Source organism: Desulfogranum aggregans, assembly GCF_055398265.1.
Genome location: NZ_AP042447.1, coordinates 3,646,290 through 3,703,960 on the forward strand (window position 1 = coordinate 3,646,290; position 57,671 = coordinate 3,703,960).

General features: G+C 53.8%; 52 protein-coding genes (2 of these 52 cut by a window edge). 26 read left to right on the forward strand and 26 right to left on the reverse strand.

The genetic code is table 11. The features are described from left to right. From ACZ52Z_RS16075 to ACZ52Z_RS16100, 6 genes are all read right to left on the reverse strand, one after another. On the reverse strand, window positions 1–1,414 hold the 5' portion of the coding sequence (locus ACZ52Z_RS16075) for an SLC13 family permease (protein WP_464267787.1). It extends 83 nt beyond the left edge of the window; only the first 1,414 of its 1,497 coding nucleotides appear in the window; its start codon is at window positions 1,412–1,414; the stop codon falls past the left edge of the window. After that, window positions 1,407–1,961: a CBS domain-containing protein gene (locus ACZ52Z_RS16080; protein ID WP_464267788.1), complete on the reverse strand. Its 555-nt coding sequence runs from the start codon at window positions 1,959–1,961 to the stop codon at window positions 1,407–1,409. The genes ACZ52Z_RS16075 and ACZ52Z_RS16080 overlap by 8 nt, the downstream gene beginning before the upstream one ends. Window positions 1,962–2,121: 160 nt before the next feature. After that, on the reverse strand, window positions 2,122–2,562 hold the full coding sequence (locus ACZ52Z_RS16085) for a response regulator (protein ID WP_464267789.1): 441 nt from the start codon (window positions 2,560–2,562) through the stop codon (window positions 2,122–2,124). A 34-nt stretch (window positions 2,563–2,596) separates the two neighbouring features. Next, window positions 2,597–3,814 carry a cytidylate kinase-like family protein gene (locus tag ACZ52Z_RS16090; RefSeq protein WP_464267790.1) on the reverse strand — a complete coding sequence of 406 codons (1,218 nt, stop codon included), beginning with the start codon at window positions 3,812–3,814 and terminating at the stop codon, window positions 2,597–2,599. A gap of 390 nt (window positions 3,815–4,204) precedes the next feature. Further along, window positions 4,205–6,589: a mechanosensitive ion channel family protein gene (locus ACZ52Z_RS16095; protein WP_464267791.1), complete on the reverse strand. Its 2,385-nt coding sequence runs from the start codon at window positions 6,587–6,589 to the stop codon at window positions 4,205–4,207. Between the two features lie 64 nt (window positions 6,590–6,653). Continuing rightward, window positions 6,654–7,919 (reverse strand): MFS transporter, encoded by a 1,266-nt coding sequence (locus ACZ52Z_RS16100; protein ID WP_464267792.1) that lies wholly within the window; start codon window positions 7,917–7,919, stop codon window positions 6,654–6,656. Between the two features lie 153 nt (window positions 7,920–8,072). Between ACZ52Z_RS16100 and ACZ52Z_RS16105 the strand changes: the two genes are divergently transcribed. From ACZ52Z_RS16105 to ACZ52Z_RS16125, 5 genes are all read left to right on the forward strand, one after another. Beyond that, window positions 8,073–8,582 (forward strand): hypothetical protein, encoded by a 510-nt coding sequence (locus ACZ52Z_RS16105; protein ID WP_464267793.1) that lies wholly within the window; start codon window positions 8,073–8,075, stop codon window positions 8,580–8,582. A gap of 159 nt (window positions 8,583–8,741) precedes the next feature. Next, window positions 8,742–9,263, forward strand: a complete 522-nt coding sequence (locus ACZ52Z_RS16110) for a YgjV family protein (RefSeq protein WP_464267794.1) — start codon at window positions 8,742–8,744, stop codon at window positions 9,261–9,263. A 15-nt stretch (window positions 9,264–9,278) separates the two neighbouring features. Next, complete coding sequence (locus ACZ52Z_RS16115) at window positions 9,279–10,283, forward strand: GSCFA domain-containing protein (protein WP_464267795.1); 1,005 nt, start codon at window positions 9,279–9,281, stop codon at window positions 10,281–10,283. Window positions 10,284–10,306: 23 nt separating this feature from the next. After that, window positions 10,307–10,582 (forward strand): Lrp/AsnC family transcriptional regulator, encoded by a 276-nt coding sequence (locus tag ACZ52Z_RS16120; protein ID WP_464267796.1) that lies wholly within the window; start codon window positions 10,307–10,309, stop codon window positions 10,580–10,582. A gap of 22 nt (window positions 10,583–10,604) precedes the next feature. Continuing rightward, a complete protein-coding gene (locus ACZ52Z_RS16125) occupies window positions 10,605–11,030 on the forward strand; it encodes a PaaI family thioesterase (RefSeq protein WP_464267797.1) in 426 nt (141 codons plus the stop codon). A gap of 62 nt (window positions 11,031–11,092) precedes the next feature. Here the strand turns inward: ACZ52Z_RS16125 and ACZ52Z_RS16130 are convergent, their stop codons facing one another. Then, complete coding sequence (locus ACZ52Z_RS16130) at window positions 11,093–11,272, reverse strand: hypothetical protein (RefSeq protein WP_464267798.1); 180 nt, start codon at window positions 11,270–11,272, stop codon at window positions 11,093–11,095. A gap of 333 nt (window positions 11,273–11,605) precedes the next feature. Here ACZ52Z_RS16130 and ACZ52Z_RS16135 point away from each other — a divergent pair, with 333 nt between their 5' ends. Continuing rightward, the gene (locus ACZ52Z_RS16135) at window positions 11,606–12,046 is read left to right on the forward strand and encodes a hypothetical protein (RefSeq protein WP_464267799.1); all 441 of its coding nucleotides are present in this window, start codon (window positions 11,606–11,608) and stop codon (window positions 12,044–12,046) included. Window positions 12,047–12,311: 265 nt separating this feature from the next. After that, a complete protein-coding gene (purU, locus tag ACZ52Z_RS16140) occupies window positions 12,312–13,193 on the forward strand; it encodes a formyltetrahydrofolate deformylase (protein WP_464267800.1) in 882 nt (293 codons plus the stop codon). Between the two features lie 18 nt (window positions 13,194–13,211). Here purU and ACZ52Z_RS16145 read toward each other — a convergent pair whose 3' ends face one another. Beyond that, the gene (locus tag ACZ52Z_RS16145) at window positions 13,212–13,496 is read right to left on the reverse strand and encodes a DUF7352 domain-containing protein (RefSeq protein WP_464267801.1); all 285 of its coding nucleotides are present in this window, start codon (window positions 13,494–13,496) and stop codon (window positions 13,212–13,214) included. Window positions 13,497–13,788: 292 nt separating this feature from the next. Between ACZ52Z_RS16145 and ACZ52Z_RS16150 the strand changes: the two genes are divergently transcribed. After that, the gene (locus ACZ52Z_RS16150) at window positions 13,789–15,675 is read left to right on the forward strand and encodes a transketolase C-terminal domain-containing protein (protein WP_464267802.1); all 1,887 of its coding nucleotides are present in this window, start codon (window positions 13,789–13,791) and stop codon (window positions 15,673–15,675) included. 128 nt (window positions 15,676–15,803) lie between these two features. On the opposite strand, the gene ACZ52Z_RS16155 is transcribed toward ACZ52Z_RS16150, so the two are convergent. From ACZ52Z_RS16155 to pyk, 5 genes are all read right to left on the reverse strand, one after another. Then, a complete protein-coding gene (locus ACZ52Z_RS16155) occupies window positions 15,804–17,798 on the reverse strand; it encodes a phosphoenolpyruvate carboxykinase domain-containing protein (RefSeq protein WP_464267803.1) in 1,995 nt (664 codons plus the stop codon). Between the two features lie 204 nt (window positions 17,799–18,002). Beyond that, window positions 18,003–19,139, reverse strand: a complete 1,137-nt coding sequence (locus tag ACZ52Z_RS16160) for a glycerate kinase (protein ID WP_464267804.1) — start codon at window positions 19,137–19,139, stop codon at window positions 18,003–18,005. A 45-nt stretch (window positions 19,140–19,184) separates the two neighbouring features. Then, complete coding sequence (pgl, locus tag ACZ52Z_RS16165; RefSeq protein WP_464270810.1) at window positions 19,185–19,889, reverse strand: 6-phosphogluconolactonase; 705 nt, start codon at window positions 19,887–19,889, stop codon at window positions 19,185–19,187. Continuing rightward, on the reverse strand, window positions 19,883–22,435 hold the full coding sequence (locus ACZ52Z_RS16170; RefSeq protein ID WP_464267805.1) for a glycogen/starch/alpha-glucan phosphorylase: 2,553 nt from the start codon (window positions 22,433–22,435) through the stop codon (window positions 19,883–19,885). The genes pgl and ACZ52Z_RS16170 overlap by 7 nt, the downstream gene beginning before the upstream one ends. A gap of 157 nt (window positions 22,436–22,592) precedes the next feature. Then, window positions 22,593–24,035: a pyruvate kinase gene (pyk, locus tag ACZ52Z_RS16175; protein WP_464267806.1), complete on the reverse strand. Its 1,443-nt coding sequence runs from the start codon at window positions 24,033–24,035 to the stop codon at window positions 22,593–22,595. 345 nt (window positions 24,036–24,380) lie between these two features. On the opposite strand from pyk, the gene ACZ52Z_RS16180 reads away from it, so the two are divergent. The 6 genes from ACZ52Z_RS16180 (at window position 24,381) to ACZ52Z_RS16205 (ending at window position 30,722) form a co-directional block, all read left to right on the forward strand. Continuing rightward, complete coding sequence (locus ACZ52Z_RS16180) at window positions 24,381–25,169, forward strand: substrate-binding periplasmic protein (RefSeq protein WP_464267807.1); 789 nt, start codon at window positions 24,381–24,383, stop codon at window positions 25,167–25,169. Between the two features lie 25 nt (window positions 25,170–25,194). After that, window positions 25,195–27,240 carry a hybrid sensor histidine kinase/response regulator gene (locus ACZ52Z_RS16185; RefSeq protein WP_464267808.1) on the forward strand — a complete coding sequence of 682 codons (2,046 nt, stop codon included), beginning with the start codon at window positions 25,195–25,197 and terminating at the stop codon, window positions 27,238–27,240. A gap of 121 nt (window positions 27,241–27,361) precedes the next feature. Further along, a complete protein-coding gene (locus ACZ52Z_RS16190; RefSeq protein WP_464267809.1) occupies window positions 27,362–28,264 on the forward strand; it encodes a TIGR02285 family protein in 903 nt (300 codons plus the stop codon). Beyond that, window positions 28,265–29,638, forward strand: coding sequence for a DNA repair protein RadA (radA, locus tag ACZ52Z_RS16195; protein ID WP_464267810.1), 1,374 nt, complete (start codon window positions 28,265–28,267; stop codon window positions 29,636–29,638). A 59-nt stretch (window positions 29,639–29,697) separates the two neighbouring features. After that, window positions 29,698–30,294, forward strand: coding sequence for a hypothetical protein (locus ACZ52Z_RS16200; protein WP_464267811.1), 597 nt, complete (start codon window positions 29,698–29,700; stop codon window positions 30,292–30,294). Window positions 30,295–30,560: 266 nt separating this feature from the next. Further along, the gene (locus ACZ52Z_RS16205; protein WP_464267812.1) at window positions 30,561–30,722 is read left to right on the forward strand and encodes a LiaI-LiaF-like domain-containing protein; all 162 of its coding nucleotides are present in this window, start codon (window positions 30,561–30,563) and stop codon (window positions 30,720–30,722) included. 116 nt (window positions 30,723–30,838) lie between these two features. On the opposite strand, the gene ACZ52Z_RS16210 is transcribed toward ACZ52Z_RS16205, so the two are convergent. Next, window positions 30,839–31,000, reverse strand: a complete 162-nt coding sequence (locus tag ACZ52Z_RS16210; RefSeq protein WP_464267813.1) for a hypothetical protein — start codon at window positions 30,998–31,000, stop codon at window positions 30,839–30,841. Between the two features lie 183 nt (window positions 31,001–31,183). On the opposite strand from ACZ52Z_RS16210, the gene ACZ52Z_RS16215 reads away from it, so the two are divergent. Then, window positions 31,184–32,803, forward strand: coding sequence for a TPM domain-containing protein (locus ACZ52Z_RS16215; RefSeq protein WP_464267814.1), 1,620 nt, complete (start codon window positions 31,184–31,186; stop codon window positions 32,801–32,803). 14 nt (window positions 32,804–32,817) lie between these two features. Here the strand turns inward: ACZ52Z_RS16215 and ACZ52Z_RS16220 are convergent, their stop codons facing one another. From ACZ52Z_RS16220 to wtpA, 9 genes are all read right to left on the reverse strand, one after another. Then, complete coding sequence (locus ACZ52Z_RS16220) at window positions 32,818–35,013, reverse strand: SulP family inorganic anion transporter (RefSeq protein WP_464267815.1); 2,196 nt, start codon at window positions 35,011–35,013, stop codon at window positions 32,818–32,820. Window positions 35,014–35,089: 76 nt separating this feature from the next. Beyond that, on the reverse strand, window positions 35,090–35,413 hold the full coding sequence (locus ACZ52Z_RS16225; RefSeq protein ID WP_464267816.1) for an AraC family ligand binding domain-containing protein: 324 nt from the start codon (window positions 35,411–35,413) through the stop codon (window positions 35,090–35,092). Between the two features lie 78 nt (window positions 35,414–35,491). Continuing rightward, a complete protein-coding gene (locus tag ACZ52Z_RS16230) occupies window positions 35,492–35,830 on the reverse strand; it encodes a carboxymuconolactone decarboxylase family protein (protein ID WP_464267817.1) in 339 nt (112 codons plus the stop codon). Window positions 35,831–35,857: 27 nt separating this feature from the next. Continuing rightward, entirely contained in the window at window positions 35,858–36,391 is a 534-nt protein-coding gene (locus ACZ52Z_RS16235) for a nitroreductase family protein (protein WP_464267818.1), read from the reverse strand. Window positions 36,392–36,648: 257 nt separating this feature from the next. After that, the gene (locus ACZ52Z_RS16240) at window positions 36,649–36,855 is read right to left on the reverse strand and encodes a hypothetical protein (protein WP_464267819.1); all 207 of its coding nucleotides are present in this window, start codon (window positions 36,853–36,855) and stop codon (window positions 36,649–36,651) included. Window positions 36,856–36,916: 61 nt separating this feature from the next. Beyond that, window positions 36,917–37,123 carry a hypothetical protein gene (locus ACZ52Z_RS16245; RefSeq protein ID WP_464267820.1) on the reverse strand — a complete coding sequence of 69 codons (207 nt, stop codon included), beginning with the start codon at window positions 37,121–37,123 and terminating at the stop codon, window positions 36,917–36,919. 320 nt (window positions 37,124–37,443) lie between these two features. Beyond that, the gene (locus ACZ52Z_RS16250) at window positions 37,444–38,496 is read right to left on the reverse strand and encodes an ABC transporter ATP-binding protein (RefSeq protein WP_464267821.1); all 1,053 of its coding nucleotides are present in this window, start codon (window positions 38,494–38,496) and stop codon (window positions 37,444–37,446) included. After that, complete coding sequence (locus tag ACZ52Z_RS16255; RefSeq protein WP_464270811.1) at window positions 38,493–39,230, reverse strand: ABC transporter permease; 738 nt, start codon at window positions 39,228–39,230, stop codon at window positions 38,493–38,495. The genes ACZ52Z_RS16250 and ACZ52Z_RS16255 overlap by 4 nt, the downstream gene beginning before the upstream one ends. Window positions 39,231–39,374: 144 nt before the next feature. Beyond that, the gene (gene wtpA / locus ACZ52Z_RS16260; protein WP_464267822.1) at window positions 39,375–40,355 is read right to left on the reverse strand and encodes a tungstate ABC transporter substrate-binding protein WtpA; all 981 of its coding nucleotides are present in this window, start codon (window positions 40,353–40,355) and stop codon (window positions 39,375–39,377) included. A gap of 293 nt (window positions 40,356–40,648) precedes the next feature. On the opposite strand from wtpA, the gene ACZ52Z_RS16265 reads away from it, so the two are divergent. From ACZ52Z_RS16265 to ACZ52Z_RS16280, 4 genes are read left to right on the forward strand one after another with little or no spacing between them, the layout of a single operon-like run. Continuing rightward, window positions 40,649–41,092 carry a FecR family protein gene (locus ACZ52Z_RS16265; RefSeq protein WP_464267823.1) on the forward strand — a complete coding sequence of 148 codons (444 nt, stop codon included), beginning with the start codon at window positions 40,649–40,651 and terminating at the stop codon, window positions 41,090–41,092. A gap of 19 nt (window positions 41,093–41,111) precedes the next feature. Next, on the forward strand, window positions 41,112–41,726 hold the full coding sequence (locus tag ACZ52Z_RS16270) for an OmpA family protein (RefSeq protein WP_464267824.1): 615 nt from the start codon (window positions 41,112–41,114) through the stop codon (window positions 41,724–41,726). A 21-nt stretch (window positions 41,727–41,747) separates the two neighbouring features. Further along, window positions 41,748–44,723 carry a CHASE2 domain-containing protein gene (locus tag ACZ52Z_RS16275; RefSeq protein WP_464267825.1) on the forward strand — a complete coding sequence of 992 codons (2,976 nt, stop codon included), beginning with the start codon at window positions 41,748–41,750 and terminating at the stop codon, window positions 44,721–44,723. After that, window positions 44,707–46,065 (forward strand): deoxyribodipyrimidine photo-lyase, encoded by a 1,359-nt coding sequence (locus ACZ52Z_RS16280; RefSeq protein WP_464267826.1) that lies wholly within the window; start codon window positions 44,707–44,709, stop codon window positions 46,063–46,065. The genes ACZ52Z_RS16275 and ACZ52Z_RS16280 overlap by 17 nt, the downstream gene beginning before the upstream one ends. A 41-nt stretch (window positions 46,066–46,106) precedes the next feature. Here the strand turns inward: ACZ52Z_RS16280 and ACZ52Z_RS16285 are convergent, their stop codons facing one another. The 3 genes from ACZ52Z_RS16285 to ACZ52Z_RS16295 form a co-directional block, all read right to left on the reverse strand. Further along, a complete protein-coding gene (locus ACZ52Z_RS16285; protein ID WP_464267827.1) occupies window positions 46,107–46,295 on the reverse strand; it encodes a ferredoxin in 189 nt (62 codons plus the stop codon). A 139-nt stretch (window positions 46,296–46,434) separates the two neighbouring features. Then, on the reverse strand, window positions 46,435–49,629 hold the full coding sequence (locus ACZ52Z_RS16290; RefSeq protein ID WP_464267828.1) for an efflux RND transporter permease subunit: 3,195 nt from the start codon (window positions 49,627–49,629) through the stop codon (window positions 46,435–46,437). Window positions 49,630–49,675: 46 nt separating this feature from the next. After that, complete coding sequence (locus ACZ52Z_RS16295; RefSeq protein ID WP_464267829.1) at window positions 49,676–50,692, reverse strand: efflux RND transporter periplasmic adaptor subunit; 1,017 nt, start codon at window positions 50,690–50,692, stop codon at window positions 49,676–49,678. Between the two features lie 489 nt (window positions 50,693–51,181). On the opposite strand from ACZ52Z_RS16295, the gene ACZ52Z_RS16300 reads away from it, so the two are divergent. The 7 genes from ACZ52Z_RS16300 to ACZ52Z_RS16330 form a co-directional block, all read left to right on the forward strand. Continuing rightward, a complete protein-coding gene (locus ACZ52Z_RS16300; protein WP_464267830.1) occupies window positions 51,182–52,324 on the forward strand; it encodes an ABC transporter substrate-binding protein in 1,143 nt (380 codons plus the stop codon). 106 nt (window positions 52,325–52,430) lie between these two features. Next, on the forward strand, window positions 52,431–53,306 hold the full coding sequence (locus tag ACZ52Z_RS16305) for a branched-chain amino acid ABC transporter permease (protein WP_464267831.1): 876 nt from the start codon (window positions 52,431–52,433) through the stop codon (window positions 53,304–53,306). Between the two features lies 1 nt (window position 53,307). Further along, entirely contained in the window at window positions 53,308–54,264 is a 957-nt protein-coding gene (locus ACZ52Z_RS16310) for a branched-chain amino acid ABC transporter permease (protein ID WP_464267832.1), read from the forward strand. Beyond that, a complete protein-coding gene (locus ACZ52Z_RS16315) occupies window positions 54,261–55,049 on the forward strand; it encodes an ABC transporter ATP-binding protein (protein WP_464267833.1) in 789 nt (262 codons plus the stop codon). The genes ACZ52Z_RS16310 and ACZ52Z_RS16315 overlap by 4 nt, the downstream gene beginning before the upstream one ends. 3 nt (window positions 55,050–55,052) lie before the next feature. After that, window positions 55,053–55,799, forward strand: coding sequence for an ABC transporter ATP-binding protein (locus tag ACZ52Z_RS16320; RefSeq protein ID WP_464267834.1), 747 nt, complete (start codon window positions 55,053–55,055; stop codon window positions 55,797–55,799). Between the two features lie 14 nt (window positions 55,800–55,813). Beyond that, window positions 55,814–57,064: a phenylacetate--CoA ligase family protein gene (locus tag ACZ52Z_RS16325; protein WP_464267835.1), complete on the forward strand. Its 1,251-nt coding sequence runs from the start codon at window positions 55,814–55,816 to the stop codon at window positions 57,062–57,064. 192 nt (window positions 57,065–57,256) lie between these two features. Next, window positions 57,257–57,671, forward strand: partial view of an Lrp/AsnC family transcriptional regulator gene (locus ACZ52Z_RS16330; protein ID WP_464267836.1) — the 5' portion only. It continues 98 nt past the right edge of the window; 415 of the gene's 513 nt are visible here — the first part of the coding sequence; it begins with the start codon at window positions 57,257–57,259; its stop codon lies beyond the right edge, outside the window.

A 57,671-nucleotide genomic window follows, 5' to 3' on the forward strand; every position in this document is an offset into this window, starting at 1 on the left:
CAATCGATGCCGGAATACCGTAGAGGAAAAATTCCCCGGTGGTAAACTGCTTGGAACTGTAGGCAATGGCATTGGGTGCCGCTCCCACGAGCAGCAGGAAAGGCATGCCGGCCACCACCAGGGAGGAGAAAAGAATCACCTCGCCTGCCACGCCCAGATAGGGGGCGATGACCAGGGCTACCGGCAGGGAAATGGCAATTGCGGCCACGTTCATGATAAAGTTGGTCATCATCATGACAAAAAAGGCCATGCCAAGGATAAAGACGATCGGGGGTGCATTCTGAAACATGACCAGCCAGTTGACAGCCAGCCACTTGGCCGCGCCGGTCTCCCACAGGCAGAAACCGATGGACATTGCTCCGGCAAAAAGCAGGATGATGTTCCAGGGGATCTCTTCCAGGTCATCAATATTGAGGATGTTGAACAGGAAGAAGGCGATGGTGGAACAGAGCAGTATCCCTGTCTTGTCCAGTCCCGAAAGTGCGGGAATAAAATTCTTCATCGCGATGACAACGATGGTGATGGCGACGATGCTGGCGGTAATTATTTCCTTTCTGCTCCAGCTGCCGAGTTCTGCATACATCATCTTGGATTTTTTCTTGAGGCCGGGAATACTCGATTGCTCGGGCTTGAAAGCAATCATGCAAAACCCCCAGAGAAGAAAGGTCATCAACCAGCCGATGGGGAACATGTAGATGGTGAGTTCAAAGAAGCTGACATCAATATTCATGATATCTTTGTAAAAGCCCAGCGCCACCGCTCCCCTGGCTGCACCCAGCAGGGTAACGATACTGCCCGCGCCCGCGACAAAGGCCATCCCGATGAACAACCCTTTGCCGAACCTGGTTTTCCGCTCTTCGTCAGCATAGAGGGCGTGAATGGCCATCAGCATGGGAAACATGGTTGCCGCAACCGCGGTGTGCGCCATCAGGTGGGTCAGGGCCGAAGTCATGATAAAGCAGCCAAGGTAGATCATGCTCGTCCGTTCGCCGACAATGGACAACATTTTGTAGGCGATCCGTTTGGTCAGACCGGTCTTGGTGAACACCATACCGATAACAATGGAACCAAAGATAAAGAGCACTGATGGGTCCATAAAGTCCTTGAAAGCGACTTTGGGGTCGCGGATCATGAACAGCGCCTGGACCGCTCCAATAGTCAAGCTGGTGACGCCGATGGGAACGACTTCAAAAACCCACCAGGTCGCGGCAAGCAAAAAAAGGCCAATAGCTCCCTTTGCCTGCTGGCTCAGCTCGAAATGTTCACCCATGGGGTCCACGGCAGCCGGCCAGGGCGGACAGTAGTACACGAACAGGAACAGGCCGATGCCGAGCAGCATGAAAAAAAGCCTTTTCCAGTCTAGGGTGCTTCCAGCTACTGGAAGAGTGACAGGTGTAGTCTCTGAATTACTCATTATCCCTCTCCTTTTGTCCCGGGATTGGGCAATACGTGTTGCACATGGTGGTAAATATTTCTTCCAGGCGAAGGACGCCTACAACGGACCCTTTTTCCGTCACCGGGACGTCGAACTCTCCGCGTCCATGCATCATCACCATGGCGGTGAGCATGTGCGTTGTTGCCGAAATGGTAAAATCAATGGCCTTTACAAAGGGTTTGATGGGGCGCATCCGGCTTTTGCCGCATTCTGCAAAAATGGTTTCCTCATGGAGGAGGGCAAGGTTCGGGTACTCGCCTTTTTTCCCATCAAAGCGACTGGTCTGGAGTCCATCGAATAGTCTCGGGGCAAAAGCCCGCATGATATCCATTAATGTGAGCCTGCCGATCAGCTGATTGTGGGTGTTGAGAACAAACAGCATGGCGTAGTGCAGGCGTTCCTTCTGGCCCGCACGAAACTCCATAAAGGACTGGATTGCCTCGTCTACCGTCTGGTGTTCGTAAATGTGAGGGTACTGATCAAGCGGAATCAGCAGGTCTTTTACTGTGGGGGGTGCATGCTCCATGCTTTCCTCCTATAATTCAGTTGCATCATCGGTGGCGAAGCGCTCAGGCAAGGCCTGTGTTGAGCGGACGCACATTTCCTGTTCGGATTGATTCTGTTTGTCCGCTTACGTAATTACAGCCTGTTACAGGGAACGAGCCACCATCGGATAAGGTGGTTTTCTACCAGCTTTTGCTTTTGAGAATATTTTTGACCTCGTCTGCAGACTTTTTCTCAATAGCCTGCATGCGTTTGTTCTTGGCCGATCGGATAGCCTCCATCAGGATATTGAGATCCACAGGTTTTTCCAGGTAATCGCTTGCACCATGTTTCATGGCATCTATTCCGCTATGTACCGTGGCATGACCGGTCAGCATGATGACTTCAATATCCGGTCGTTTTTCCTTGACCTTGATCAGTGTTTCGATGCCGTCTATACCAGGCATGGCCAGGTCGACCACTGCCACGTCAATGTTCCGGTCCTTGACCATTTCCACCGCCTCGTTGCCGCGTGTGACTGAGACCACTTTCAGCCCTCGGGTTTCAAGCCGTTGGGACATCAGGGTGATAAACTCCTCCTCGTCGTCAACAAGCAATACCTTTGTAGCGAACTGGGTATCCATTACCTTTTCCTCGGATTATGATTGATTCCTGGCCTTAGTCCTGGTGAACTTTGGCCTCGGCAGTCTTTTTGTACGCTTTATCAATTATTGTCATCAGCTGGCTGATATCAACAGGCTTTTGCAGGTAGGCGAATGCCCCCATTTCCATGCATTGCTTCTCATCTTCATCGCTGCCATGACCGGTGAGAATGATCACTTCCACTTCGGGTTTTGCCGCTTTGGTTTTTTTGAGAACCTCCACTCCCTGCATGCCAGGCATTTTTAAGTCAAGCACCATTACGTCAGGCGTATCCCGGGACAGCAGGTCCATGGCCTGTTCGCCGTCAAAGACGGGATAGGAACCGTAACTGCGGGTATTGAGTCGCTCGGATAGGGTTTGTACAAATTCCTTTTCATCGTCGACGAGCAGGACCTTGGGCGGCAGGGAAAATTCCTGATCCCTGTACACCGATACATGGTAATCCTTACCCGCGAGGACCTTGACCTCTTTTACTCCGGGCACGTTGCCGGCAAGGGTGGTGAGGGTATCTGCCAGTCGGTTGAAACTATGCACACTCTTGTTGACCATCAGCGTGACATTGTCTTCACTGCACTTCACGTCAATGACGTAGCCATTGTCTAACAGGGCTTTTTCAACTTTTGCAGCCAGGGCCATATCTGAAACTGCCTGCTTTGACTCATCGGTAACCAGAACGGGCGGTCGTCGGTAGTTTTCCAGAATCAGTTGCACGACCTCCTGCGGTTCCTTTGCTCCCAGGGGGAAAAAGATGTCGTAGTTGCTCGGGTCCTCAGGTGTTTTCTTGAGTAAAAAATGTACCCAGTCATGGACAAGGGCATCCTTTTTCTTGAGTATTTTTTCAGCGCTTGACTCTGAGAGGCCCTCTTCCACGGCCCGGCGGATCCGGTTGGCCTTATCGTCGATAACCCCTACCTTCAGGACATGGGCTACCGTCGACGGGACGAGGTGAGTGACAAAGCCGGAAATAATAATGCCGTCTTCAGAAAGGTATTCGGCCATGGTTGCTTTGAGGCGAGCGACAACATGTTCCCGCTCATGGGTAAATTTATTGAACACCGAGGTTGGACCAAAGATGGCGCGCTCAATCTTTTCTGCGGCCAAGCCATACCTGCCGGCCACTGCATCGATTACGTCTTTATCCTCGATGACCTTGTATCCGGTTGCAACTTTCAGTTGCTCTCGAATCTCCTCTTCATGGGTAAAAGCACTGTTGAACAAGGCTATGACAGACATATTCAGCTCCGTATTATGGTTAGAGAGGATGCTCGTTCATGCATACTCCATCATTTTTTCTTATTACCATTAAAAGAGCATTTGATGTGCCTTTTTAAAAAAAAAGTTGTTTTTTTATTGGATTCAACCAGATACGCCAGATTGGAGAGGAGAATGCGGGGGAACGTTATGAAACATAAAGAAACAATTGTTCCGTAGTGTTCTCTTATGTTTCAACCTGTGAGGCAGTGGTGGAACAGCTTGGAGGGGGCGGGGCTGTGGCGTTGTTCTCCAGAGGTCTGACGACGTGAGCCCCGTTTTTTTCTTCACAGCGGAAACAATATGCGAGAGGGCCTTCCTTTTTCGTGTATGTTGAAACGCTGTGTCATTCACACTCCAACAGCAGGCGGGTCAGAGATCGTCGACATGCCCTTTGGAGGATTGCTGGCCTGTGTCTTGCTTTTCGTCGCTCGCGCGCATGGCTGCGGCGCCAGCGGCTGTGGAAAGCTGCTGCTGCGCCTCCGGGGGAAGGTGCTGTTCTCGTTCTTGAGTGAACTCGGGTAGGTCGACAATCACTTTGCGGTGGGCATAGTGAATGCCCTGGGCATTGAGTGCTTCGGTGATCAGCCGGTAGGCTTCTCGGCGTATGACAAAATGGGTTCCCGGCTGGGCGGTGAATTTGACTCGAATGGTCATGACCGAGTTGGTGATTTCTCTGACACCCTGTGATTTCACCGGTCGGATGAAGTCCTTTCCGTACTCCTTATGCTCCAGCATCTTTTGGCCGACTTTCTTGATGATTTTCCGAATTTTGTCAATGGGCGCATCGTAAGGAAAGTCCAGGTTGAATTTTACAATAATACCGCCGCGCATGTAGTTGGTGATTGCACCAAGATCCGAGTGAGGGACAATTTGCAGCATTCCCCGGTGGTGACGGATCATAACATTGCGGAGGGTAATGGTCTCTACCGTGCCGGAGACTTCTCCCGCTTCAATATATTCCCCCACCCGGAAGGCATCGTCCAGCAGGTAAAAGAAGCCGGAAAACATGTCGGCTACTAGCTTCTGGGCGCCAAAACCGATGGCCAGCCCAACCACTCCGGCACCGGCGAGCAGCGGTGCAATATCAATCCCCGACGAGGAGAGCACGGTCATGGTAACCAGGACCACCAGGATGGTGCCGATAAATTTACGCACCATGGGCAGCAGGGTATAGGCTCTTCCGCGGGATGCCGCTCCGCCCCACTCATCGTCGCTTTTTTCTTCCTCTTCAGCTTCTTCGGGCAGCGATTCTTCTATTTTTTTCTCAATCCAGGTGCTGATAAACTGCCACAGGATAAGGGCCAGTGCCATGATAGCGAGGGTGTCCCAGAGAATAAGCGCAAGGTCGGAAAAAAACGGTATGCGTATATCCCAGAGACTGGCGATCCAGACCAGCATCAGAACCACCAGGATCGAACGGGCGATTGCCTTGACCCGTTGATGCAGCAGCTGCGCTTTTTCCTGCTGAAGAAGATGGTCCTGGTTGGGCGCTGTTTCTTGAGCGCTAGCCGGCTGCTCAAAATGAAGCACTTTCAGCGTATAGGTGACCAGCCATTGGATGAAGCGGTCGGCGGCAATCCAGAGCGGCACAATGAAGAAGCTGGGAATAAAGGCACCTCTTCTGGTATAGCTTGGGTCTGCCAGGTCATTGAGCAGCAGGAACCACAGCAGGGCCAGGTAGGTGATGGCCAGGACATGCCACACGGCTGCAAACTGTTTTCTGGCCCAAGAAGGAATGCCGTCAAGGCTGTCACTGCGCTTAAGGATGTGGGTACGGACCCTGTTTCTGTACACGATGACGGCAAGAGCAGTCATCAGCAGCAGCAGGGTGACGCTGAACAGCTGCAGCAGGCGAACGGTGGCAATATCTGCCTCCAGGCGGCGAAGAGCTACAGCCAGCAGCAGGGTAACGGTGATGTAGCCGAAGGCACCGGTGATCAGCCGGTGGGCAGTGACGGCAGTTGCCGTATCAGCGGGAAAGAGGCGAAAGGTTTCGTTGTCCGGTGCGAAAAAGAGCGAGGAGACAATGGCTGTGGCCCTGATGGTCGTTAGAGCGATCAGGGCAGCAAGAAAAAAGAACTGGACATAGGGAGAATCAGTCCAGATGAAAAACATGAAAGAAAAATAGGCAGAGCCGAAAAAAAGGAGTAATCCCAGCACCCGGGGGAGGATACGGATAATGGCGCCCAGCAGCTTGTCCATGCCATGAAGCGACGGCGATCCTTTGTCCGGTTCCGGTACGGCGATGAAATATTTGGTGATAAATAAAGAGCGCACCACTGTTTCGAAAACTGCGCCAAGGGCAAGGAAGAACATGACCCAGAGAGCGCTTTGCCACGCTCCCCGGATAGTCCCGTAAGGACAGAGCCTGGTAAAGACATGTTTGATGTCAGGGAGGAAAGACGGTACTCCAGACCACAATTGTTTAAATTGACTTTCTCCACGGTCGTGGCGCTGGGCAAGGGCCTGCAGCAGGTGCTGGAAAAAACTGCCTGGCCCGCGAATGGTCTGTGTCTCGGCTGCTTCGGTGCGGGTGCTTTGTTCAAGCGCTGCCGCCAGTGGGCGGCGCACCTGTTCGTCACTCGGTACGCTGACGCGCTTTGCAATGGTGGTAGGGGCAGCTGATGCAACACTCTGCAGCGATGCTTTGCCCTGTTCGGCGGCCATGCAGTGGTTGACTGCAAACAAAAAAATGCCTGCAAGCAGGCAGTGTAAGTTTATGCGTCGTAGCACTGTGAAGGGATGAATGTGCATGGTGCGCTCCTTTGGGAAGAGAAGAAAAGGCACGTCAATAACCTGGCGACTACGTACAGCCGCTTCACTGTTCCCGAACCTGCAGTAACAGCACGCCACCGATTACAAACAGGGCAAGGATACAGAGCACACCCCATCTGGAATTGCCTGTCAAGTGGGTGACGAGCCCCATGAGGAAGGGACCGCTTATCGCCGCAAATTTTCCGAATATGTTGTAAAAGCCGAAAAATTCGGCACTCTGCTCGGCTGGAATCAATTTGCCGAAATAACTGCGGCTGAGCGCCTGTATGCCGCCCATGGACGAAGCAACAAGAAAAGCGATTCCCCAAAAAAAGGCAATCCGCCAGCCCAGGGTGGGCAGGTCGGGAAGGGCAAAGGCGAGCAGGGTCACAACAGTGTAGACAGCAATGCCTGCCATGAGCATGGTTTTTGCCGAGAAGCGTTCAGCCAGCTTGCCATAGAGAAGCGCGCAGGGAAAGGCGATAATCTGAATGAAGAGCAACACCGCAATGAGCAGGGTGGGGCCAAAGCCCAGGTCGCTGCCATAGGCTGTGGACATGCTGATAATGGTGCCGACCCCGTCAATGTAGAAAAAGTAGGCGCCGAGAAAAAGAAAGACCTGGCGGTGTTGGCGAATGTGGCGAAAGGTGTTGACCAGCCGGGTAAAGCTTGCCGTAACAATATTTTCGGCAGGGGGGAGGTAGTGCACCTGACGGAGGTGGCGTAAAGCCGGGAGGGAGAGGATAAACCACCAGGCCGCCACCACGAGAAAGCCGACCTTGGTTGGTGTCGGTGGCAGGCCAGCACCAGCGCCGCCACCGGCGAGGATCAGGGCGATGACCAACAGGAAAGGAAGCACGCTGCCAATATATCCGTAGGCATACCCCCGGGTGGAAATGGTATCCATTTTTTCAGGGGTGGTGACATCGGTGAGAAAGGCATCGTAGAAGAGGTTCGCTCCGGCCCATCCCACTCGAGCGCCTATAAACAGGACCAGGCAGAGCAGCCACTGGCCCTGCTGCACCAGGGGAAGGCCGAGCGTAAACAGCAGACCCAGAAAAAGAAACAGGGCGAAGAATACTTTTTTTTTGCCCCGATAGTCGGCCAGTGCTCCTAAAACGGGGGCGAGCAGGGCCAGGATCAGGGAGGCGGTCGAGTTGGCGAATCCCCAGTGGGCGGTGGAAACGGCTGCCGACTGCCCTGCTGCCGCATATTCTTTGTAAAACAGCGGCATGATAGCGGTTACCATGACCAGTACAAAGGCGGAGTTGGCAGCATCATAGAGAATCCAACTCCGTTCCTGACGGTTGATAGGCGGTTTCACAGGCATAGGCGTTGTAATGGAAGAAGTGTTCTTCGGGCGAACCAGGTGGTAAGGTAACGCTAAACATGCACCGGATGGAGAAACGGGAGTGCAGCACCGAAGTGACTCTATAGTGCCAAAATTTCGCGAATTATAAAAGAGGCTTTGTTTGTGTGTGGAATGCTTGATCATTATCTTCGCCAGTTTGCCGGCCTGGAAGAGGCCGCAGACACAACGGTGGAACCAGCGGGCAGTGCGCTTCAGCCCCTTCGTCAACCGCTGCTTCTGCTGGTAATTCTTGATCTGTTTGCGGAGGGCAAGGGGGCAAGTAATTTTTTTTCGCCTAACCAGGAACTGCTGCATCGGTTTGCCCGCTATGGGGCGGTGTGCGGAAGCGCTGAGGTCGAGGATGATTTTGCTGCGGCATTTCAGGAGCTGGAATGGACCGATTTTTGGGACCTGCGCCCCCGCTCGAACGTCGCTGCTTCAATGACAGGTGGTGATCGGGCGCTGAGCCGGTTACAGTCAAAATATTTCGGCGTTCGGCTGGCAGCAGGCCTCTGTCCGCTGCTGATAATGCAAACCTCTCGTGAACGCCTGCGCCAGGTATTGCTGGAAGCCTGTTTTCCTCCTGCGCTGCTGGACAAACTTCGATCGCAGCACCTGTCCGAACAGCCATCCCTGCGGTGAAGGGGAGAGGTGAAAAAGGAACCGGTCAGGTGATTTTCCTTGCCTGCAGGAGAAATGGTACGCTATTTACCATGCATTTGAGGCACCGAGCGTTCAGCTATACAGGTGATGGCCGATGAGCGCGCTGCTAAACTATATGTTGTGTACGGACTGAGGGGAATGTCCTTATTTCTTTTATCGCAGATACTGGTCGGTTGTGCTATCGCCACTGATATCCTTTCGTTTCAGTGTAAGCAGAGGCGACGGATAGTTGCATGCCTGTTTGTCTCTGCCGTCCTGGTTTCGACGCACTTTTTGCTGCTCGGGCATTGGACTGCCGCCGGGTTAGCCATGGTAGCCGGGGGCCGATTTGCGGCCGGATTTTTCACGACCTCGCCGGGGGTGATGACCCTCTTTATCGGTTGTGCGCTACTGGTCACCCTGAGCACGTATGGTGGATATCTCAGCCTGCTGAGCGGGACTGCCGCTGTCTGCAATACCGTGGGATCATTCTGCCGTTGCGATCGCCGCATGCGGGAGATCATGCTGGCCGGCACCTCGCTGTGGCTGCTGCACAACATACTGGTCCTCTCACCGATGGCTGTTGCCCTTGAATCACTCTTTCTTTGCAGTAACCTTGTCGGTTATTACCGCTACTATCTCGTACCTGTCGAACGTAGCGGTCTTTCATCTTTACAATAACGTGGAACCACATCAATGGCTCGCTCTGAAGTACATCCATTTCATACCTTTGATTCTTGGCAGGTCTGGCCGGGGTCGTACCGCAATCCGCCGGTGGACGGCCACTATCCTTTCCCTGAGGAAAAGGGGCTGCGCATTGATGCCCGTACCGCCATTGCGTCCATGGGATCCTGTTTTGCACGGGAGATAAAAAAAGTCCTGGTCCGTCAGGGATATAATTACATTGAAGAGGAAAAACGCAACCCTGCTGCCGTTCATGCCAGCGCGGCCTGGGAGAGAACGTATAACACCTTTTCCATGCGGCAGATTTTTGCCTATACCTTTGATCGTTTCACCCCTCAACTGAGGTGGTGGAACGTTCCTTCGGAGGAGCGGGTTCAGGACCCATACCGACGCATCATTCTCTACGATTCGCTTGAGGAGGCGGAAGCAGACTTTGTGCTGCACGTTGCGGCCTCCCGACGGGCACTGTGTCGGGCAGAGGTACTGATCCTGACCTTGGGGCTCACGGAAATATGGGAAGATCAGGAAGACGGCAGTGTGATCTGCCTGCCGTCAGGCCCATACCCCAATAGCGGCGGTGATATGTCGCGCTATCGTTTTCGGGTCTCGCGTTTTGGCGAGAACCTGGCCAATCTGGAGTATATTCATTCACTCATGGCCGTGCATAATCCCCAATGCCGCATCCTGATTACGGTGTCACCGGTTCACCTGTGGGCAACCTTTCGCCAGGACCTCGATGTGATCAGCGCGAGTTGCAATTCCAAGTCAACCTTGCGGGCTGTAGCCGATGAATTTGTTGCGTCCCATGCGAATGTTTTCTATTTTCCAGCCTTTGAGATGGCTACCATATACCGGATGTTGCAGAAAGAGACCTATTTCTCCGATGGAAAGGAGAACTTCCATGTTAACCGGGAAACGGTAGAGTTCATCATGGACCATTTTTTTCAATTCTATGATCCGGGCGCCAAGGATGCTGCCATGGCGGCCGGCTCTCGAGCGAGCGCAGGCAGCGGCTGAGAACTACTCAACAAGGAGCAGTGATGGTTACTTCCATTATTCTTATCAATGCAGAGCGGGAAAAAATTAATACGCTAGCCGAACAGTTGGCAGAAATGGACGGGGTTTCCGAGGTGTACTCGGTCAGCGGCACCTATGACCTGGTGGCCATGGTACGGGTGGCTACCAATGAAGACCTCGCTGAGTTGGTGACGAGCAGGATGTACCAACTCGAAGGCATTGAGAAAACAGAGACCATGCTGGCATTCAAGGCATTTTCCCGGCATGACCTGGAGCGGATGTTTTCGCTAGGCATGTGAACGGCCAATAAAGGAGGGGCCGATGGAGGTGCGTAACAGCAGGTATGCAGAGGAGGTGGCTGCGGTCTTCAGGGATGCGGTCTTCATTCGTGACCTGGGTATTGTCCTTGCAGGAGTAGGCCCGGGGTGGTGCAAGGCCGAGGTAGAGGTGGTTGCTGGGCACCGTCAACATCTCGGCAGGGTACATGGGGGGGTGCTTTCCTCGCTGGCAGGGCACGCTGCCCTGGGGGCTGCACTTTCAGTGGCAGCGGCAGGGGACGTTCTTGTTGCCCCGGAATTCAATTTTCGCCTTTTCCGGGCAGTTGCATCAGGAAGGCTGTTGGCTCGAGCCACGGTCATCAAGTCGGGGGCGCTGCTTATTTTTGTCGATGCAGACGTCTACCTTGAACACGCCGAGCAAGAACTGTTGGTGGCCAGGGGATCCTATACCTTCACCCGGGCCGGCTAGGTGTGGAGATCGATGAGCCCTATTGTCTTTCGGCAATTACCCGTTCAGGAGAGGGAAACTTTCTATACGTCGTTATTGTTCATGCCTGCCACAGGAGCGAGCATTTTTTCCTGGCACTCCCTGCAGAGGACTTCTTCCCGTTCCAGGGCATGTTGGCAGTGAAGGCATCGTTGTTTTTTTGGGGATCGCTGCCGGGCATCAGGGTGACTCTTCCGTTGAAAATGCAGCTGCAATAGTTTCATAAGCTCTCGTGGTGAAAGGGGGGCGAGGCGATGTGACGCTATATGCTGCATCATGAGTGAAAAACGTGTTTGCTATTAGCGACAAGGGGAATGGCGCATAAGGGGATTTTCAATCTGTAGGCGGAGAATTCAAAGGATAATTTTTTTTCGTATTTCTGTTTTTTTGATCAGCGCGCCTTGTGGGCCGAAGCGTGACTCCTGCCGCAACATCAACAGAGTGAGCGGGACATGGTTGCTTTTTTTCAGCGCTCGCATTAGGTTGGAAATACAGAATAAACTCATCGCCGCAGCGTGGTTGCATAGAGTGCGGCCTTAGCAAAAAGGAGAACAGAGATGCCAGGATGCAATATATTCAGTCAGGAACACCAGATGCTGCTGATTCATTTTTTTGGCGATGTAACCGCCAGTGACTTGGAACTGCAGGCGGTATCGGTTCTTTCCCACCCCGATTTCACTGCAAGCACAAAAGAGCTGATCAGCTTTGCAGAGGTGGATAGTTTTGCCCCTGATGTGGATATGGAACGACTTGCGGACATCGTGAGAATTAACAAGGAACACATCGACAAGTATCCTGACCTGAAAATTGCTGTTATCGCTCCGGACTCGCTTTCCTTTAACCTGGCAAGGGTATACCAGGAGAGCATACAGGCCCAGGACCAAACGGCGGAGATGAAAATTTTCACCACCAAGCAGGAGGCGATCCAATGGCTTGGCGGCAACAGCAGTCAATGGGACCTGTTGCTGGAGCGTGTATCCAAAATGTGCAGCCTGTAGTGACTTCTTCCTGTTTTCTCCCCTGACCGGTACAGACGAACGCTATCGGCAGGGGCGGCCCTTCCCCTACTTGCATACATCTGCTTTTTCCTATAGAATGTCCGTTTTTGTGCGCTTGCCACAATTTTTCCGCAGAGCACATTCGTCTGCAGGACATTGCATTGAAAGACCTCAATGCATGGGACACAATGCACAGGAGAAATTTTGGCGGTTTAATTCCGGTCGTCGCTCGGCTTCTTTTCTTCAAACACCCACTTGAAAGACCATGGCTCTCCCAAAAAACAAGCAGAGACCCTCCTCCGCCATTTTGTTGATTCACTGTGAGGACAAAAAAGGGATAATCTCCTCAGTGAGTGAGTTTATCTTTAAGAATAACGGAAATATACTCTATCTCGATCAACATGTAGATGCATCGCAGGGCGTTTTCTTTATGCGGATCGAATGGGAATTGGAACATTTTACTATCCCCAACGAAAAAATCGGCGAATATTTTGACGTGCTTATCGGCCAGAAATATGCCATGCAGTGGGATCTCTATTTTTCTGACTACGTACCCAAAATGGCGCTCTTTGTCTCCAAGCTGCCCCATTGTCTGTATGATCTGCTTGCCCGGTGGAAATCCGGGGAGTTAGCCGTGAAAATTCCGCTCATCATCAGTAATCATGAAGATATGCGGCCGGTAGCCGAACAGTTTGACATTCCCTATCATCATTTTGCCATTACCCCGCAGAATAAGCGGGAGAAAGAGCAGGAGCAACTGGAGCTGCTGGCAGAGCACGAGGTCGACTTTATCGTCCTTGCCCGCTATATGCAGATCCTCTCCGGTGATTTTGTCAATCATTATGAACGCAAAATCATCAATATTCATCACTCCTTTCTTCCGGCGTTTCCAGGGGCCAAGCCTTACCATTCGGCCCATGAGCGAGGAGTAAAGATCGTTGGGGCAACCAGCCATTATGTAACGGCTGATCTTGATGGGGGCCCGATTATCGCACAGGATGTGATCAAGGTCAGCCATGCTGATTCTGTACAGGACCTGGTGCGCAAGGGCAGGGACCTGGAAAAGGTCATCCTTGCCCGGGCTATCTGGCACCATCTGAAACGGCAGACGCTGGTCTATGAGAACCGGACCGTGGTCTTTACCTGAACATTGCTTTGGTTGCGGTTACTCCTCATCGGGGCTGCCGGGGGTTTCAAAGGCGTGGAACTCCAGGCTGCCCTCGTAGAGCTGAAAGGTGCCGCAATAGTTGCCGGGACGATCGGGCACCTCTGTGCCGGTTGAATAGAGGGTGATGGTTCGTTGCTCGTCTGCCTGAGCAGGGTCCACCAGGGCCCAGAGGACCGGAGCCTCGTCTCCTTTGGCCTGCACGGTGAGGATCTCGCTGCCGGCGGGCAGTTGGATGCCTTGGGTCTTGGTTGGCTGCAGATGGTATCTTCGTACGGTTTTCATAGCGTATAAGTAGTGCAAAGGTTGTGAAGGATGTATGAGGGTAGTCAGCGACTCTATACCAGATAACCGCTCAGGTCTACAGGAGATATCGCTCTGTTGATTCCTCTCCTGCAGGGTGCATTTTCCCGGCAGATAATGCGGGGAAGTCAATGCTAACTCACTTTGTACAGGAGAAAATCCTTGTTGCGGATTTTGCCAGTTTTGGTATCTGTGCAGATAATTTTCGGTCAGGCGGCAAACGATCCGTACCGGTCTCTCCCTTTCTTATTTCATTTTTCTCTAGGAAATTATTATGACTTTTCCCATTGATTTATCCGGATATACCCCTCTTGAATTGAGCCTTACCCAGGAAGGGATGAGCGCTGAGCAGCGCGCACAGCTGGTGAACAATATTTCCATCGTTCGCGACAGCATTGTTTTTTTTACTGCGCTCGCCAATACCAAAGGACTCGGAGGCCATACCGGCGGGGCCTATGATATCGTTCCCGAACTCCTGATTATCGACGGGTTTATGCGCGGCTCCGAAGCCTGTTATCCAGTGTATTTTGATGAGGCCGGCCATCGAGTCGCCATCCAGTATATGATGGCGGTACTTAACGGCTATGCCGAACCGGAAACCCTACTCCATTATCGCGAATTCAATCAGGGGCTGTACGGACATCCGGAACGCAACGAAAAAGACGGCGTGTTTTTCAGTTCTGGAAGGCTCGGCCACCTGTGGAGCTATGTGAACGGTGTCGCTGAGGCCCACCCGGAGCAGACGGTCTTTTTGTTTGGCAGCGACGGATCCCAACAGGAGGGAGACGATGCCGAAGCAGCACGTTATGCAGTGGCAAGAGGTCTGAAGGTGAAACTGGTCGTTGACGACAACGATGTGACCATTGCCGGCCATCCGACGGAATATATGCAGGGGTATGACGTCGCTGCGACCCTGCGGGGGCATGGTCTGCAGGTGGAAACCTGCGCCGGGGAAGATATTGATACCCTTTTTCGTCTCATTCAGCAGGCCATTGCTGCGGATGGTCCTGCGGCGGTAGTGGCCAAACGGCTAATGGCTGTCGGTGTTCCAGGAATAGAGGGACTTCCCAAAGGGCATGATGTTATTCCCGTACCAATGGCCATCGAGTATCTGCAAAGCCGCGGCCAGGATGCGGCGGTGGAGGTCCTTGGCAGGGAGGCGGAGAAAGCGGAAAAGCCCCAATACCTGGGCAGCACCAAGGAAACCGGGAAGAATCGTGATGAATTCGGTAAGGTCATCTGCGATATCCTGGCTGAGATCGACACCCCGGAGAAGAGCGTGATCGTCGTGGATTCGGACCTGGAGGGTTCCTGCGGACTGCACCATATCAGAAAAAATTTCCCCCAGGTATATGTGCATGGCGGCATTATGGAGCGTAATAATTTTTCTGTGGCCGCCGGTTTTGGTTCAACGCCCGGAAAACAGGGAATTTTTGGCACCTTTTCGGCCTTTCAGGAAATGGTGATTTCGGAAATTACCATGGCCAGGCTCAATCAGGCCAATGTCCTTGCCCATTTTTCCCATTCAGGGGTTGATGATATGGCAGACAATACCTGTCATTTCGGCATCAACAATTTTTTTGCCGATAACGGGCTGGCTGAACATGACGCGACCCGTCTCTACTTCCCGGCCGATCCTCTGCAGTTGAAAGCTATTCTCGGTACGGTCTTCCATGAAAAGGGGTTGCGCTTTATCTACTCCACCCGTTCGGCTACGCCGTTTATTCTTGATGAAGAGGGAAACCGGTTCTATGACAACTACTCGTTTACCCCGGACCGGGATGAAATCATCCGAGAGGGCGAGCAAGGGTATATCGTCTCCTATGGCGAGATGCTCTACCGGTGTCTCGACGTCGTTGAGCGTCTTCGCCAGGAAGGAATCAAGGTCGGCCTGATCAATAAACCGGTGCTGAATGTGGTGGATGAGGAAATGATTGCCACGGTTGGCAGCAGCCCCTTTGTTTTGGTCGTCGAAACGCAGAATACCAAGACCGGCCTGGGCAGTCGCTACGGCACCTGGCTGCTGGAGCGAGGTTTTTCCCCGCAGTACGGTTCCATGGGAACCTGGAAGGACGGTGCGGGCGGGCTTTCCGAACAGATTCCGTATCAGGGGATGGCCGGTGCGGATATTCGGGAAAAGGTAATGTCCCTGTTGGCGTAGTTTTTTCTGGGTTGATCGCCAAAAAAAAAGAGTTTTCCCAAGCGGGAAAACTCTTTTTTTTTGCGCAAGCAGGCTGCAGCTTTCACGGCAGAGCCGTGAAAGCTGCACCGGGTCGGATGATGCCTCTCCTACTGCGACTGATGGGCAGCCACGTACTCGATCATTTGATCCGGGGTGACAATCGGTCCGATCGCCGCCCCGAGGGCAATAAGGTCTCTCCGCCAGGTGTTGAGGACCCGGAAGAACGCATCATGCATGCCTTTTTCTTTGGAGAACTCGGTGATTGACATATCGACCCGTTCTACCAGGTTATCAACATACAGGGAAAACTGCTTGGTATAGGTGGCTTTGCTGTATTCCTTGTCGATGATTTCGGTGAACAGTTTTTTCAGGTCCTGGTACTTGGGAATTCGCCCGATAGGGGTCCAGATGGTTTCCACTTTGCCCTGATGCATCAGGGCCATGATGCGCATCCATACCTTGGTGTCGCGTTTTTCACCGATCAAGCCGTCTGATTCCCCTGGGGCCAGGCTGCCTCGACCGCTTTTATGGAGCCAATAGTTGACCTGGAATCCGGAAGGGAGATTATCCTTGTTGATGGCGGGGTTTTCCCCAAAGGCCTTGTAGTGATTGATGTAATGGGCCAGGGGGCCGGGAAAGAAAGCTTCATTGGCAAATGGTGAGCGTTTTTCACTGCCGTCGGCCCCGATTTCTGTTGCCGTGGTGGCGGAACGGATGATTGCGCCGTGAACAACCGTGCTCATCCAGTCGTGGGCCATGACGATCGTCGGCATGGTGGTGTAATCCCTGCCGCCAAAGAGAAGACCGCTGAGCTTCACTCCTTGAGGCGCCTCTGTGGCGGTATCGTAGTTTTCCAGAGCGTCCAGGGTGATGGTAAAGCGGGCATTTTTATGGGAAGCCTGGGTGCCTGACTGGGAGGTCCATTTGCCCAGATAGTTGACCCCTCGTTGCGGCAATGTTTCCCCCATACCGTTCCAATAGGGACGACCATCGGAGACCAGCAGGTTGGAGAAAATAACCTCGTTCTCCGGACCCTCCAGCACCTTCAGCGTTTCCGGATCATCCTGTTGATTCACGCCTTCAATAATGCCGAACATGCCTTTTTCCGGATTCACTGCCCGGACTTCGCCGGTCTCTTTGTCGATGAAAATTTTGGCAAGGTCGTCGCCAACCAGATGGGTGCCGGTCATGGCCGTACCAGTCTTCCCGCAGCCCGAAGGATAGGCGCCGCCGAAATAAACGATTTCATCTTCCATGGCAAATCCGGCGATGAACATGTGTTCATCGAGTCGTTCACCGAAATAATTGCGAATATTATTCATATTGGCAAATCGATGATTGATTTTTTTCGGGGCGATGGAGTTGCCTGCATACTGGTTGTTGGAGCTGTAGGAGCGAAAACGCTCCACATCCATGTAGATGCGACGGTTCTGCAGGTCAGCAGAGACTTTGGTCTCCGTGAGCCTGCCGGCACTATGGTAATTAACGAACATGTAGCCTTTTTCCTCAACGTCTCTGGAAAAAGTCGCCGGATCCATCATCCGGTACAGGAGAAATTCACTGTGGGTAACATAAAAGGAGTCCGTTACCTGCAGGGTCGGGTCAGAGACCGGACTGCCGACGGGACCGCGAGAGATGAAAGAGATGATCATCTCCTTGGTGCGCATGATGTTGGTGATGATGTTTCGTGCTTCAACCACTCCGGCCTGCAATTCCTCCTTTTTCTGCAGCGAGCTGATCTCGGTATCAGCATAGGCCAAATACTTGGTGTTTGCGGTATCACGTCCCTGGTCGTTGGGACCGTCGAAGTGGCAGGTATGGCGTTTATGGGCCAGCTGGAATTCTTCGCCGACTTCAAGTGCTTTTTCACGGATATAGGCCACATCTTCAGGAGAACCGGTATTGATAAAGATGGAGCTCGGGGTCATTCTGGTGGCCCCGTTATAGATGGGGGCAAGCACTTCTGCACTGCACTCCATCATCTTTTTCTGGTTGGCTTCATCCATCAGGCTGATGAGGTAGGTCCTCATCATTTCCAGGCGTGACGGGTCGGTGTTCAGGGCGTAGCGTTTGTATCCGGTGGTGGTTGTTGTTTTGTTCATTGTAGGCGTGATGGTTGAGAATGCGTTAATCCGAGTCAGTCGGTCTTCAGCTGATAAAAAAATAACGAAAGTATTATAGTATACTAAAAAAAAATAAATAAATCACCGGACAATTGACCTATCAGCTGAAGTATGCCCTTGTATGATGCAAAATTTCATCTCGCCTCGGCCAAAAGGAGACGCGCAGGCCGGGGTGCACCATGCTTAGCAAGGGCGTGCAAGGAAGCAGCGCAGCGCCTGTTCGGTACTGTCGGCAAGTAACAGTTCCCCCTCCTCCATGGCCTGTTCAAGGCTGATGGGGCCCGGGCAGACGGAAAAGAGCGCATGAAACCCATGCTGATGAAGCGTACCTCGATCCCGGCCAAGGGAGCCTGCGAGCCCAATACAGGGAATGCCGAGATGTTGAGCCATGGCAGCCACCCCTGCAGGTGCTTTCCCGAACAGGGTCTGGAAGTCGATCTGCCCTTCACCGGTAATGACCAGATCTGCCCCCTGGAGCTCCTGTTTCAGCGAAACAAGGTCCAGAATCAGGTCCACCCCGGGGCGTAAGGCTGCCCCCAGAAAGGCATAGAGGCCGGCCCCAAGGCCGCCGGCAGCACCGCCACCGGCAAGGGCGGAGACGTCCACGCCCAGGTCTCGCTTTATGCAGGCCGCAAGATGGCACAAACCCTGCTCAAGCTGCTCTATCTGACCAGGAGATGCTCCTTTCTGCGCAGCGTAGACCCTGGCAGCCCCGTTAGGGCCGGTCAGGGGATTGGTCACATCACAGGCAACTTCCAGGCGAACCCGATCCAGGCGCGGATCACGGTTGCCTGGATCGATATGGGCGATGGTGGACAACCCACCGCCGGTCAGCGAGACCTGCTGGCCATGCTGATCGAGAAAAGCGATCCCCAAAGCAGCTGCAGCCCCTATACCGCCATCATTGGTCGCACTCCCGCCGATACCGAGCAGGATGTGATCTGCACCAGTATCCAATCCGGCCCGAAGGAGTTCGCCTGTACCCAGTGTGGTCGTTTTGGTAGGGTCGCGTTTCGCCGGGGGGAGCAGGGCGAGACCGCTTGCCAAAGCCATCTCCAGGGCAACCAGGCCGCGTTCCTCCACCAGGCAATATGCTGCCGATACCGGCGTAAAGTCCGGTCCTGTAACCTGGATCTCCTTGCGTATGCCGGGCAGTACCTCCAATGCAACCTCAACCAGTCCATCTCCACCATCGGCAATCGGGACCTGACGAATATCTGCCCCGGCACACACCCGGCGAATGCCTGCGGCCATGGCAGCGGCGGCGGCAGTGGCGCTGAGGGAGCCTTTAAAGGCGTTGGGGGCTACGACGATTTTCATGCTGCATCTCCTGTGCGCAGGGGAAAAGAGCAAAGGGCGTGTGCGCTATGGGGCCCAGTAGACCGTGACCGGAGTCTGTCGCTGGTGCAATATGGCCCGCACAGGCATTTCGGCGCTGTCGGTACCGTTGAGTGCCTGCTGGTAGACCCGGTTTTTCTCGGCTCCGGTGAGGTGGAGGAAGATAATCCGGCTGTTAAGGAGGCTTGACAGTGTCTGGGTCATCCTGAGGTGCGGTGCGTTGGCAGGCGTAATTGCGCAGGCGGTGATGGAGGTCGAAGGGGCAATGGCGTGGTCCAGTTCAGGGCTGCCTGGAAAGAGCGAGGCGGTATGGCCGTCATTCCCCATACCGAGCAGGACAAGGTCGAAGGGTCTGGGCAGTGCGGCAAGGCGGCGTTGAACAGTGGATTCGGCCTGGTGCGGTGTTGAATCTTCTGTTTTCAGACCGACAAAGGAGGCGGTCGCCGCCTCTCCCTGCAGCAAGTGGGTGCGAACCAGCTGTTCGTTGCTCTCCGGGGCGTCTGGCGGGACCCACCGTTCATCGGCAAGGGTGACGTGTACGCGATTCCAGGCGAAGGGGGTTTGCGAGAGCGCCTGGAAAAGAGGGATAGGGGTCGATCCTCCCGAGACAACGAGGGATGCGCGTCCTCGCCGTTGAATGCCCTGTTCCAGGGCAGTCGTCACTGTACGGACGAGTTTGGCGGTCAGTGCCTCCTGCCGGTCAAAAGAACAAAGGGTGGTCGTATTCATGATTGCTCCTGCTGTTGGTGGCTCGATGGGGAAAAGATAACGCCTCCTTCAGGAATACGTTTCCATTTAAGCTCGATGGGCACAGGATCGATGGCCCAGATGGATCGACAATACTCACGAATGGCGCGGTCGGAGGAGAAGCGGCCTATGCGGGCAACGTTGCATATAGAGGAGCGCACCCACTGCTCTCGGTCGGTATAGAGGGCGCTTACCTTTTCCTGACAGGCCACATAGTCGGCATAGTCAGCAAGAACCAGGTATTGATCGCGGTGCAGTAACTCATCGATCAGCGGTCGAAACAGGTTGGGGTCGCCGTGGGAAAAGTGACCGTTGCCGATGAGGTCTACCGCCTCCTTCAGTTCATCGTTTTCAGCATACACTGCCTGGGGAGTGTAGTGATTGCGGATGACGCTCTCCGCCTCCTGCACCGAGAGGCCGAACTGAAAAAAATGTTCAGGTCCAACGGCCGTGCGTATCTCTGCGTTAGCTCCGTCCAGCGTTCCCAGAGTAAGGGCGCCATTCATGGCAAATTTCATGTTGCCGGTGCCTGAGGCCTCGGTGCCGGCGACCGATATCTGCTCTGAGAGATCAGCCACCGGGAAGAGGGTGTGCGCTGTTTTCACATTGTAGTTGTGGAGAAAAAGGACCTTGATCCTGCCTTTGATGTCGGGATCACCATTGACCACCTCGGCCACGGCTGTGATCAGTTTAATGAGTAATTTGGCCATCTGATACCCGGGAGCCGCTTTTCCGCCAAAGATAAACACCCGTGGGGGAAAGGATTGTTCTGGGTGCCGTTTGAGCCTGATGTAGAGGGTAATAATGTGCAGCAGGTTAAGATGCTGGCGTTTGTACTCATGGATACGCTTCACCTGGACATCAAACAGGGCATAGGGGTTGAGTGCCATAGCGAACTGTTTGCCGATCAGTTCGGAAAATGCCCGTTTGTTGGCGAGCTTTACAGCGTGCCAGGATTCGCTAAAAGCGGTGTCGTCAACCAGCGATTCCAGTTGGTGCAATTGATCGAGCCGGGTGATCCAGTCATCACCGATGGCCTCGTTGATCAGGCTGCAGAGACGAGGATTGACGACCAGCATCCATCGACGGGGGGTGACGCCGTTGGTGATACTGCGAATTTTCCTGGGCCATAAACGGTCAAATGGTTGAAGCGTCCGTTGCTTGAGCAGAGCCGTGTGGAGAGCGGATACTCCGTTGATGGCATGGCTGCCGATACATGCCAGGTTGGCCATGCGCACGTAGCGGGGCCCGCTCTCATCGATGATGGAGAGCCTGTTCACCATTTCCTGGTTGCCGGGAAATTTGAGCCGGACCATGTCAAGAAAACGGCGATTGATTTCAAGAATAATTTCCAGGTGGCGCGGCAGCAGCGAGTCGAACAGGGGCAAGGGCCATTTTTCCAGAGCTTCGGGCAACAGGGTATGGTTGGTATACGAGAAGGTTCTGGTGGTGACCTGCCACGCCTCCTCCCACCCCATGGAGTGACCATCAACCAGCAGCCGCATCAGTTCCGCCACCGCAATGGCGGGATGGGTATCATTGAGCTGAACGGCAAAACGTTGGTGAAAGGTGGTCAGCGGCTCGTTATTGAACAGGTGGATGCGGAGCATGTCCTGAAGCGAACAGCTGGCAAAAAAATACTGTTGCTCCAGACGAAGTTGTTTACCGGCGTACTGCGCATCATTGGGGTAGAGCACCTTGGTGATATTCTCGGCGGCAATTTTTTCAGCTACCGCCCCGATATAGTCACCGACGTTGAAGTCCTCGAAGTCGAACGACTTAGGGGCTTCAGCGCTCCACAGCCGGAGGGTGTTGACGGTATTGACCCTGTAGCCGGGAATCGGGGTGTCGTAGGGGATGCCGCAGATAACCCGGGCCGGAATCCAGCGGACCCGAAAAGCTCCGTCCGGGCTGTGAATGGTTTCCGTGCGGCCACCGAATCCCACTTCCTGGGCAAGGTCAACTTTCTTGACTTCCCATGGGTTGCCGCCCTGGAGCCAGCGATCACTGAGTTCGACCTGCCAGCCGTTTTCGATCTCCTGGTCAAACATGCCGAATTCGTAGCGGATACCGTAGCCGATGGCAGGGATCTGGAGGGTGGCCATGGAATCCATGAAACAGGCGGCAAGTCTGCCCAGCCCGCCATTGCCCAGCCCGGGTTCTTCCTCAGCCTGGAGAATGTCCCCCAGCTTAAGGCCGGTTTCCGCAACCGCCTGTCGCATGTCGTCGAGGAGGTTGAGGTTGATGAGATTGTTCAGCAGGTGTGGTCCCGGGAGATACTCGGCCGAAAGGTAGGCGACGATTCGTACCCCGCTTTCCAGGTGGAGTTCCGAAGAGTTGATGAACAGGGGCTGCATCCTGTCTCTGAGAGAGTAGGCAACTGCCAGATAGTAGTCGTTAAGTGAGACCGAGCGCGTTGTCTTGGCCAGTTGATAAAACAACTTGTAGGCAAGGGCGCGTTTGAGTTTGTTGATGCGGTCGTCGGGGTTGGTTGGTGCCGGCAACAGCTGGGTGGCAACTTGTTGGTGCATGCTGTTCATAAGGCAGAAAAAAAGTTGTCGCAGGCAGAAACCGGTGCAGGTTCTGCCCAGCTATTTTCATGCTACGATCTGCTCCAGGGAGTGTACCATAGTTCGCTTTCAGTGGGAATGGTGCAACCTGCCCGGGCAGTGATGCCTTGCTGTGGGGTTATTGCAGTTCACGCAGGTCGATAATCTCCATTTTATGATTACGGTTCGGGTTTTCCGGGGAGGGGCCCTCGGTCTGAATGATGCAACTTCCCTTGAGGTTGTATTTTATCGAGTAGTCCCTGGCGTAATCGGTCCAGTCCACCGGATGGTTGAGTTCGTAAATGGGGAATACACCGTAACTGAAGCAGAGTTCCTTGCAGGTTTTTCTGTTGGAGCTGATTGCCAGAATCCAGGTGGGCAGATGAAAACGGGCAAGGCGTCTGGCGGTGAGCCCGCTGTCGGTCGGGGAAAGAATAGCTGCCACATCATCGGTCTGCGTGACAATGCTGCGTACGCTGGTGGCGATGTAGTCCACTTCCCTGATCTGGTTGAAAATCGGTTCATTGGGGGTCTTGGTATAGTTTCGACTGGTACGGTGCGGTTCGGTGGCCACTGCAATCCGGACAAGCATCTTGGTTGCTTCCAAAGGATAATTCCCCAGCGCCGACTCCTCAGAGAGCATGACCGCATCGGTACCATCCAGGATGGCATTGGCCACATCCGTGGCCTCGGCACGAGTGGGGCGGCGGTTGGTGGTCATGGACTCCAGCATCTGGGTGGCGGTAATCACCGGCTTACCGAAGAGGTTGGCCCTGGCAGTGATTTTTTTCTGCATCATGGCGATCTCCTCAATGGGAATCTCTACTCCCAGGTCTCCTCGGGCGACCATTACCCCGTCGGATGCCTCGAGGATTTCGTCAATCTTATGGTGGATGGATGATCGTTCAATTTTGGCGATGATAAAGGGCGTGTACTTCATCTCCCTGGCAGCCTGACGTACCGCATGTATATCGGCCGCATCGTTGACAAAGGATTGGCTGATGGCATCGACACCGTGGTCCAGGGCGAACTGCATGCAGGCTCTGTCATGATCGGTAAATGCTGAAATTCCCAGGTCGATGCCGGGGAGATTGAGCCCCTTTTTCGAACGGAGTTTTCCTCCCGCAGTCACAATGCAGTGGACCCGATTGCCGATAATCTCTTCCACCCGCAACTGGATCAAGCCGTCGTTGACAAAAAGTATGTCCCCAGGGGTGACCACTTCAGGCAGATTGCTGAGGGTGACGGAAACCTCTTCCCAGTTTCCCTCCACTTCTTCAGTGGTGAGAGTGAACCGGGACCCGATTCTGACCTCCACCGGTTCCTTGACTAAGGAACCGATGCGTATTTTCGGTCCGGGGAGATCGGCCATTATGGCAACATTACGTCCGGTTTTGGCCGATGCGGCACGGATTCGGCGAATGATTTCCCCGTGGGTGGAGAAATCACCATGAGAGAAGTTGAGACGCGCGATGTTCATGCCTGCAACAATCATTTTTTCGAGCATTTCAGGAGCATCCGATGCAGGGCCGATGGTGCAGACTATTTTGGTCTTGTTGCCGGGTATCAATTCTCTGGTCACTGTATTCTCCATGGAGTGGGTAATTCTCTTCCGCCTGGATTGAGTGGTCCGGTCGCCGCGACGGACGAGATGTAGTGGCTAGCTTACCAGGACCATGATGATACAGATATGTTAATTTTCTATTTGTGCCAGGTAAAAAATTATACTGTAGATCAAGAGTGGGTTCTGGGCCGATTGGCGGAGGCGCACCGTGATTTGTTTTTTCCCAGGCACGCTTTTCTTGCAGCCTGATTTGACTGGGGTCGCTGTTTCGGATACGCTGACCACATAGACTCAAAAAAGGGCAAGGAATAGACCAACATGGAGGGCGTACAATCAGTGCTTGGATCGCGAGTGAGAGAGAAAATGGGACATACTCGAGCGTGGAGAGGTCTTTTCCTGATCCTGACGGTTATCCTGCTCTGTTGCGGAAAGTCCCTCTGCCGGGAGACAAGGGTGGTCACCACGGAGTATCCACCCTTTTCCATGGTGGAAAGGGGTGAGGTGACAGGGCTGTCTACCCGCATCGTCACCTGGCTGCTTGATCGCCTCCAGGAGGAGGCCATCATCGAATCGTATCCTTGGAGCAGAGCCTACAAAATGGCTCTTGAACAACCCAACACCATTATCTACCCCCTCGTACGGACGGCAGAACGCGAAAATCTGTTTGAGTGGATCGGTGTGGTCGCCAGAGGAGCATCTTATTTTTACTCCCTCCGAGGTCGTGAAGACATAGCAATCAGCAGCATAGAAGATGCCCGGCATCTCTACGTGGGCGTACTGCGCAACGCTGTCCGTGACCGGTATCTGCGAAATCAAGGGTTTACCCGGTTGGTGGATGAGACCACCACCGAGGCCAGTGCGAGGAAGCTGCTGCTCGGGTGGATTGACCTGTGGGCCGTTGACGAGACCACAGCCTACTATCAGTTGGAAAAACTGGGCTATGTGCCCCAGGAAGTGCTCCGCCGACAGCTCCCCTTGGATATTGGTGTGGACGGCTTTGTAGCGGTTACCAAAGGGTCTGACAGGGTGCTGGTGGAGCGGTTGCGGATGGCGTTTCAACAGTTGCAGTTCTCCGGAGAGTACGAAAAAATGGTTGCTCCCATAAAGCCTACGTCTGGAAATTCCTCTCTTTCACCCACTGATACACAGTGATTTCGATTTGTCGGACCACACCATTATGACCACAGGTTTTCACTTCAACCATCACCACCTGGTCATGGTACTCCTTTTTGTACTGCTGTACGGTCTGACTTCGACTGTATATGTGCACAGAGCAAAAAAAGAGGCCGTACGGGATTTTCACAATCACACCGCCTTTATCGCCGATGATGTCTGGGCATTGAACCCGGACGGTGCCGGTGCCTACCTCCAGTTGGCATTAAGAACACAACACTTTCGTGAACTGACGATCTCCATTCCCGGGGACGAGGCTTTCCTTCACCTGGTTTCTCCCCCGCTTCGGGGAGTATCCGGGGCACTGCATCGGTTGGGCCTGATCGGTGAAAGGAGGTTGGAGTCTGGCATTGTGTATCGCGGCATGGAGATAGGGACATTATACGGTACCCAGTACGTCCGGGTAGTCTATCCATTGCTCAACCTGTTTTCTCTCCATCTGCTGCTGTTGCTTGTCGCGATGGTGATCTATTCTCTTGCCCGGAGAAGAAAGGTCCTGGAGAGGATCGTGGAAGAGCGCACCCGCAATTTACGCAAGAGTGAACGCCGTTTTCATGACCTGGTCAACCTGTTGCCGGAAATGATTGTGGAAACCGATACATCAGGAACGATTACCTATGCCAATCGGGAGGCCAAGGAGCGGTTCGGTCTGGCTGTCGGCGCAGGGAATCGGTCCAACCTTTTTGATGCGGTTCAGCGCAAAGAGGAGGAGGGTGGCGCCCATTTCGTGCAGGCTCTCAAGTCCGGTGACACCAGCCTCAAGGAGTATACGGCCAGGGGCGCGGATGGAAAGTCTTTTCCGCTGTTGCTGTGTGCTTCGGCTATTGTAGAAAACGGGCTGGTTGCCGGTGCCCGGGTGGTTGGCATTGATATTACTGAAAGACACCGGATGGAGCAACAACTCCGTAAGGACCAGAAGATGAAGACCATCGGTTTGATGGCAGGGGGGGTTGCCCATGATCTCAACAACATTCTTTCAGGCATAGTGACTTATCCAGAGCTGCTGCTCTTGGATCTGCCGCAGGACAGTTCGCTGCGTAAGCCATTGGAACGTATTCGTACCGCTGGGCTTGATGCAAGCGAAGTTGTCGCTGATCTGCTGACAGTGGCTCGGGGAGTGGTTGTGGAAAAAGAGGTCGTATTGGTCAATTCTCTGGTCGAGGACTACCTTCAGTCTCCGGATTTCATGGAGCTGCATACCAGGCATCCGGCGGTTTCTATTTCTACCCGGCTCGATTCTGCATTGGGCAATATTGCCTGTTCACCGATACATATCCGCAAATGCCTGATGAACCTCGTAACCAATGGGGCGGAAGCGATCAACGGCAGCGGGAGCGTTAGTATACGCACCGGCAATTTGCAGGTGAATCCGCAGGAAGCTGAAAAGCTGGGGCTGCAGCATGGCGGTTCCTATGTAACTCTGTCAGTGAGCGATACCGGTCTCGGGATAGCGCAAGAGGAAATAGGGCAGATTTTCGAACCGTTTTTTACCAAAAAGTCCATGGGCAGGAGCGGAACCGGTTTAGGGTTGACTGTGGTGTGGAATATCGTTTGTGACCATGAAGGCGCGGTTCAGGTAAACAGCACCGCAGAGGGCACAACCTTTACCCTCTACTTTCCCCATGCCGCAAAGCCGATTACGGAAAATGCCCCTGACAACATGGTGCACATGCTGCGTGGGGATGGGGAACAGGTGCTGGTGGTGGATGATGACCCCAGGCAGAGGGAAATAGCCACCACTCTGCTCCATACGTTGGGGTATGCGAGCGTAGCCGTTTCATCGGGAGAAGAGGCGATAGCTTACCTGTCTGAACATCGAGCGGACGTGATGCTGGTGGATATGTTGATGGAGCCAGGACAGTTAAACGGCCGGCAAACCTATGAGGAGGTCGTCAGGATGCATCCCGGACAAAAAGCGATTATCGTCAGTGGGTATGCAGAGGATGAAGATGTACAGCTAAGTCTGCAGTGTGGGGCGGGAGGTTTTTTGGCAAAACCGTATACCCTGGTGCAGTTGGGAACGATGGTCAGGTCGGTCCTGTTTCCATGAACATGATGTCTGAAACGCAAAAAATGGTATAAACCAGAATCAGTGAGCGTTCAAAGACGGTGCAGGTCCACGGCGACAACGTTACTGATGCTGGATCAAGGCAAGGAGAGGCAGGGGAAATATGAATCGTGGAATGCAGTGGTTATTGGTGGTGGTAGGCAGCATCCTGTTGCAGGTGCCGGAGATTTCCATGGCAAAGGAGAAGCTCTATTGGATGGAGGCGGATGCTCCGCCGTTTTTTATCCATGACGGACCGCTCAAAGGGCAGGGGTATGAGGATCTTATTACCGATATCCTCAAGGAAAATCTGCCGCAGTATGAGCATGTAAGTATGCCGGCCACTATTTCCAGGCATTATCACCAGTGGCGACAGGGTGAACCTGCCTGCAGCCTGGCCATGTATAAAACACCTGAGCGCCTGGAATTCACCTATTTTTCCATTCCCAGCGTTTTTACCCTTCCTCCGGTGTTGATCATAAAAAAAGAGCGGTTCAGTGCTTTTGGCGGCCAGAAGGTTGTTCGACTGCAGGATGTGCTTGCTGACAATACATTCATTATCGGCCGGTCGAAGAAACGATCTTACGGGGTTGTGTTTGATGCAATTCTTGACAGATACGGCACAGAGGAGAATATTTTTTCCTATGAGGGGGCGGAGTTATCACTGAACCTGTTTAAGATGCTGCTCGCCGGGCGTATAGATGCCTTGCCCGGATTACCGGAGGAGGCGATGTATCTTGCAGAAACCTTCGGGATCCGTGACCAGATTATGACCCTCACTGTCGAAGAAAACCTGCAGGATCACGAAGCCATGCTGACCTATGTGGCCTGCTCTAAAACCGAATGGGGCAAACGGACAATTCAGGCCATTAATGAGGTGCTTGTGCGTCAGCGGCCAACAGCCCGTTACAGGAGCGCCTACGAGCGGTGGCTGGACGAGAGCAGCATTGGCAAATACCGTAAGCTCTACGATGAAATTTTTCTCACCACACCCACGACGCGGGATGCTGAAGCCGCGACAGAGTGAATGAAGGCAAAGAAAAAACAACAGACACTCTTTCGTTGCTCCCAGTGCGGCTATTCGAGCAGAAAATGGCTCGGGCAGTGCCCCGAATGTTCGGCCTGGGACACGATGAATGAACAGCAGGCACCTATTGGCTCGTTTGCCAAGCCGGCGCCAATGCCGGAATCGCTGCACGGGATCGAGGAAAAAGATGAATCGCGTCTGATCACCTCCATACGGGAGATGGATCGGGTCCTCGGCGGGGGCATTGTTCCGGGATCGTTGATTTTACTGGGCGGTGATCCGGGGATTGGAAAATCCACCCTTATCCTTCAGGTTTTAGCTGCGCTCAGTGGTAGAGACCGCAAGGTACTTTATGTAACCGGTGAGGAGTCAGCTCAGCAGATACGGATGCGGGCACGGCGGCTACAGCTTAATGCCCCTGATATCTTTCTCAGCACCGAGAGTTGCGTTGAATCCATTATTGGGATGGCCGGGGAGATGCAGCCGGTGCTGCTGGCGGTCGATTCCATCCAGACCATGTACACTGAGGAGGTCGGCTCCGCACCTGGTTCTGTTACCCAGGTGCGGGAATCAACAGCTCGTCTTCTCGCTCTGGCCAAAGGACAGAACCTGCCGATTCTCCTTGTTGGCCATGTGACCAAGGATGGAGCGATTGCTGGCCCGAGGGTGCTGGAACACATGGTGGACACGGTGTTATATTTTGAGGGTGACCGTGGACAGGTCTTTCGTATTGTACGCACGGTCAAGAACAGGTTCGGCTCGACCAATGAAATAGGCGTGTTTGAGATGAAGGAGGATGGGCTGGCCGAAGTGGCCAACCCGTCAGCTTTGCTGCTTGCTGAGCGTCCTGTCAACGTTCCCGGATCGGTAGTTATGCCCAGCATCGAGGGCACGCGCCCAATCTTGGTCGAAGTGCAGGCGCTGGTGACCCGATCGAGCCCCGGCAATGCTCGCCGAACCGCCATTGGCGCAGATCCCCAGCGTCTGGCGCTGTTGACGGCTGTGCTGGAAAAAAAATTAGGGGTAACCCTTTTCGATCACGATATTTTTCTCAATGTCGCCGGTGGAATCCGGATTGATGAACCTGCCCTGGATCTTGGGATGGTGGTGGCGCTGCTGTCCAGTCTTTTTGAGAGGAACGTGGACCCGGGAACCGTAGTATGCGGAGAGGTGGGGCTTGCTGGCGAAATTCGGGCAGTGGGACAGATGGAAATGCGTTTGCGCGAGGCCGAACGGCTTGGGTTTACCACCTTCATTTTGCCAGAGTCGAGCCTTCGTCAGGCTGAGGGGTGGGAAAAGACTGAAATACGTTGTGTACCGGTAGGTACTGTTCAGGGGCTTGCCCAGCACCTGTTTAGCGGCGACGGTGTGTAGGTTCGTTCCGGCAGACAGGTTGATTGGTTCCCTCTTGACACGGAAATAAAGGAGAAACGATGGATTTTCAACTACATTTTGAGCGTTCCTGGAAGACCTTTACTGCATTTCTGCCAGGAATGTTGATCTCTACTATTGTGTTGCTTGGAGGGTGCATCCTGAGCTTCGGAGTGCTTGCACCGGTTTTGACTGCCGGGTATATGCAGTCTCTTCTGCTGGCAATGAGAGAGGGAAGGAAGCCGCAGGTAAAAGACCTTTTTGGTCAACTCCACCTGTTTCTTCCGTTGCTGGGATTTACTCTGCTGATCGGGATCGCTGTCTTTTTTGGCTTAGCCATGCTGGTGCTTCCCGGCCTGGCAATTATTGTTGCTCTCGCTTTTTTTTGCATGTATCTGTTACCCCTGATGACTGATCAGAAACTCGGTCTTGTTGCTGCCCTCCAGGAAAGTTACCGGATGGCGATTCAGCAGCCGGTGAGTGAGCATGTGGCTGTGGTCGCGGTCTATCTGGTCCTGACCTCGCTGGGCAGTTCCACTGGGCTGGGATCGTTGATTACCACACCGTTTGCCTCGCTTTTCGTTGTCTCCGTATACGAGGTGAAGCGGGTCCGCCTGCTGCCGGGGAGTTCCAGTTTCAGTTCCGACGACAATCGATAATGTCGATTCGCAGCAGACGTCTTTTCCGTGAAGATCGCCGGTTTATTCCATTGCCAATCATTGGGCAGCGGAGTCGGTGTATAGTGACCCCTCTGGATGCGTTTATTTCGCGTAATCGATACACTGCCACCACAGCAGATTTTCAGGAGGGTGGCTGTGCGCTTCTGGGTGGTGCCAACGCGTGCAGGTGTACCCTTTTAAGAATAAAACAACATATGAAAAGCTCAGTCAGTGCCTGGTCACCGATTGAAGGGTAAGGAGAAACTATGGGATCACAAATTATTCCAATCCTGCTTATCGTCATTGGGACCTTTTTTCTCCTCTCCAATCTTGATTTTTTGCCCATGGGACAGGTCAAGGCCATTCTCCGAGAGTGGTGGCCGTTGATTCTGATTATCGTCGGACTGTTGCAGCTCCGGAAAAAATAGGTGACGAACTGTGGGTAGTTTTTTTGCGTTCCTTTCACAGTCACCATTTTTTTCTTTATGGCGCATTTGTCGGCGTCCTCTTGACGGTGGTTAGACTTTTTTCTTCAAGCGGCGCCTTACCGGAGCAGCGCCATCAGCAAAGGAAGATCATGCACCGCCTCCAAGCCGAGTACGGCAATGGTCAGATAAAGAACATTGGCCACGGCAATACCCACACAAACGGCATAAGCGAAGCGGCATGGGGCGGGATGTCTGCATGATGAGAAAATTCGCGTCATGGCTCAGCAGGGCGAAAAAATGAACTGCAGCAATCAAAAAAAATCCATGGCAGCCTCCTATTTTTTGCCATGATAGCCAGAGCAACCAGGGGCGTCTTGGATACAATTGACACACCGGGGGAAAACGGTCTTATTAGGCAAAAGCGAGGCCATCGGGCGATTGGCCGTCGTATATGGAGAGTAATGGCACCCCTCCTCCTCCTGGTGGCGGTCTGGGGGTGCTCGCCTGGGCAGGAAGATGACCTTGAGGCAATGCTCGCTCATCGGCCGGATACCCAGCGCCTGGTATTCGACCAGGCAGGGCTATTGACTGATCTGGAGGAATCCTTTACCCGTTCTTTGCGCGATTTCCGCGGTCGGCACCATATAGAGATGCTGGTGGTTGTGCTTCCCTCTCTCCAGGGGCGATACACGGTCAACGAAGCAGCGGCAACGTTGTTCAGTCAATGGGGTATTGGCAGAGACACTGCCGGTGGTGGCGTGTTGCTGCTGTTGGTGGATGATGCAAAGGAGGTCAAGCTGGAAGTCAGCTTTGAGCTGGAGGGCATCTATACCGATCAGTTTACAGGGAGCGTGGAGCGAAGGCAGTTGCGGAGCAGGTTTGTTGCAGAAGAACTGGAGATCGGCCTGATCGCGGTGATGGAGGAACTTGAAGCGAGGGCTCAGCTGCTCCAGGCGGAAATCGATATCGATGATGCCATTGGTAAACGGGATGCCCGCTATCTTTCCCAAGGCGCCGGTGCGCGAGTCGCTCTGATGGAATCAACGGAGAAGCCTTCTCTGCCTGCAGAGGAGGTTAATCCGCGCTATCCAGCCGGCGCAACCGTCGAAGAGGCATGGCAGAGCCTCCTTCGGCGCTGGAAAGAGAAGGAGCGAGATCCTTCTCTACAGGTGTTTTTGCCGACAGGACGTCTGGCCTATCGAGATTTTTCGACCATGCCCGTCGAACGCTTGGCTCAACAGTACCGTACCTATCATAAGCGACCATATCAGGTCCTGAAGCAGGGTGACTATGGGGTGATTTATTTCGGTAAAAAAGAGGGGTGGGATAATGCACCGTTTCTTTTTTGCCGGACCGAAACCGGGTGGCAGTTTGACCTGGTGCGGCAAAAACGGTTTATCCGTATGGGACCGTCGCCAACCTGGGGTGTGGAATTCAGTGATCACCCCTATATGCTGCTGCTGTGGGATGCATACCGTTTTTATGGACAGGATATCCCGCTCGCCGCAGAGGAGCGGTACAACCATGCGGATGATTCCGTGATCGCCGCTTCTGTCCTTGCCTTGGAAGCCAAGGCTGCGACCGACGTCAGTGAGTATGCCACCCTGCTTGAGCTTGGCCGGCTCTATGCCTTGACCTCTATGAGCCGAAAGGCGATCAAGTACCTTAATCAAGCGCAACAGCTGCGGCCGGAGGCTCCTGAGCCCTACCGCTACCTGGCCATTGCCCATGTGAACGGTTTTTATCAGTATGACAGCGCCCTGACCGCACTGCGCGCTGCACGGGCAAAAGGAGGGGACGACCCATTCCTGGCGAATTTCACCGGCTATCTTTTCTATCTGCAAAAGCGCTATGCCGAAGCTGCTGTTGCCTTTGAACAGGCGCTTGCACTGGATGCGGCCAACGCCTATAGCCATTTTTATCTTGCCTTTACCTATGCCTGGCTTGTCCAGCAGAGTGAAAATCCCAGTCAAAAGCAACGCTACGAAGGGCTGTATTATCGCCACCTGGACTGGTTGCGGTCGTCGAAAACCGTTCCTCCTGCCCGTCTGCGGCGCCTGAATGAATGGCTTGAACGATAACGGATGGCGTCGACCTACTTGACCCCGCCGAATTTCCAAATCGCGGCAATATCGTAGCTACCGGAACTCTTGTCGCCCGACTGTTCCGGTGCGGAATAGATGACTCGTTTAAGAGGACAGTCGAATACCGCATCATCATGGTCTTTATGGGCATCAGCGTAGACCGCGTTGAGGGCTTTTTCCATGGTGGGGTAAAAGTGCTGTATGCCGATTTTTTTGATCATCCCGGTACGGATCAGCACGTCGATCATTGAACGATGGACCCCGCTGAACGAGATGGCGATTCCCGCCCGGCGCACCCGGTCAACAATCAATTCCAATGCCTCGACCCCCGAAGCGTCGATGAGGCTGATGCCAGAGGATTCGATAATGATGTGGTTAAGTCCCGGTTTGCTTTCCATGTTATCGAGCACCTTATCTTCCAGGTAGCCGGCGCTGGCAAAAAACAGGGGGCCCTCGAACCGGATGACATCAATATATTTGCACTCCTGCAGTCCGTGAGCAAGAGCACCGTGCAGATACTGGTCCTCTCCTCGGGAAAGCGAGGCAACCTGAGGGCGCATGCTCCGATATAAAAAAATAAGAATGGACAGGCTTGCCCCGATGAGAATGCCCTTGTCCAGATGAGGGGCAAAAAAAAGGGTGGCCGCAAAGGTGATGAGGACTATAGCCCCGTCATACCATTGCGCCCGCCAGCAGTGGATGATCCCTCGGAGGTTGATCAGCTTAAGGACCGCCAGCATGATGATCGCTGCGAGCACGCATTGGGGAAGATGATAGAGCAGTGGGGTGAAAAAAAACAGGACCAGCACGACGGTGAGTCCGGTGAGCACCGACGAGAGACCGCTGACAGCACCGGCCTGCAGATTGACAGCCGACCGGGAAAAAGAACCCGAGGTTGGGTAGCTCTGCCCCAGGGAGCCGATAATGTTTCCCAGGCCCTGACCGATCAGCTCCCTGTTCGGATTGAGACGGTCGCCTGTCTTCGCAGCCATGGCTTTAGCGATGGATATGGCTTCCATAAAGCCGATCACGGCAATGATGACCGCATAGGACATTAACTGCTTGATGGTCTGCAGTTCAAGAACCGGGAAATGGAAAGCTGGGAGCCCTTGGGGAATGGTACCGATAACGCTGCCGCCGCCGATCATCACCACATGCTCGGTATCCTTGGGTTGGGATGGCAGCTGGAGACGCCAGGTGCGGCCATCGGTCAACAGCCCTGAAGCCAGGGTGTCGCGCAGGTAAAAACCGGCAGCGTCCCCAGCCGGGACCCGCCAAAAAAGCAGCTCCCGTGCCATGTTGCGGTGGCTGTCCGCATGCTTGGCAGCCACCCGGATGTTATGGGAGAGGGTATCGATCCGCTGAAGGAGGGTGATCCATTCCTTGGTCCCTTGGTCAACGTTGGCCACGCGTTGCCCCAGCTCTGATCGTTGTTCGATTAATTTCGCATGGAGCCTCGACTGAATCGTATAGCTCCAGAGGAGGTCCTTGGCCTGCCGGGAGCGGATTGCCTCAATTGGTATCGGTTGGTTTTGCTCAAATCCGATAAGTGCGGAGAAAAGAGTAGAGGCGGCCACGACCAGCAGCACTGTGGGGAGCCGTGGAGAAAATTTTTGCAACAGGAACATCCCAAGAAAGGCCGCTAGTCCGATTCCCAAGGTCGGCAGGTGCGTGTAGTGCATGGCTGCAGTCACTACACGCAGTAGGGTTTCATAATGGTGGGGGGCCGAGTCCACCGTTACTCCGAAAAATTTTGAGAGTTGCGACGAGGCGATGATCAGGGCTGCTGCGTTGGTAAAGCCGATGATGACAGGGTGGGAAAGAAAGTTGATCACCAGGCCCAGGCGCAGCATTCCCAGCAGGAGTTGGAAGAGACCAATCATCAATGACAGGAGGACGGCATAGGCTACATAACTCTCACTTCCTGCAGTTGCAAGCGGTTCAAGGGACGCCGCGGTCATAAGCGAGACCACGGCGACGGGACCGGTGGCCAGTTGTCGGCTGGAACCAAATAACGCCGCTACAATCGGCGGCAGAAACGAGGCATAGAGTCCATAATAGACGGGGAGACCGGCGAGCTGGGCGTAGGCCATGCTTTGCGGAATGAGGACCAGAGCAACAGTGAGGCCGGCTGTGGCGTCCGCTTTCAGATTTTGGGTAGTGTAGCCGCGGAACCAATCAAGGAAGGGAAAGAGAGCGGTCAGCATGGTTTACCTGCAGTGCAGATGGGAAGAGTGGGGCGAGGGAGTAAATTTTGCAGATACACACTGGGAGTGACCGTTGTCATAGCCTTGAAAGGTCGGTGGAAGTGACTTTGGTCATAAGATGCCGCAGGCATACGCAGTTCCGGCGATATCCACTCGCTGCTGCACCAGTTTGCGGCTGAGGATTAGCGCTGCGCAGGGTCTCGGGATTGATCAGGGCAAGGGATGCGGTCTGCAGGGGGACATTTCGGTCGTCGATGTTGAACACGAGCCTTCCTGAGCTGGCGGCAACAATGGAAAAATGCCGATGCATAGGTGGTTTGAAGAGTCGATTACTGGCTTGGCTGAGGCGTCCCTCGGTGAGGGAAAGCCGGGAGTTTCTCAAAAAACGTTTTGTGCTCACCTGCTCCGGCCGCTGGTGTGAGGCAAAGGTCGACAGACACTGAGGGCTGCCCGGTATTGCCGGAGCAAGCGGGGCGATTCACTGCTCCAGTTCATCGAGCAGCTGTATCACTTTCAGTCCTTCTCCAATACCGGTGGTGCCGCTCATGGCCATGTTGACGCTGATGGTCTCCATGATTTCTTCCGTCGTCGCCCCGGCGTCAAGGGCGTGCAAGGTTTGGGCGATAATACAGTTTTCACAGCCTGCACGCAGGCCAATGGCCAGGGCCATCAGCCGCTTGGTCTTGGTGCTCAGGGCACCGTTTTGGTAAATGGATTCCCACTTGGCCGACTCGTGCTCCATGGCCTGGGGAAGCGCTTCTCGCAGCTTAGCCACCATGGCTAGACGATGAGTGTTTTTTTCGATCAGTGATTCCATCTCTAATAGACCTGGGAAGCGGCGGGCCTACGACCGGCGATCAAACTGTTCGTAGCTCACCTGATTGTGAAGAAGGGTTTCCTGAGTATGGCCCGTTTTTTCCTCCATAGGATGACCGATACCGATAATCGCTTCCACCATGATATTTTGCGGTAAGCCAAGCACGTTGCCGAGATATTGCTGGGAGGACTGTTGCGCATTGTGCGCACGAAGCCTGACCTGCACCCAGCACGAACCAAGACCCATATCTGCGGCAGCCAGGTGGAGAATGAGAGCGGCGATGGAGGCATCTTCCACCCATACATCGGATTTTGCGCTGTCAGCACAGACGACGATGGCCAATGGAGCGTTTTTCAGGAAAGACGCCCCATGGGGTTTGGCTGCGGCAAGTTGTTCCAGCCGCTGTTTGTCCTGCACGACAATAAATTCCCATGGACAGATTCCCTTGGAAGATGGGGAACGTAAGGCCGCCTCCAGCAGCAGGTCGACGTCTTCACGGCTGACCGGTTTTTCCTGGAACCGGCGTATACTTCTTCTTTTGCGCAGTAAATCGATAAACATGGTCAACCTCATCGATGATGGATGGGAGAAAAGCCCGGGCTCAAGCAGGGAGAGGAGTAACTTTCTACCCAGAAACACTGGGTATTGTTTACCTGGTTAACAACGTATCGACAAGGCAAAAAATTGTCGGGCGGTCTTGGCTGATGCGGTATGCCCCGCGCGTAAATGGCCTGACATCTCTGCGCGAGCGTAGAGATGTCAGGCCATTACTGGCTGCGGAATATTCGCAGCCTCCTTTGGGGTGCAGATACTTTAGACTACCACCGTTCGGTACCGACAAGCTGACTAACGTCCATGCACTGTGCTTTTTCCTCTTCAGTGAGGTCTTCTTTGGTTTTGATATTCTTGATGTCTTTGAGATAGCAGGCGTATTCCTTGCCGTCCTTGTCTCTGATCCAGACCATGGATTCGTAGCCGCCGCCGCTGGTGCTCATATTCTGGTATTCTTTATTCAGATCGGTCATGTCATTCACCTTCAAAGTGTATTTTTCTTGTTGTGAGTTATCGTGAGGGTGCCAAGGGCTGTTACCACCGTTCGGTACCGACAAGCTGATTGACGTCCATGCACTGTGCTTTTTCCTCTTCAGTGAGGTCTTCTTTGGTTTTGATATTCTTGATGTCTTTGAGATAACAGGCGTATTCCTTGCCGTCCTTATCTCTGATCCAAACCATGGATTCGTAGCCGCCGCCGTTGGTGCTCATATTCTGATATTCTTTATTCAGATCGCTCATTTCGTCCTCCGTATGTCAAAAGTAGATGCGGTTTTTTCTCTTTCGTTGCTGTAAAAGTTAATCAGGAAAAGCCATGCAGCAATGGGAGTATAAAAACTGTTTATTGATAGCTGTAACTATCAAAGCGAAAGGAAGGGGCATACGCTTTTATAGGTGCGGGTGAAAAAAACAGAGGACAAAGGGAGAGCAATCAATGGAGAAGGACGGGATGAGCGCTTGCGCTGCGTGCGGCATAGCCATTGACCCGGCAACAGAACAGGTGATGGTGCAGGGGAACCTGGTTTTTTGTGCGTGGTGTTGGAGTAATGACTGTTGCCGGGTCAGTCGGGATGCGGCTGAGCAGGAAAAAAATGAACCGATTCCCGAGCAAATCCCAGGTAAACCTGCGCGCCAGTAACCAGTCCCTGCTGACGGAGGAGGCCTTTGTGGCCGTGGGCAATAAAGGTCAGGCCATTTCGGCAAATGGTCATTTCACATCCAACACCTTGGAGGTGGATGTTGGCCAGCGTGCCCCTGCACACCAAGAAACCGGCAGGAAAACTGGGAGTTGTGTCCACAAGAATATCTTCCGGACGGAGGCCGATGGATCCTCCATTGCACGGTGGCTCGGGGTGGAAGGTGATCCCTGCAAACGAACACGATGATCCGTTCCAGGTAGGAGTAAAGAGATTTTTCATCCCTACAAATTCCGCCACGGCATGGGTGCGTGGATGATGGAAGACCTCCTCTACCGTGCCGCTCTGTTCCAGGATCCCCTGATGAAGGATGCCTACGGTGTCGGCCAGAAAGACAGCTTCATGAAAATCATGGGTGACCATGAGAAAGGTGGTGGCAACGGTTTGGTGCAACTGCTTAAGGAGTTGTTGTATCTCGCTGCGAAAACAAGGGTCTATTGCTGATAAAGGTTCATCGAGCAGTAACAGCTGAGGCTGGATGGCAAGTGCCCGCGCCAAAGCGACCCGTTGTTTTTCTCCGCCTGACAGGGTGCTGGGTCGTTTTTCCAGGTGAGTCTCCAACTCCAGGGTTTCGATTACGTTTTCCAGCAGGGTACGCTGATTACCAATGCCACCCTGGTGATAGCGAAGGCCAAAGGTGATGTTCTCTCGGACATTCAGGTGGGGGAAAAGGGCTTGGTCCTGGTAGACAATACCCACATGCCTTTTTTCCGGGGGGACTTTGGTGACCTCCCTCCCAGAGAGGTAAATGGAACCGGTGTGCGGATGTTGCAGACCGGCAATGGACTCAAGAATGATGGTTTTTCCAGACCCTGTCGGACCGAGCAGGGTATAAAATTCCCTTGGTTTGATGTGGAGGGTAATCGGTCCCAGGGCAAAGTGCCGAAAGCGGTAACTGAGTTGATCCAGTCGAATCACCTTTTCTCCCCGATTGGTGCAGAGACGATCCTGAGCATGAGAAAGAGTACCAGGCAGATGAGGATCAGCCAGACTGCCACTGGTTGTGAATATTTCAACCCATACGCGGTGAACCGCTCATACATCAGTACCGGAGCAATCATAGGGTGGTAGGCCACGATGACGACCGCCCCGAACTCACTGATCGCCCGGGCCATACTCATGATAAAACCGGTGATCATGTGGCGCCAGGTAAGGGGAAAAGTGATGCGGAAAAAAGTTGCCCGTTGCCCGGCTCCCAGGCTTCTGGCCACCTGTTCCAGGCGACGGGGAACCGCCTGGAACCCTGATTTGGCAGTATTGATGTAAAAAGGCAGGGCAACAAAGGTGAGAACAGTGATGATACCGGTAGTGGTTCCCAGGAGCCGGATGCCCATATCCTGCATCATCGCCCCCAGCCAATGGTTTCTTCCGGCAAGGCTGAGGAGGGCGATGCCGATAACCGGATGTGGAATCATGATCGGCAGGTCGATGATGGATTCAACCAGCCTTTTTCCCCGGAAACTGTTACGGGCAAGCAGATACGCCAGGGGCGTACCTAGGAAAAAAGAGATGGCAGCTGCTGCAGAGGAACAACTAAGCGAAAGGAGGATCGAAGAGCGTACCTCGCTGTCGGTAATCGCCTCGCCAAGGTCGCTGATCGTCGGTTGGGAAACCATTTGCCCCAGGGGCAGGAGAATAAAACCAAGCACCATGATACCTGCCGCCAGGCAGAGACAGGTGAAGAGGTTGGGAGGATAGATGTTTTTCACAGTCAGGTATACCCCTGCCGGACGAGTGGGCCGTCCGGCAGGGGTGAGGCTGGTGAGGGGCAAGAATGGGTGTTGAGGGGAGCCGAGTTATTGTTTCACTTCTACCAGTGCCTGCAGTGAAGAGGGCAAGTGCTCCTTCATTTCCGAGGAGGTGACGCGGGCGGGTACGAATGGAGGCTGGCCCATGGATTCCAGAATCTTGAGGCCGCCATTGGGGTCGAGGAGGTAGCTGAGGAACAGTTCAGCAGCTTTCGGATTTTGGGCATCCTTCAACAGGGTTATGCCGTAGGTTATGGATTTTCCTTTACGCTCGATGGTTGTTCCGGGCTTTTTCCCGCTGACTTCGACCGTAGCTTGTGTGTAGAAATCGTTGTGGCTGTAATCGCTGAGGTTGATCTCATCGTCAAGAGTTACGTACTGAAGTCCGTGCTGGACAGCCACAGAGAGGTATTCCCAGGCATAATCCATATTGCCGGACTGGAGCAGGGAGATGAGTTCCACCGATTTCGGTCGGACCCACTCTTTTTTTCTCTGGTCGAGGAGGGTTTGATAGAGACCAGGCTGTTGATACTTTTTTTCTGCCAGTTGGAGCACCATCAGGCTTCGATAGCCGCATGGATCAAGATTGGGATCAGAATGCCCCCAGACGACGTCTTTTCTTTTGAGGATCTCATACCAGTTGGAGCTGTTGATTTCTTCAGCATACTTGCTCTGCGGGGTATAGCAAAGGACCATCTGGTTGGTGGCAAAGCGGATGTTGACCTCGGCAAAGCGAGGGATTAAATTTTTGTCAATAACCACATAATCTGCCGATGCCATAATATCGGCTGGCTTGCCCAACTCGGAAATCATGCGAGCCATTTTTGTGCTGCCGCCGAATTCGCGGAGCACATCAATATTCGGATGCTGTGCTTCAAACTGCTGTTCAATTTGTTGAAACGGCACGGTCAGGCTGCCGGCATGAAAAATAATGAGTTTCTCCTTATCAGCCGCCAGAGCAGCAGAAGAAAGCAGCATCACCGCTGACAGGACAAGAAGAGAGGTAAAGAAACGATTACACCTATACATGTGGTCTCCTAGGTAAAAGATAAGAAGTTACCGTAAACACGATGAGCCAACCTATAGTTTTGCGTGGCTTTCGGGTCAAGGAAAAAGAACATATGCACAGTTAAAAGGAAAAAGAATGACAGACAGTTACCACGCCTTACAGCACCCTCGCCCCATTATGAGGTCATCCGTGTTTGACGGAGGACAGGCTGTCGCAGGTGGGGACAGGCCGATCGGGGCATCTTTGTTTGCTCTTTCTTGTAAGACTATGATAAGGTGTGACTATTACATGTAATTTTTTTTGGAGGCGGAATATGCGGTATTTTTTTGTGTTACTGCTCATATGGACTACCGGCGCATCCAGCAGCCATGCCGGGGAGGGCCTTGCCGGTCTGGTGAAAAATGTTTCTGGAATAGTCACGATAACCAATAGCCTTGAAAAGAAGGAAGTGGCTGCAGTTCCAAATATGCTGTTCTTCCAGGGGGACAGGGTGAAAACCGGGAAGAGCAGCAGTGTTGGGTTGATTTTTGAGGATGATACTGTCCTTTCTCTGGGAGCCAACACGGAGTTGACCATTGAAGAGTTTCAGTTTAACCCGCTTGAGCAGGAACTCTCGTTTATTGCTCGAATGGTGCGTGGAACTTTTTCTCTCATTTCCGGACAGATTGTAAAATTAGCACCGGAAAAGGTCGAATTGCGAACCCCCAATGCCACCTTGGGCGTCCGTGGAACCAAGTTGCTGGTCAAGGTGGATTGAGGACGTACAGGAGGAAGGTATGACTGATGTGATGGGCTGGAGCAAGCGAGGTATGGGAGCAATGCTGCTCTGTCTTGCGATGGTGGCAGGCTGCGCCAAGCAGACAACGGTGGTTCTCCTGCCGGACCCTGATGGCAAGGTGGGCAAGGTTATTGTTGGAACCGAGACCGGCAAAGTGGAAATGACTCGCACTCGTGAAGGAACGAAGGTAAAGGGGGCCAAACATCCCGCAGCGCCAGTTATTGTATCAGAACAGGAAATTGAACGGGATTATGGCACGGTGCTTGATTCGCTTCCAGAACCACCCGAACATTTTATCCTCTATTTTTCCATTGAATCAATCGAGCTGACGTTGCAGTCCAAGAAGGTGGTGCCGGAAATCTTTGCTTCTGTAAAGGCCAAAGAATCGCAATCCATTGCAGTTGTGGGGCATACCGATACCGCCGGTGATGCCACCTATAATCTCAATCTTTCCAATCGCAGGGCAAAAGCGGTTAAGCAACTGTTGCTGAACGGAGGGGTGGCCGCCGATTCTATCACCGTCACTTCCCATGGCGAAAATAATCCACTCGTGCTGACGGCGGATAATGTCCCCGAGCGGAGAAACAGGCGGGTCGAGGTAGTGGTGCGGTAGCCATGGACAGCCGGGGGGATTGTGAGCAGCCATTCGTATAAACTGTACAATCAACACCAAGCGATTGATGGATCCGTTGAATTTTCGCCACCGAAAAGACGAGCATTGCGGCGTTTGCTGTTTATTGCCGCTGGAGCGTTGAGCGCAACCTTTATTCTTCTGTATTTCCTTGCCCCCCCGTTTGTTCATTTTCTCACCCTGAAGTCAACCGATTTAACACAGGACCGCGTTGAGCCCGAAGCAGGAGCGAACACTGTCGTGGCGGTAGAGATCGATGACAGGAGCCTGCAGAAATATGGTCAGTGGCCATGGTCGAGGGCGCTGGTCGGCGACCTGTTGCAGCACCTGAGTGATAGCGGTGCGGCAGTGGTTGGAATAGATATGGTTTTTTCCGAGCCAGAGGAGAAAGGCCATGTTGTTTCGGCAACCCGGAGGAGAGACGACCATTGCAGAGATGGTGACACTTGTCTTGCTTCGGCTCTTGCTGGCGGACCCTTCGTGTTGGGCAATGAATTTACCTTTGCAGAAAATGCACCGAGCGCTGAGCAGTGTACTCTACGGTCTGTTGCCCTGACAATCGACGGCACGGTGTCAGCGCCAGCAGCAACCAAATTTTACCGCGCCCGCGGTATTGTCTGCAATCATCCACCCTTTGCACAGACAGCCTCCTCGTCCGGTTTTCTCAACGGCTCCCCGGACGAAGACGGTATCTTGCGGAGGCTTCCGCTGGTCATATCCTTTGGGGAGGCATTCTACCCCTCGCTGCTGCTTGCCATGCTCCAACAGGTGTGGCAGGTGGAGGAGGTGCAGCTCCACAGTCGTTCTGGAGGTTATTATCAACTGGAAGTGGGAAAAATCAGCGTCCCTGTCGACACGCATGGAAATTATCGCCTTGGCCGCCCATCACGGCAGCAGGGGGCAGTTTATTCCGCAGCAGATATTTTAGAAGGACGCATTGATCCAGGCCAGCTTGCTGGCAAGATCGTGCTTGTCGGGATCTCGGCATCGGGACTGTCCCAGGTTTTCACTACCCCGTTTGCCACCTATTATTCACCATTGTTCATTCAACAGCGTTTTCTGGAATCTCTGCTTGCAAAGCGACACCCTCTTCGAACAGCAGCATTTCCCCTCTATGAGGCAGCAGGAACCTTCCTCTTGAGTATGGCGGCAGTGCTGTCCATGCTCTTTCTGCCGATTCTTGCCGCCGGAATAGTTTGCATAGCCGGCGCCGGCCTATGCTGGTTTGCCGCCGGGTGGGTCTTTCAGGCCAGCGGGCTGCTCTTTTCCCCCTTGCTTCCCTCGTTCACCTTGCTCTGCCTTGCCGGTCTGCTCGCCGTGCTCAGGTATCGCTTTGCCCATGCGCAGGCGCAATCTGAGCGAGAGTATGCCCATCAGGAGCTGATCGAGCGTGAACGGGAATTGCAATCCATCCTCGAGACCGTCCCAGATATTATTTTTCGCCTTGATGCGCAGGGCCGACTTACTTTTCTCAGCCCCTCCATTTCCGCCTATTGCAGTGATCCTCAGTCACTGCTCGGTCGGTCCATTTTCGAGTTGGTCGTTCCCGAAGACATGGAAAAAGCTCAATACAGACTCAATGAGCGGCGAACAGGGGCCCGTGCAACCCTGGATATGGAAGTACGCCTGCTCCTGACCATGCCGGGAGAGGAAGCGCAGTGGCGTTACTTTAGCGTATCGGCTTCGGGTGTTTATCAGGATGAGGCAGGCGGCGACCGTCGTTTTCAGGGCACCCAAGGAATTGTCCGGGACATTACCGAACGAAAACGACTGCAAAAGCAGCTTTTGGAGGCGCAGCGCATGGAGGTTGTCGGCAGTCTTGCTTCCGGTGTGGCTCATGACCTGAACAATATTCTGGGAGGACTAGTCAGTTATCCGGAGCTGTTGCTGCTGGAGATTCCTCAAGACGATCCTTTGCATGAGAAGATTGCCTTGATACAGCGGTCCGGGAAGAAAGCCGCTGCCATTGTTCAAGATTTGCTGACTCTTGCCCGGAGAAATGTACAGGTGAAGGAGGTGGTGCAGGTCAACGATATTATTCATGAGTACCTTGAATCCCCAGAGTGGAGACAACTCCAGGCTGCACATCCTGCGGTTAAGGTGACAACCGATTTGCAGGAAAAGCTGTTGCATGTCTGTGGGGCACCGGTGCACCTGTCCAAGGTAGTGATGAACGTCCTCCATAATGGCCTGGAGGCTATGCCCGATGGCGGCAGTATGCACATATCTACCCGCAACGCCTACCTGGAGTTGCCTTATGAAGGATATGAGAGAATTCCGGAAGGCGAGTATGTCTGCCTGACCTTTGCCGATGCGGGTACCGGTATCCCAACTGAGGATCTGCCGCGAATCTTTGAGCCTTTTTATTCCCGAAAGGTAATGCAGATGAGCGGGACAGGACTGGGAATGACCGTCATCTGGGCAACGATAAAGGATCATAATGGTTACCTTGATATACAGAGCGAGGTAGGGGTGGGAACCACCATTGCTCTCTACCTGCCCTCTACCAGGGAGCTACCTGCCGGTCAACAGCACGCCATTGCCCTGGACCACTACAGAGGGACGGAAACCGTTTTGTTGGTGGATGATGTAGCTCAACAACGAGAGATCGGCCGCGATATGCTGAGTAAACTGGGGTATACGGTATTGACGGCGGCAAGCGGTGAAGAGGCGCTGAAAGTGCTGGACAGGCAATCGGTTGGCCTGCTGATACTGGATATGGTCATGCCCGGTGGGATGGATGGATTGGCTACCTACCAGAGCGTTGCCGCTGCCAATCCGGGACAGCGAGCGATTGTGGTCAGCGGCTACTCAGGTGCTGACCGGCGGGAGAAATTACGTGCTCTCGGAGTGGTCGGCTATGTCAGTAAGCCGTATACCATGGAAAAGCTGGGTGTTGCGGTACGGCGAGAATTGGATCGAAAAGAGGGCGAACTCGGGATGACGGATGAAGAGGTGACCAATGGACAGGAGAAATAAGGATATCGATCGGCGGAGTCGCCTGATAGCTGACGGCGACAACGGAGAGGGACCGGTGGTCTATTGGATGTCCAGGGATCAGCGGAGCGAGGATAACTGGGCTTTGCTCTATGCCCAGCAGGAGGCCATCCTCCATAAAAAGCCCCTGGAGGTTGTTTTTTGTCTTCTTGCCAACTATCCGGGCGCCAACAGGCGGCATTATAGTTTTATGCTCAAACCGATGGCAGCACTGCAACAACGGTTGGCAGGGCTGAATATCGGCTTTACTCTCCTGTGTGGTGACCCGGTGGAGATGCTCCCTCGTCGTTTAAGAGAGATTGATGCCCATACGGTTGTTACCGATTTCGATCCGCTCCGGATCAAGCAGCAATGGAAGAGCAGGCTTGCCGAGCAATTGGCCATGCCCCTGGTGGAAGTGGATGCCCATAATATTGTTCCGGCGTGGACGGTATCGGAAAAAAGAGAGTATGCAGCGTATACCCTGCGCCCGAAAATCAATCGACTGCTTGATGATTACCTGACCGATATCCCTTCGCTCAGGCGTCACCCCGTTGGACCGGATGCCGATAGACCGATGGAAGAATATGATGAGCTTATCCGTTGGGTTACCGATGGCGGGGTGAGCGAGGTTGACTGGATCACCCCGGGCGAGGACGCCGGCGTCATCGCTGCCCAAAGCTTTGTCAGCCAGCGGATCCGGCACTATGCAGAGCAACGCAACGATCCCTGCCAGCAGGCACAGTCAGGGCTGTCGCCCTATTTTCATTTCGGCCACCTCGCTCCCCAGCGGGTGGCGTGGATGGTGCGGGAAGCTTCGGTGGGTGCTGATGATCGGGCAGCCTTTCTTGAAGAACTGGTCGTACGCCGGGAACTGGCTGATAACTTTTGCTATTATCAGCCGAACTATGACCAGTTTGACGGGTTTCCCGAGTGGGCGCAGAAAACGCTCAATGCCCACCGGGCAGATCGGCGTGCATATACCTATTCGCTGGAAGAGCTGGAAAACGGAGCAACCCACGAAGAGTTGTGGAACTGCTGCCAGCAGGATCTGGTGGATAGCGGGAAACTGCATGGATACCTGCGGATGTACTGGGCTAAAAAAATACTTGAGTGGACTCGTGAACCCGAGGAGGCGCTTGCCTTTGCCATCCTGCTCAATGACAGGTATTCACTGGACGGCCGAGATCCCAACGGATATGCCGGCATTGCCTGGTCCATCGGGGGAGTGCATGACCGGGCCTGGCCGGAACGAAAGGTGTTTGGTAAAATTCGCTACATGAATGAAAACGGGTGCCGCCGGAAATTTTCCGTGGCAGAATACATCCGTTCCATCAAAGGGTAGGCGGTCGTCCCGACAGAAGGTCGGGATCGACCAGGAGCTGGCTACTCCTTGGTAATACACTCCACAGGGCACGAGGCAATGGCCTCGTCCACGCATTCTTCATCGGCATTGGCGCCATCTATGACGTATGCCTTGGCCTCATCATCATTGAAGCCGAAAACCGAGGGGCAGGTTTCAACACACGCCTCGCAGCCAATACATTCATCCTGATCCAATTTTACTTCTGCCATGGTGCATTCCTCCGGTGATTGTCCGAACAGCAGTGGGTAATTTGACGGGCCAATGGTCCGTCACCTCTTACACGTCTCCCTCTGTATAGAGCACCTGCGATCTAAATGCTAACGGTTTTTTTCTTGTCCTCGCTCTGCGCTATTTGCGGGGATGGGCTGCCGCTTTTTTTCGCCGCAGGGTGCGGTGGCGAAGATCAGCCAGCAGGTCCCATTGCACTGGGACAAAAACAATGGTCAACAGGGTCGCCGTACAGAGGCCAGTGACAAAGGTCATGGCCATGCTGCCCCACACATTGGAATACTCGGGAATGCCGAGGGCCATGGGCAGCAGGCCGAGGGTCGTGGTCAGCGTGGTGAGCAGAATCGGCCGCAGCCTGGTATTGGTCGCCAGGAGCAATGCCTCTCGTCGGGCAAGTCCATCTCTGGCAGAGGCGTTGAGAAAAGCTACCAGTACCAGGGCGTCATTGACAACTACCCCGGCGACACCGATAACCGCAACAAAACTGTTAATGGTAAACAGGGTTCGGGAGAGAAAGGTGCCGAAAATGACGCCGGTCAGGGCAAAGACCACGGCCGAGATGATGATCAACGGCTGGAGGTAGGATTTGAACTGGGCGGTGAGGATAAGGTACATGAGAAGGGTTGCAAGGACAAAGGCCGAAGAGAGCGAGAGAAAGGATTTTCTCGTGGATTCGTATTCGCCGGCAAAGCTGAGGGTGGCGCCCGGATAGTTCTGGCGCACGCTGTCATGGAACCTGTCCACCGAGTTGACCACCGATGCCGGGGAAACAGGGGCGGCTGGAGTGATATTGGCCGTCAGGGTGATGGAGCGCTGGTTTTGAAAATGGTTGAGAATGCCTGGTTCAAATGCGTATTCAACACTGCAGATATCTCCCAGTTTCACTGTCCCCTGGGGTAACTCGATGATCGGGGTGTTGAGCATATCGGTAAGCCGCATTGTTGCCGGTTGAGCCACCTTGATGATCAGGTCGATCTGTTCGTCCGGCAGTTGCATGGTGCCAATGAATTCTCCGTTGACCACCGAAGCCGCCAGGCGCGCTATCCGGGTGTGATCAAGCCCCAGTTCTGCTGCCCGCTCGGGCAGCACCCGTATGCGGAAAAGGCGGTTGTTGCTGCCCTGGTCATCGCTCAGGTCGGTGAGCCAGGGGGAGATGTCGTCGGTCTCCAGAAGATAACGGTTCACCCGTTCTGCCAGCCGGGCTACGTTTTCGCTGTTAGTCCCAAGGACGCGGATGGTTATATCCTTGCCGACCGGTGGCCCGTCCTTTTCCGGCCGTACCATCATTCTGAAATTGGCCGGAACAAGGGGGTCGAGCATGGTGCGCACCTGTCCCAGGTGGTCTATCACATCATTTTCAGGGTAATCGGCAAAGTGCCGTTTTCCCGTTGGCGGGAGGGTCACCGCGACATGCCCTAAGGTCGCACCATAATGGGGGGTGAAATCTTCATCAATGTAGTAACCCGCAAAACCAAGGGCGGACTCTGCAGTCTGCGCACCACCGCTATGGATCTTGGCGGCAATGGTTTTAACCAGGTCATGGGTCTGGTAGATGGATGTCCCTGGCGGACCGAAAAGCTCGATGTAGTAAAGGGAGTAGTTGTCGGGGAAGAACTGGATGCGAATCAGGTTGGTTCGTCCCTGAAAGGAGAGGATAAAGAGCAGAATTGCTGCCGCAAAACTCATCAGCAGCAACCACTGGGTTGTGAGACGAAAACGGAGAGCGAGCCGAATAAGAGCATTGAGGAAAGAACGGGTGGCCCGCATTATTCTGCCGTCCTCCTCCTGCCAGGGCATCGGATGTGGCCTGTCGGCCGGTCGGTTGCCCGTAGCGGTACGGTGACCGAATTCCAGATAGTGGCAGGGGAGAATGACCAGGCATTCCAGCAGGGAGGCAATCAAGGAAAAGACGATGGTGATAGGGATGATGGAGAAAAAATCGCCGACCATGCCGGTCATCAGGAGCATTGGGAGGAACGCTGCCACTGTTGTCAGTGTAGCGGAGACCACTGGCAGGAAAACTTCGGCTGTTCCGGTGACAATGGCCTCGGTTGGGCCGCGGCCCGCCTGGATGTGACGGTAGATGTTTTCCACCACAACAATAGCGTCATCCACAATGATACCGGAAACCAGCACAAAGGCAAAAAGAGACACTTCGTTTATGGAGTTGCCGGTAACAGCCATGAAGATAAGGGTGACCAGGAAGGCGAAAGGGATGCCAATGGTGGTGAGTGCGGCATTGCGAACCCCCATGAATACCCAGATGATACCGCAGACCAGTACTGTGCCCAACAGCAGGTTGGTCCCAAGCACCCGCATGGAATCTTTGATGCGAATGCTGGAGTCCTGGGTCACTGTCAGGGTGATTCCCTCTGCACCGTACAGCGGCTGCAGTTCTTCGATCTTTTTTCTCACCAGGTCGGCAATGCGCAGGGTGTTGCCCTTTTCCTTTTTCTGCACCTGGAGAGTGACGCAGTCCTCACCGTTGATGGAAGCCATGATCAGCGGTTCACGGTAGGTCAGGAGGGCGTCGCTGGCTATATCCGCCATTCGGATAAAGGACCCGTCGGCATCGGTGCGGATAATGGTTTCCAGCACCTCGCTTCTGGTAGTCAGCTGTTCGTCCACCCGCAGGGTGAATTCTCCCCCGGTGGTCAGGACGTGGCCGGCAGGGACACTGATATTTCGTAGCCGAAGAGCCTCGGCGACCGCCGGAAAAGTCAGACCGTATCGGGCAAGCTTGTTTGGGTCCAGGAGGAGGTGGAACTCCCGGGTATATTCCCCCTGAAGTTTGACCTCACTCACTCCGGGCAGGTTCTCCAAAGGGATTTTTATTTCTTCAGCAACCAGGGCAAGGGTGGCATTGGTGTGGCGGCCCGAGATGTTGACACTGATGGCAGGGAACCAGTCACCCACATCCAGAAAATTGAATTCCGGCGGTTCGGCAAGCGCTGGCAGGTCGTTGATCATGGAGAGGACCCTGATCCGCACATTGTCAAAACGGTTTCTGTAATCACTGTCATCGATAAACTTGATAACGATATGGGATCGTTCACGGTAACTGGCAGAACGAACATAATCAATGCCCTCCAGCCCCTGGAGCGCATCCTCAATTTCCTGGGTGACCAAGGTCTCCACCTCCTCTGGTGACCCGCCGGGAAAATAGGTGTTGATGGTCATTTTGCCGAAATGGATATTCGGGTAACGGTCGACAGGCACCCTGAGCAGGGCAAACGCGCCGATGACGATAAGCAGGACAAAGAGCAGGTTGATGACCACCCGTTGTTTGAGCGTGAAGTGAACGAATCGCTGCATGCTCACCACCCTGAAGGCGCGGTTGTGCTGCCTTGAAGGAGAATGCTCATGGGGTGAACTCGGAGGGAACGGTGCGGTAAATCCGGTCCTGCAGGGTCAGGGCCGGGGAGGAGATGATGGCCTGTCTTCCGTCTTCCGTGGTACCGAGGAAGAGCACCCGTTCACGTTGCCCATTGGCCCGTACAATCCAATGGGCATCGTACCTGTTCACGATGGCGGAAATCGGCAGCAGGTACTCATCGGCTGCGGAGTCAATGCTGAGTTGGATCTGGGCCAGTATGCCGCCCCGGTGGACCATCGACGGCTCCTCCTGGTCAAGAATCAGGTCAACGGTGATCTTTTTGGTCTGCGGGTCATAGGCCGGTGAAGTACGGAATATGCTGGCTCGGGCGTTATGGTCGAGGTCGGGCAGGAAGACGGTTATCCCTTCCATTGCCTGGAGGACGGCCAGTTCAGTATAGCTGAGCGCAAGGGAAATAATGACCTGTCGGTAATCCCCGAGACGGGCAACCGGCTGTCCCTCCTGGACCAGCTCGCCGGCTTCAATCAGGCGATCGAGGACCTGCCACCCCGGGGTGGCGGTAATGGTGTGACGGGCTAACCGCTCTTGCAGGCGCTGCTGTTCATTTTTTAGGGCGTACAAACGGATTTGATGCAGGTCGGCACTGAGGCGCACCTCGTCAAGGGATGCCTCAGGAACCGATTTCTGTCCATGCAGGGTCGTATAGCGCTCCAGAGTCTTTTGTTCAGTGTCGAGCTGCCGTTCGAGGCGCTGCTGGGCCAGCGCGTTGTCGCGTATATCAAGCGTTATGAAAGTGGGATCTATGCGCACGATCCTGCCGGAGAGGGGAACAGTGTCGCCGCGGTCAACCAGGACCTCAAGGCAACGGCCGGTAACCTCACTGCTGATGGTCTGCCTGCGTTTTGCCTGGGTGAAACCACTGAGGGTTACCTGCCGCCTGTACTGTTGCGGGGAGACCAGTTCATCGGCCCTGAGAGCGGTTGGCAGCATCCACTGGATGCAGCAGCAGAGGATGAGCATAGAGGAGAGGTTCATCATCATCTATTCTCCGGGGTGAGCGGCGGTGATACCGGATGGTGGTAGGGATGCAGCGGATTCTGCAGGAAAAGTATGCTGAATTCTCGCTCACGTCAATGATTGTCTGTAGCCTCAGGACCCTCCTCTCCCTGCTGATGCCGCTATAGAGAGCCATGACATGGAAAATGTCCTTGGAACCGGCGGGCTGTGCCGATGGTGATGCTGCAGGTTCCACACTGCCTGATGATTGCATCACGGGAGGTGTCGGCCTAATAATAATAGAATTGCTTCAGTTGAATCCTTTATTTGTTAACCTTGTTAGCTGAATTGCAAATTTAAATTAATATGGTATGGTGGTTGCCCAAAACAAATGGCATTCTGAAACAGGCAACGTGCGGACAGCAAGGGGCCGTGGGGAGAATCACCCTGTTTTTTCGTTGTAAGGCACTGCAGAAGCAGTGTCTGGTGAGGTTCTTTCCTTCAATGAAAACAGTATGAAAGAGGAGTGTGGTAATGAAAAAAACCGTCATCGCAGCATCTTTTCTTGTTCTCGTGGTACTGGCGGCATCGGACGTAATGGCCGCTGCCGTCTACAAGGTGGGGGGGATTTTTTCCTCCACAGGCAGGGCCTCTTTCCTGGGTGACCCGGAAAAGAAAACCATGGAGATGATGATCGAAAAAATCAACCAGGCCGGCGGTATCGATGGGCATATGCTCGAAGCAGTGATTTATGATTCCGAAGGTGATCCCGCAAAGGCGGTCAGCGCCGTGAACAAGTTGATTCACAAGGATAAGGTCCTCGCCATTATTGGTCCTTCAACCACCCCGACCACCTTGGCCATTGTCAATTTTGTGGAGCGGGCCCAGGTTCCCCTGATCAGTTGTGCCGCAGGCATCAAGATTACATCTCCGGTCAAGCCATGGGTGTTTAAAACCGCTCAAAGCGACATGCTGGCGGTGGCAGCCGTATATCAGCATATGCAGAACGCTGGTATCAAGAAAATCGGCGTGCTCACCGTGGCCAACGCGTTTGGCGAAAGCGGCAAGAATCAACTCCTGAACCAGGCCAAGGATTTTGGTATTGAGGTGGTCCTGGCCGAGAGTTTCGGGGCAAAAGATACCGATACCACGGCCCAGCTCACTAAAATAAAGGCGGCAGCACCGGAAGCCATCGTCTGCTGGGGAACGAACCCCGGTCCGGCAGTGGTTGCCAAAAACGCCAAGCAGCTCAAAATTGATATCCCCCTGTACCAGAGCCACGGCGTCGCCTCGCCCAAATTTATCGAACTGGCGGGGGACGCGGCTGAGGGGATTATCCTCCCCACGGGAAAAATTCTTGTCACTGATCTGCTTCCTGACACCGATGTCCAGAAAACCATCCTCCAGCAATATCAGGCGGACTACAGCGCCAAGTACAACGCCAATGTTTCCGGATTCGGGGGGTATGCCTATGATGCGGTGAACCTCCTTGCTGGTGCTCTACAGGGGAGCAACGGCGATAGAAAGGCAATCCGAGAAGCGTTGGAAACTACCCGGGGCTACATTGGGGTAACGGGTGAATTCAATTTTTCGGAAAAGGACCACAACGGTCTGTCGCCAGCAGCTTTCGTTATGGTGGAAATTCACGACGGCACCTGGAAATTAATTAAGGAGTAGGCGCCTCCCCCTTAGAACCTGAGACAGGGGAAAATACCCCGGGCGAAGCGCTGAGCGGCACTGCTTGAGGACATTTTCTCCTGCTGTACAGAGCGCACGAGAATTCATGCAGGAAATTATTCAATACCTCTTTTCAGGCATCACCACCGGGGCCATCTATGCGGTCATTGCCGTGGGGCTGTCTATGCTCTACCGTTCCACCGAACTCATTAATTTTGCCCATGGTGAATTTGTCATGATCGGCGCCATGGCCATGGTGACCTTCTGGGTGCATATGGCACTCCCGCTGCCTGTGGCCATTGGCTGCACCCTGGCCCTGGGCAGCGGACTGGGGTTACTGTTTGAACGGTTTGCCATTCGGACCGCCAGAACGCCCCAACCGATTGTCCTGGTCATCATTACTGTCGGGGCTTCAATTTTTCTCAGGGGAACGGGCATGATCGCCTGGGGAAAAGATCCCTTCAGCGTACCCCCGTTTTCCAGCCATGACTCCATCGAAATATTCGGAGCCGCCTTGATGCCACAATCCATCTGGATAGTGGTCGCCGCTCTGCTGCTTGCCGGGGGCATACATTTTTTTCTCAAACATAGCTTGATCGGTAAGGCGATGGTCGCCTCGGCAGTGAACCAGAAAGCTGCCTGGTTGAGCGGAATTCCTCCGGAAAAGATGGCGGTACTGGCCTTTGCCATCAGTACCGGATGCGGTGCCATGGCGGGCATTTTTATCGCCCCGGTCACCATGAGCTCATACGATATGGGAACTATACTGGGATTAAAAGGATTCTGCGCGGCCATGATCGGAGGTCTCGGCAGCCTGTGGGGCGCCTTTGCCGGTGGCATTCTTTTGGGCGTTTTGGAGTCGCTGGGTGCCGGCCTGATCTCCTCGGGACTCAAGGATGCCATAGCCTTTATTCTCCTGTTGCTCATTCTTTATGTGCGGCCAGGCGGATTGTTTTCGGCCAAAGAGGCAACACGGTTCTGATATGGATGCCAAGACAAACCGAAACAGGATAGAGAATGCGCTCTTTATCTCCATCATACTGCTTGTAGGGCTGTTTACCCGCAACACCTACTATCTCCAGATATTGACCTTCATAGGTATCAACACCCTGCTGGCATTGGGCCTCAACATGCTCATGGGATACGCTGGGCAGGTTTCTTTGGGGCATGCAGCTTTCTATGGGATTGGCGCCTACACAACAGCCATCCTCTCCAGCACTTACGGACTCAACCCCTGGTTATCCCTGGCGTGCGCCGTGGGAGGCGCAGTACTTGTTGCCTTTATCGTTGGACTGCCCACCCTGCGCCTGTCCGGATATTACCTGGGTATGGGGACCCTGGGGTTTGGCATGATCGTCACTATTCTGTTCAGGGAGTGGGCGAGTGTTACCGGCGGTTCGTCAGGCTTTGTCGGGATCCCCATTCTCGAGGTCGGCACGGTCTCGTTCATGTCTGGACAGTATTATTTTTTTCTGGTGTGGGCGGTGGTCCTGGGAGCGGTACTGATCTGCCGCAGGATTCTTGACTCCCGTATGGGCAGGGCCTTGCGTTCCATTCACGACGGTGAAAAAGCCTCGCTGGCAGTGGGGGTCAACACCCACTCGCTCAAGCTGCAGGTTTTCATGTTTTCCGCTGCCCTGGCTGCTGTTGCCGGATTTCTCTATGCCCATTTTGTCCTGTTCATCAGCCCGGAATCATTTGGTTTCATGGTTTCAGTGAAAATCGTGACCATGGTGGTCATCGGCGGTATGGCCAGTGTGTGGGGAGCCTTGCTTGGTGCCGCTCTCCTCACCTTGTTGCCGGAGGTTCTCCACGGTTTTGCCGAATACGAAATGATAGTGTTCGGTCTGATCCTGATGGTGGTGATGATTTTCATGCCCCAGGGGCTTACCCGTGGAATTCTTGATATGTACCACAAGGCAAGGAAGAAAAGGCGATGAACTCCTCCTCACCCAAACATCCTGACACACCGCTGCTGGCGGTACACTCCCTGACAAAAATGTTCGGGGGGGTCAAGGCACAGGATAATATTTCTTTTTCCATTAATTCCGGCATTGTCTGCGGCCTTATCGGACCAAACGGGGCAGGAAAGACCACTCTCTTCAACCTGATAACCGGCATCTATTCCCCGGACGGCGGCCAGGTGCTTTTCAACGGCCAGGACACCCGGAAGATGGCTGTTCACCAATTGGTCAGGGCCGGTATTGCCCGGACCTTTCAGCATGTGGAACTGTTCGGGTCCATGACCCTGTTGGAGAATGTGCTGGTGGGCATGCATGTGCGGACCAGATCCGGGTTCTGGGGAGCGGTGACCAGATTACCCTGGGTGAAGCGAGAGGAAAAGGCGGCGGTTGCCAAGGCCGAAGCAATGCTTGAGTTTACCGGCCTGATGGACTATGCCCATTACCCGGCCGGAGAACTGCCTGTAGGCAGACAAAAGACAGCGGAGATTGCCAGAGCCCTGGCATCGGATCCCTTGCTGCTTCTGCTTGATGAACCGGCGGCTGGACTGAATGCCGTGGAAACTGAGGCCTTGGGAGCGCTCATTACCCGGGTCAAGAAACGAGGCGTGACCATGATGCTGGTCGAGCATGACATGAGTCTTGCCATGGCCATTTGCGATAAGCTGATCGTCCTTGACCAGGGCAGCAAGTTGGCAGAAGGCACTCCCAGGGAAATTCAGAATAATGAAGCGGTCATGTCGGCGTACCTGGGACAGGGGTGACGGATGCTGATAATACAAAATCTTAAATGCAGTTACGGCAGCATCACTGCGGTTCATGGGGTCAGTCTTTCCGTACAGGAGGGAGAGCTGATTTCCATTATCGGTGCCAACGGTGCCGGTAAAAGTTCCATGCTGCTTGCCATTTCCGGTCTCCTGAAGCAGTGGTCCGGTGAAATTTTTTTTCGCAACGACTCCCTCAAAGGCATGTCGCCACCAGCTATCGTCCGTTCAGGAATCAGCATGGTGCCCGAGGGCAGGCAGATTTTCGCTCCGCTAAGTGTCATGGATAACCTGAAGATGGGTGCATACACCATGTACCGTAAAGGAAGGAAGGTCGAGGTGGAAAAGGACCTGGAAATGGTGCTCGGCATGTTTCCTATCCTGCGGGAAAGGGCGGAACAGGTGGCAGGAACCCTCTCTGGTGGCGAACAGCAGATGCTGGCCATAGGCCGGGCCCTGATGGCCAGGCCGCAACTGCTGATTTTTGATGAGCCTTCCATGGGACTGGCGCCCAAGATAGTGGACCAGATTTTCGATACCATCGTGACCTTGAAGGAGCAGGGAAGGACCATTCTGCTGGTGGAGCAGAATGCCCGGGCTGCATTGAAGATTGCCGACCGGGGATATGTACTGGAGACCGGCAAAATAGTTCTCCAGGGAAGTGCTGACGAACTGTTGGTGGACGACGACGTGAAAAGGGCGTACCTGGGCCAGGACTATGGCGATTTTTATGATGGGAGGAACCAGTAATGGCGGAGATGCAGATGCCTGAATTCAGCGTGGAAGAAAAGGAACAGCTCAAACTCGAAAGACTGCAGAGTACCTTGAATCGGGCCTATAAAAACGTGCCCTTTCACCGGAATCGTTTTCAGGAGCTGCAGCTTTTTCCCCAGGACATCGTCTCACTCAAAGATATTGAACGACTGCCCTTTATGCGACGGGCACATTTGGGCACCCACTATCCGTACGGCCTGTTTGCCGTTCCCCTGAGGGATATTGTACGTATCCATACTGCACCAGGTACCGGCGAAAGGCCCTCTATCAGCGGCTATACCAAGGCCGACCTGCTGATCTGGAATAAGCTCGTGGCCAGAAGCCTTGAAGCAGCAGGCGTGACCAAAATGGATATTGTTCAGATTCATCTGCCGCCAGGGCTGGCTAATTGGGGGAGGGATTACAAGGACGGCGGAGAGGCTGTGGGTGCCGGCGTTATCCCGAATTCTCCGCTCTCGTTGTCTAAGACGGTCATGGTACTGCGGGATTATAAAACCACCACCCTGGTGACCACTCCGGCCTTTGCCGAGTACCTTATGCACTACCTGTTTCAGAAGGAACACCACCCCAGCGAACTGAATTTGAAACGGATTATTCTGGTAGGGGAACCTGTGGACAGGGACTTTGCCGAAAGTATCGAAGACCGACTGCATGTTGACGTCTGGCTCAACTACGGGCTCAGCGAGATTCCAGGGCCGGCTATTGCCTATGAATGTGCAAGTCATTGCGGGCTGCATATCAACGATGACCATATTCTTCCGGAAATTATTGATCCGGCCACAGGCCTCCCTGCGGCCCCAGGAGAAAAAGGTGAGCTGGTATTGACCACCCTCTCCGCACGGGCCTTTCCCCTTATCCGTTTCCGGACCGGCGATATGGCCAGGTTTGTAACTGAGCGCTGTTCCTGTGGGTCTCCATTTCTTAAGATGGTCTGGTGCAAAGAGCGGGCTGATAATTATATGATCATCTCCGGTATCAAGGTCTCTCTGGATCAGGTAAAGGTTGATCTTCAACGGACGCTGGGGATACCTTCCCCGGTTTGCGAAATGGAGAAACTCAACCAGGGAGGAGTGGAACTCCTCAAGATAGCTCTGGTGGTGGACAATCAGCTGTTTTCCGATGAAATAAAAGACCTGGAAAGACTGATGTACCATACAGAAGAGAGAGTAAGCGAGCGGGTGGGGGTACCCATAAAAATTCGCCTGATGCAGAAAATATGCAGGATGCATGAGGTGCAGTGAAGGGGATAGTCCCTTCTTGCTCACATGACTGGCCAATGGAAAGCGAATAAGGTGCTGGGCGGAGATTGACCGCCACCAGAACGGCCTGCAGGGACAGCATTGCTCCGCCGATGGCGGGGGAATGGTTACACGACATACAATACGTACAGTTCAGGCTCTGATACAGGCAGCAGCTTGGAGAAGGATGGGCCAATGTCTTTTGATAAAACAGATATCCAAATCCTGAATATTCTGCAGCAGGATGGACGGATCACCAATACAAAGCTGGCAAAGGAGATAGGGATCTCGCCGCCGGCAATGCTGGAGCGGGTCAGGCGACTGGAAGCCTCGGGCGTTATTGACCGGTACGTGGCCATTCTTGACCGGGAAAAGGCAGGGTTTGGCCTGTTGGCCATCGTGATTGTTTCGCTCAGTCTGCATCAGATATCTTCCTTACAGGTGGTGAAGGAACGGCTGACCGAGCTGGAGGAGGTGCTGGAGTGTCTGCAGCTTACCGGTGATGTCGACTTTCTGCTCAAGGTGGCGATCAAGGACGTGGGGACCTATACAGAATTCATCAATAATAAACTCTCAGGCATCCCCGGAATCCAGAATATCAAGACCTCTT

Coding starts and splice junctions, on each gene's coding strand:
- ACZ52Z_RS16080 (WP_464267788.1), bottom strand. CDS start 1,961: ATGGAGCATGCACCCCCCACAGTAAAAGACCTGCTGATTCCGCTTGAT.
- ACZ52Z_RS16085 (WP_464267789.1), bottom strand. CDS start 2,562: ATGGATACCCAGTTCGCTACAAAGGTATTGCTTGTTGACGACGAGGAG.
- ACZ52Z_RS16090 (WP_464267790.1), bottom strand. CDS start 3,814: ATGTCTGTCATAGCCTTGTTCAACAGTGCTTTTACCCATGAAGAGGAG.
- ACZ52Z_RS16095 (WP_464267791.1), bottom strand. CDS start 6,589: ATGCACATTCATCCCTTCACAGTGCTACGACGCATAAACTTACACTGC.
- ACZ52Z_RS16100 (WP_464267792.1), bottom strand. CDS start 7,919: ATGCCTGTGAAACCGCCTATCAACCGTCAGGAACGGAGTTGGATTCTC.
- ACZ52Z_RS16105 (WP_464267793.1), top strand. CDS start 8,073: ATGCTTGATCATTATCTTCGCCAGTTTGCCGGCCTGGAAGAGGCCGCA.
- ACZ52Z_RS16110 (WP_464267794.1), top strand. CDS start 8,742: ATGTCCTTATTTCTTTTATCGCAGATACTGGTCGGTTGTGCTATCGCC.
- ACZ52Z_RS16115 (WP_464267795.1), top strand. CDS start 9,279: ATGGCTCGCTCTGAAGTACATCCATTTCATACCTTTGATTCTTGGCAG.
- ACZ52Z_RS16120 (WP_464267796.1), top strand. CDS start 10,307: ATGGTTACTTCCATTATTCTTATCAATGCAGAGCGGGAAAAAATTAAT.
- ACZ52Z_RS16125 (WP_464267797.1), top strand. CDS start 10,605: ATGGAGGTGCGTAACAGCAGGTATGCAGAGGAGGTGGCTGCGGTCTTC.
- ACZ52Z_RS16130 (WP_464267798.1), bottom strand. CDS start 11,272: ATGAAACTATTGCAGCTGCATTTTCAACGGAAGAGTCACCCTGATGCC.
- ACZ52Z_RS16135 (WP_464267799.1), top strand. CDS start 11,606: ATGCCAGGATGCAATATATTCAGTCAGGAACACCAGATGCTGCTGATT.
- purU (WP_464267800.1), top strand. CDS start 12,312: ATGGCTCTCCCAAAAAACAAGCAGAGACCCTCCTCCGCCATTTTGTTG.
- ACZ52Z_RS16145 (WP_464267801.1), bottom strand. CDS start 13,496: ATGAAAACCGTACGAAGATACCATCTGCAGCCAACCAAGACCCAAGGC.
- ACZ52Z_RS16150 (WP_464267802.1), top strand. CDS start 13,789: ATGACTTTTCCCATTGATTTATCCGGATATACCCCTCTTGAATTGAGC.
- ACZ52Z_RS16155 (WP_464267803.1), bottom strand. CDS start 17,798: ATGAACAAAACAACAACCACCACCGGATACAAACGCTACGCCCTGAAC.
- ACZ52Z_RS16160 (WP_464267804.1), bottom strand. CDS start 19,139: ATGAAAATCGTCGTAGCCCCCAACGCCTTTAAAGGCTCCCTCAGCGCC.
- ACZ52Z_RS16170 (WP_464267805.1), bottom strand. CDS start 22,435: ATGCACCAACAAGTTGCCACCCAGCTGTTGCCGGCACCAACCAACCCC.
- ACZ52Z_RS16180 (WP_464267807.1), top strand. CDS start 24,381: ATGGGACATACTCGAGCGTGGAGAGGTCTTTTCCTGATCCTGACGGTT.
- ACZ52Z_RS16185 (WP_464267808.1), top strand. CDS start 25,195: ATGACCACAGGTTTTCACTTCAACCATCACCACCTGGTCATGGTACTC.
- ACZ52Z_RS16190 (WP_464267809.1), top strand. CDS start 27,362: ATGAATCGTGGAATGCAGTGGTTATTGGTGGTGGTAGGCAGCATCCTG.
- radA (WP_464267810.1), top strand. CDS start 28,265: ATGAAGGCAAAGAAAAAACAACAGACACTCTTTCGTTGCTCCCAGTGC.
- ACZ52Z_RS16200 (WP_464267811.1), top strand. CDS start 29,698: ATGGATTTTCAACTACATTTTGAGCGTTCCTGGAAGACCTTTACTGCA.
- ACZ52Z_RS16205 (WP_464267812.1), top strand. CDS start 30,561: ATGGGATCACAAATTATTCCAATCCTGCTTATCGTCATTGGGACCTTT.
- ACZ52Z_RS16210 (WP_464267813.1), bottom strand. CDS start 31,000: ATGACGCGAATTTTCTCATCATGCAGACATCCCGCCCCATGCCGCTTC.
- ACZ52Z_RS16215 (WP_464267814.1), top strand. CDS start 31,184: ATGGCACCCCTCCTCCTCCTGGTGGCGGTCTGGGGGTGCTCGCCTGGG.
- ACZ52Z_RS16220 (WP_464267815.1), bottom strand. CDS start 35,013: ATGCTGACCGCTCTCTTTCCCTTCCTTGATTGGTTCCGCGGCTACACT.
- ACZ52Z_RS16230 (WP_464267817.1), bottom strand. CDS start 35,830: ATGGAATCACTGATCGAAAAAAACACTCATCGTCTAGCCATGGTGGCT.
- ACZ52Z_RS16235 (WP_464267818.1), bottom strand. CDS start 36,391: ATGTTTATCGATTTACTGCGCAAAAGAAGAAGTATACGCCGGTTCCAG.
- ACZ52Z_RS16240 (WP_464267819.1), bottom strand. CDS start 36,855: ATGACCGATCTGAATAAAGAATACCAGAATATGAGCACCAGCGGCGGC.
- ACZ52Z_RS16245 (WP_464267820.1), bottom strand. CDS start 37,123: ATGAGCGATCTGAATAAAGAATATCAGAATATGAGCACCAACGGCGGC.
- ACZ52Z_RS16255 (WP_464270811.1), bottom strand. CDS start 39,230: ATGGTGCTTGGTTTTATTCTCCTGCCCCTGGGGCAAATGGTTTCCCAA.
- wtpA (WP_464267822.1), bottom strand. CDS start 40,355: ATGTATAGGTGTAATCGTTTCTTTACCTCTCTTCTTGTCCTGTCAGCG.
- ACZ52Z_RS16265 (WP_464267823.1), top strand. CDS start 40,649: ATGCGGTATTTTTTTGTGTTACTGCTCATATGGACTACCGGCGCATCC.
- ACZ52Z_RS16270 (WP_464267824.1), top strand. CDS start 41,112: ATGACTGATGTGATGGGCTGGAGCAAGCGAGGTATGGGAGCAATGCTG.
- ACZ52Z_RS16280 (WP_464267826.1), top strand. CDS start 44,707: ATGGACAGGAGAAATAAGGATATCGATCGGCGGAGTCGCCTGATAGCT.
- ACZ52Z_RS16285 (WP_464267827.1), bottom strand. CDS start 46,295: ATGGCAGAAGTAAAATTGGATCAGGATGAATGTATTGGCTGCGAGGCG.
- ACZ52Z_RS16290 (WP_464267828.1), bottom strand. CDS start 49,629: ATGCAGCGATTCGTTCACTTCACGCTCAAACAACGGGTGGTCATCAAC.
- ACZ52Z_RS16295 (WP_464267829.1), bottom strand. CDS start 50,692: ATGATGATGAACCTCTCCTCTATGCTCATCCTCTGCTGCTGCATCCAG.
- ACZ52Z_RS16300 (WP_464267830.1), top strand. CDS start 51,182: ATGAAAAAAACCGTCATCGCAGCATCTTTTCTTGTTCTCGTGGTACTG.
- ACZ52Z_RS16305 (WP_464267831.1), top strand. CDS start 52,431: ATGCAGGAAATTATTCAATACCTCTTTTCAGGCATCACCACCGGGGCC.
- ACZ52Z_RS16310 (WP_464267832.1), top strand. CDS start 53,308: ATGGATGCCAAGACAAACCGAAACAGGATAGAGAATGCGCTCTTTATC.
- ACZ52Z_RS16315 (WP_464267833.1), top strand. CDS start 54,261: ATGAACTCCTCCTCACCCAAACATCCTGACACACCGCTGCTGGCGGTA.
- ACZ52Z_RS16320 (WP_464267834.1), top strand. CDS start 55,053: ATGCTGATAATACAAAATCTTAAATGCAGTTACGGCAGCATCACTGCG.
- ACZ52Z_RS16325 (WP_464267835.1), top strand. CDS start 55,814: ATGCCTGAATTCAGCGTGGAAGAAAAGGAACAGCTCAAACTCGAAAGA.